Annotated in this window: 43 protein-coding genes and 2 pseudogenes (2 of these 45 cut by a window edge); 12 read left to right on the forward strand and 33 right to left on the reverse strand. The window is 45.6% G+C overall.

What is annotated here, in order from left to right; genetic code table 11:
- The 11 genes from KCG43_RS11650 to KCG43_RS11700 all read right to left on the reverse strand — a co-directional run.
- Positions 1-3,584, reverse strand: partial view of a hemagglutinin repeat-containing protein gene (locus tag KCG43_RS11650; protein WP_218384999.1) — the start only. The gene continues 5,383 nt to the left of window position 1, outside the view; the window shows 3,584 of its 8,967 coding nt (coding positions 1-3,584); the start codon lies at positions 3,582-3,584; its stop codon lies beyond the left edge, outside the window.
- Between the two features lie 17 nt (positions 3,585-3,601).
- Positions 3,602-5,245 (reverse strand): ShlB/FhaC/HecB family hemolysin secretion/activation protein, encoded by a 1,644-nt coding sequence (locus KCG43_RS11655; RefSeq protein WP_218385001.1) that lies wholly within the window; start codon positions 5,243-5,245, stop codon positions 3,602-3,604.
- A 440-nt stretch (positions 5,246-5,685) separates the two neighbouring features.
- Entirely contained in the window at positions 5,686-6,705 is a 1,020-nt protein-coding gene (locus KCG43_RS11660) for an ABC transporter substrate-binding protein (RefSeq protein WP_218385003.1), read from the reverse strand.
- Positions 6,706-6,729: 24 nt separating this feature from the next.
- Positions 6,730-7,266: a DUF3291 domain-containing protein gene (locus tag KCG43_RS11665; RefSeq protein ID WP_218385006.1), complete on the reverse strand. Its 537-nt coding sequence runs from the start codon at positions 7,264-7,266 to the stop codon at positions 6,730-6,732.
- Positions 7,263-8,825 (reverse strand): class I tRNA ligase family protein, encoded by a 1,563-nt coding sequence (locus tag KCG43_RS11670; RefSeq protein WP_218385008.1) that lies wholly within the window; start codon positions 8,823-8,825, stop codon positions 7,263-7,265. The genes KCG43_RS11665 and KCG43_RS11670 overlap by 4 nt, the downstream gene beginning before the upstream one ends.
- 12 nt (positions 8,826-8,837) lie before the next feature.
- Positions 8,838-9,233 carry a cupin domain-containing protein gene (locus tag KCG43_RS11675; RefSeq protein WP_218385010.1) on the reverse strand — a complete coding sequence of 132 codons (396 nt, stop codon included), beginning with the start codon at positions 9,231-9,233 and terminating at the stop codon, positions 8,838-8,840.
- A 14-nt stretch (positions 9,234-9,247) separates the two neighbouring features.
- Positions 9,248-10,525 carry a SidA/IucD/PvdA family monooxygenase gene (locus KCG43_RS11680; protein WP_218385013.1) on the reverse strand — a complete coding sequence of 426 codons (1,278 nt, stop codon included), beginning with the start codon at positions 10,523-10,525 and terminating at the stop codon, positions 9,248-9,250.
- Complete coding sequence (ectB, locus tag KCG43_RS11685) at positions 10,522-11,832, reverse strand: diaminobutyrate--2-oxoglutarate transaminase (RefSeq protein WP_218385015.1); 1,311 nt, start codon at positions 11,830-11,832, stop codon at positions 10,522-10,524. The genes KCG43_RS11680 and ectB overlap by 4 nt, the downstream gene beginning before the upstream one ends.
- Before the next feature lie 24 nt (positions 11,833-11,856).
- Entirely contained in the window at positions 11,857-12,336 is a 480-nt protein-coding gene (locus KCG43_RS11690; protein WP_218385016.1) for a GNAT family N-acetyltransferase, read from the reverse strand.
- The gene (locus tag KCG43_RS11695; protein WP_218385018.1) at positions 12,333-13,259 is read right to left on the reverse strand and encodes a DMT family transporter; all 927 of its coding nucleotides are present in this window, start codon (positions 13,257-13,259) and stop codon (positions 12,333-12,335) included. The genes KCG43_RS11690 and KCG43_RS11695 overlap by 4 nt, the downstream gene beginning before the upstream one ends.
- The gene (locus tag KCG43_RS11700) at positions 13,256-14,506 is read right to left on the reverse strand and encodes an ATP-grasp domain-containing protein (protein WP_218385021.1); all 1,251 of its coding nucleotides are present in this window, start codon (positions 14,504-14,506) and stop codon (positions 13,256-13,258) included. Before KCG43_RS11700 ends, KCG43_RS11695 begins: the two co-directional genes overlap by 4 nt.
- Positions 14,507-15,335: 829 nt before the next feature.
- Here KCG43_RS11700 and KCG43_RS11705 point away from each other — a divergent pair.
- The 4 genes and pseudogenes from KCG43_RS11705 to KCG43_RS11720 all read left to right on the forward strand — a co-directional run.
- The gene (locus KCG43_RS11705; protein ID WP_218385023.1) at positions 15,336-15,635 is read left to right on the forward strand and encodes a helix-turn-helix domain-containing protein; all 300 of its coding nucleotides are present in this window, start codon (positions 15,336-15,338) and stop codon (positions 15,633-15,635) included.
- Positions 15,632-15,976 carry an IS66 family insertion sequence element accessory protein TnpB gene (gene tnpB / locus KCG43_RS11710; protein WP_218385025.1) on the forward strand — a complete coding sequence of 115 codons (345 nt, stop codon included), beginning with the start codon at positions 15,632-15,634 and terminating at the stop codon, positions 15,974-15,976. Before KCG43_RS11705 ends, tnpB begins: the two co-directional genes overlap by 4 nt.
- Before the next feature lie 88 nt (positions 15,977-16,064).
- Positions 16,065-17,567 (forward strand): IS66 family transposase, encoded by a 1,503-nt coding sequence (locus tag KCG43_RS11715; RefSeq protein ID WP_218385027.1) that lies wholly within the window; start codon positions 16,065-16,067, stop codon positions 17,565-17,567.
- A gap of 27 nt (positions 17,568-17,594) precedes the next feature.
- A pseudogene (locus KCG43_RS11720) lies at positions 17,595-17,774 on the forward strand (IS256 family transposase); the annotation flags it as partial.
- Positions 17,775-17,785: 11 nt separating this feature from the next.
- Here the strand turns inward: KCG43_RS11720 and KCG43_RS11725 are convergent.
- The 12 genes and pseudogenes from KCG43_RS11725 to KCG43_RS11780 all read right to left on the reverse strand — a co-directional run bounded on the left by KCG43_RS11725 (position 17,786) and on the right by KCG43_RS11780 (position 32,412).
- Positions 17,786-18,922 (reverse strand): annotated as a pseudogene (locus tag KCG43_RS11725) (ISAs1 family transposase).
- A 193-nt stretch (positions 18,923-19,115) separates the two neighbouring features.
- Positions 19,116-20,345, reverse strand: a complete 1,230-nt coding sequence (locus KCG43_RS11730) for an ATP-grasp domain-containing protein (protein WP_218385029.1) — start codon at positions 20,343-20,345, stop codon at positions 19,116-19,118.
- Positions 20,342-21,307, reverse strand: coding sequence for a pyridoxal-phosphate dependent enzyme (locus tag KCG43_RS11735; protein WP_218385031.1), 966 nt, complete (start codon positions 21,305-21,307; stop codon positions 20,342-20,344). Before KCG43_RS11735 ends, KCG43_RS11730 begins: the two co-directional genes overlap by 4 nt.
- 1 nt (position 21,308) lies before the next feature.
- A complete protein-coding gene (locus KCG43_RS11740) occupies positions 21,309-22,187 on the reverse strand; it encodes a hypothetical protein (protein ID WP_218385033.1) in 879 nt (292 codons plus the stop codon).
- Between the two features lie 62 nt (positions 22,188-22,249).
- Positions 22,250-23,302: a hypothetical protein gene (locus KCG43_RS11745; protein ID WP_218385035.1), complete on the reverse strand. Its 1,053-nt coding sequence runs from the start codon at positions 23,300-23,302 to the stop codon at positions 22,250-22,252.
- A gap of 547 nt (positions 23,303-23,849) precedes the next feature.
- A complete protein-coding gene (locus tag KCG43_RS11750) occupies positions 23,850-24,851 on the reverse strand; it encodes a hypothetical protein (RefSeq protein ID WP_218385037.1) in 1,002 nt (333 codons plus the stop codon).
- Positions 24,848-26,299 carry a class I tRNA ligase family protein gene (locus KCG43_RS11755; RefSeq protein ID WP_218385039.1) on the reverse strand — a complete coding sequence of 484 codons (1,452 nt, stop codon included), beginning with the start codon at positions 26,297-26,299 and terminating at the stop codon, positions 24,848-24,850. The genes KCG43_RS11750 and KCG43_RS11755 overlap by 4 nt, the downstream gene beginning before the upstream one ends.
- 1,218 nt (positions 26,300-27,517) lie before the next feature.
- Entirely contained in the window at positions 27,518-27,964 is a 447-nt protein-coding gene (locus tag KCG43_RS11760; protein WP_218385041.1) for a pyridoxamine 5'-phosphate oxidase family protein, read from the reverse strand.
- A 374-nt stretch (positions 27,965-28,338) separates the two neighbouring features.
- Positions 28,339-29,532, reverse strand: a complete 1,194-nt coding sequence (locus KCG43_RS11765; RefSeq protein WP_218385043.1) for an acetate/propionate family kinase — start codon at positions 29,530-29,532, stop codon at positions 28,339-28,341.
- Between the two features lie 272 nt (positions 29,533-29,804).
- Positions 29,805-30,470, reverse strand: a complete 666-nt coding sequence (locus KCG43_RS11770; protein WP_370630687.1) for a CatB-related O-acetyltransferase — start codon at positions 30,468-30,470, stop codon at positions 29,805-29,807.
- A gap of 141 nt (positions 30,471-30,611) precedes the next feature.
- Positions 30,612-31,805 carry a tetratricopeptide repeat protein gene (locus tag KCG43_RS11775; protein ID WP_218385047.1) on the reverse strand — a complete coding sequence of 398 codons (1,194 nt, stop codon included), beginning with the start codon at positions 31,803-31,805 and terminating at the stop codon, positions 30,612-30,614.
- Positions 31,806-31,986: 181 nt separating this feature from the next.
- Positions 31,987-32,412 (reverse strand): organic hydroperoxide resistance protein, encoded by a 426-nt coding sequence (locus KCG43_RS11780; RefSeq protein WP_218385049.1) that lies wholly within the window; start codon positions 32,410-32,412, stop codon positions 31,987-31,989.
- A 125-nt stretch (positions 32,413-32,537) separates the two neighbouring features.
- Here KCG43_RS11780 and KCG43_RS11785 point away from each other — a divergent pair, with 125 nt between their 5' ends.
- On the forward strand, positions 32,538-32,990 hold the full coding sequence (locus tag KCG43_RS11785; protein WP_218385052.1) for a MarR family winged helix-turn-helix transcriptional regulator: 453 nt from the start codon (positions 32,538-32,540) through the stop codon (positions 32,988-32,990).
- A 61-nt stretch (positions 32,991-33,051) separates the two neighbouring features.
- On the opposite strand, the gene putP is transcribed toward KCG43_RS11785, so the two are convergent.
- The 4 genes from putP to KCG43_RS11805 form a co-directional block, all read right to left on the reverse strand.
- Positions 33,052-34,548, reverse strand: coding sequence for a sodium/proline symporter PutP (gene putP / locus KCG43_RS11790; protein ID WP_218385054.1), 1,497 nt, complete (start codon positions 34,546-34,548; stop codon positions 33,052-33,054).
- 193 nt (positions 34,549-34,741) lie between these two features.
- The gene (locus KCG43_RS11795) at positions 34,742-35,443 is read right to left on the reverse strand and encodes an aldehyde dehydrogenase family protein (protein WP_192016128.1); all 702 of its coding nucleotides are present in this window, start codon (positions 35,441-35,443) and stop codon (positions 34,742-34,744) included.
- A 29-nt stretch (positions 35,444-35,472) separates the two neighbouring features.
- Entirely contained in the window at positions 35,473-38,583 is a 3,111-nt protein-coding gene (gene putA, locus KCG43_RS11800; RefSeq protein ID WP_218385056.1) for a bifunctional proline dehydrogenase/L-glutamate gamma-semialdehyde dehydrogenase PutA, read from the reverse strand.
- Between the two features lie 370 nt (positions 38,584-38,953).
- Entirely contained in the window at positions 38,954-39,739 is a 786-nt protein-coding gene (locus tag KCG43_RS11805) for an AraC family transcriptional regulator (RefSeq protein ID WP_192016130.1), read from the reverse strand.
- Positions 39,740-40,138: 399 nt separating this feature from the next.
- On the opposite strand from KCG43_RS11805, the gene KCG43_RS11810 reads away from it, so the two are divergent.
- The 4 genes from KCG43_RS11810 to KCG43_RS11825 all read left to right on the forward strand — a co-directional run bounded on the left by KCG43_RS11810 (position 40,139) and on the right by KCG43_RS11825 (position 43,977).
- Positions 40,139-40,417 (forward strand): hypothetical protein, encoded by a 279-nt coding sequence (locus tag KCG43_RS11810; protein WP_192016131.1) that lies wholly within the window; start codon positions 40,139-40,141, stop codon positions 40,415-40,417.
- Positions 40,418-40,469: 52 nt separating this feature from the next.
- The gene (locus KCG43_RS11815; RefSeq protein WP_218385058.1) at positions 40,470-41,426 is read left to right on the forward strand and encodes an AEC family transporter; all 957 of its coding nucleotides are present in this window, start codon (positions 40,470-40,472) and stop codon (positions 41,424-41,426) included.
- Positions 41,427-41,512: 86 nt separating this feature from the next.
- The gene (locus KCG43_RS11820; protein ID WP_218385060.1) at positions 41,513-42,703 is read left to right on the forward strand and encodes a putative manganese transporter; all 1,191 of its coding nucleotides are present in this window, start codon (positions 41,513-41,515) and stop codon (positions 42,701-42,703) included.
- Positions 42,704-43,266: 563 nt separating this feature from the next.
- Positions 43,267-43,977: a PAS domain-containing protein gene (locus KCG43_RS11825; protein WP_237795435.1), complete on the forward strand. Its 711-nt coding sequence runs from the start codon at positions 43,267-43,269 to the stop codon at positions 43,975-43,977.
- A 42-nt stretch (positions 43,978-44,019) separates the two neighbouring features.
- Here KCG43_RS11825 and pdxH read toward each other — a convergent pair whose 3' ends face one another.
- Entirely contained in the window at positions 44,020-44,655 is a 636-nt protein-coding gene (gene pdxH / locus KCG43_RS11830; protein ID WP_218385062.1) for a pyridoxamine 5'-phosphate oxidase, read from the reverse strand.
- A 256-nt stretch (positions 44,656-44,911) separates the two neighbouring features.
- On the opposite strand from pdxH, the gene KCG43_RS11835 reads away from it, so the two are divergent.
- Together KCG43_RS11835 and KCG43_RS11840 are read left to right on the forward strand one after the other, a co-directional pair.
- Positions 44,912-46,729, forward strand: coding sequence for an ATP-binding protein (locus KCG43_RS11835; RefSeq protein ID WP_218385064.1), 1,818 nt, complete (start codon positions 44,912-44,914; stop codon positions 46,727-46,729).
- Positions 46,726-48,030 (forward strand): sigma-54 dependent transcriptional regulator, encoded by a 1,305-nt coding sequence (locus tag KCG43_RS11840; protein WP_218385065.1) that lies wholly within the window; start codon positions 46,726-46,728, stop codon positions 48,028-48,030. The genes KCG43_RS11835 and KCG43_RS11840 overlap by 4 nt, the downstream gene beginning before the upstream one ends.
- 105 nt (positions 48,031-48,135) lie before the next feature.
- Here the strand turns inward: KCG43_RS11840 and KCG43_RS11845 are convergent, their stop codons facing one another.
- The 5 genes from KCG43_RS11845 to KCG43_RS11865 all read right to left on the reverse strand — a co-directional run bounded on the left by KCG43_RS11845 (position 48,136) and on the right by KCG43_RS11865 (position 55,214).
- Entirely contained in the window at positions 48,136-49,806 is a 1,671-nt protein-coding gene (locus tag KCG43_RS11845; protein ID WP_218385066.1) for a DUF342 domain-containing protein, read from the reverse strand.
- A 305-nt stretch (positions 49,807-50,111) separates the two neighbouring features.
- Positions 50,112-50,516: a hypothetical protein gene (locus tag KCG43_RS11850; RefSeq protein ID WP_218385068.1), complete on the reverse strand. Its 405-nt coding sequence runs from the start codon at positions 50,514-50,516 to the stop codon at positions 50,112-50,114.
- A 289-nt stretch (positions 50,517-50,805) separates the two neighbouring features.
- Positions 50,806-52,905, reverse strand: a complete 2,100-nt coding sequence (locus KCG43_RS11855) for a tRNA(Met) cytidine acetyltransferase TmcA (RefSeq protein WP_218385070.1) — start codon at positions 52,903-52,905, stop codon at positions 50,806-50,808.
- A gap of 110 nt (positions 52,906-53,015) precedes the next feature.
- Complete coding sequence (locus KCG43_RS11860; RefSeq protein WP_218385073.1) at positions 53,016-53,993, reverse strand: ParB/RepB/Spo0J family partition protein; 978 nt, start codon at positions 53,991-53,993, stop codon at positions 53,016-53,018.
- Positions 53,994-53,996: 3 nt separating this feature from the next.
- Positions 53,997-55,214 carry an AAA family ATPase gene (locus KCG43_RS11865; RefSeq protein WP_192016141.1) on the reverse strand — a complete coding sequence of 406 codons (1,218 nt, stop codon included), beginning with the start codon at positions 55,212-55,214 and terminating at the stop codon, positions 53,997-53,999.
- Positions 55,215-56,504: 1,290 nt separating this feature from the next.
- Here KCG43_RS11865 and KCG43_RS11870 point away from each other — a divergent pair.
- Positions 56,505-57,671 carry the 5' portion of a replication initiator protein RctB domain-containing protein gene (locus KCG43_RS11870; protein ID WP_218385075.1) on the forward strand. 837 nt of this gene lie beyond the right edge of the window, so the window shows 1,167 of its 2,004 coding nt (coding positions 1-1,167); it begins with the start codon at positions 56,505-56,507; its stop codon lies off the right edge, out of view.

The following is a 57,671-nucleotide window of genomic DNA, read 5'->3' on the forward strand; positions in this document are numbered from 1 at the left end:
CTGTCTTTCTGCTGGCCTGCACTGTCGAGCAGCTGCTGCATCTGGTCGAGATCCGTGCCGACATCATCATTGAGGTAACGCTGGCCCGTTTGTTCGAAAATGGCAGAGGTGATGGTGCGGGTGTCATAGAAGGCATCCCCCAGCACCTTGAGATCCTTTTGCGGATCGAAGCCTATGCTGTCGAAGAAGTAATCCGATCCCAGAAACTGATCCAGTTGGGTCAGCGCCGGATTGGTTTCAATCAGATACTGGCTGTCCGGGCCATTGTTATACACGAACAGGCCGTTCGGGCTGGTCGGCAGGCGGAAATCGGGGAACGGAATATTATTAGTTGATGTATTCAGTGCAAGGTCAAGCTGATTGCCCGCAGCGGTTTGCACACCCGCTTGTTGCGCCTGTTGTGATGGCTTACCGCTACTCTTGGCACCTGTGTTTGATTTAATTTCTGAGTTGTTCAGCTTGTTTTTAACATTGAGAACAGTGTTGCCACCGGATGAAATGGTGGAATTGATAAAACCTTGGTCGAACTTTTGCACATCATGACTGGTGCGTTTGAAAACAAATTCTTTGACTGTCTGACTAGTCAAATTCCGATGATATGCGTAATCGTAGGCAGCTGTCTCTTTTATACCACCGATTGCATACCCAATGTTTTTAAGAAAGTCTACTGTAAAATATGAATTGTTAGCTGCACTAATTAGACTGGCATTATTTTCTAAGTTATTTCCTAGAACTGTTAAATTCTTTCCAGCGAGCATCTGAGCAGACGCAGATGCTGCTTCAAGCGTGACCACCTCATTTTTAGTCACAAAATCAAGATGTTTTCCCCCGGTGATGACTAAAGTGTACCGAATATTGCTATTACCATTCGCTCCGCCACCACCTTTTGACTCTTTCCATTTATATGTTGGTGCAAACTCAGAATCATTTGCCACAGTGAACTCAGCTTGATTGTAGTGAGGCTCCAGCTGTACCCCTTCGCCTGATGATTTTTCAATCTCCAGTACTTTCCGCTTATTCACGATGTTTTGAGCTTTCATATCCAGATCAGCACCGGACTGAATTACCCCAGAAATATTCTGCACCGAGGTTGCCATGGCCCCACTAGCATCCCCGGCAATCACCATGTTGCCGCCGGTTAAAATGTCGGCCTCGGTATTGATCAGGTGGCCTTTGACATAGAAATACCCCTGATCACCGGCATACAGCAGGCCGGTGTTGGTCAGGTTACCGGCCACATTTAAGGTGGTGTCCTGCATCCCCAGCGTCGCGCCCTGATTGGTGAACTGCGTCAGGGTCGCCATCAGGTTGGTCAGTGCCTGTATCGTTCCCTGATTCGTCAGCATACCGGCATTCAGTACAGTGGTATTACCTGAAATCAGGCCGGTGGCCAGATTGATGAAGGTGCCGCCAACGCTGACGATCGTCTGTCCCTGAGCCACCAACTTGCCTTTGTTTGAAAGCTTGCCGCCGGCAGAAAGACGGGCATCTCCGCCAGCACTCAGGTTGTGGTTGAGAACCATATCGCCCGTGGTATTAACATCAAGATCGCCATTTGCCGTCGCCGCCTGATTCAGCGTCAGGGTATCCACACTGATACTCATATCGCCAAGCGATGTCAGATCACCATCGTTAATCAGGCTACCTGCGGTCAGTTGGCTATTGGCGTCGCTGGATACTCTGCCTTTCTGGGCAAACCAGTCTGCATCGACAAACTGATCACCTACAGCCTGGATCTGTCCCGTATTTGTCAGCTGACCCGATACGCTCAGACGCTGCGCTCCGGCAGCCGCCAGCGTTCCGGCATTGTCGATCTGATCGGCCACAATCTGCTGATCGGCCTGCGATGTCGTCACACCTGTGCTTTGCTGGTGAAAGGTGCCGGCTGTGATGGATTGTTCACCGGCAGACTGAATCGCGCCCTGATTAGACAGCTCGCCAGTGACATGCAGAGTTTGCGAGCCAGCCGATACCAGCTTGCCCCTGTTATCAATTGTCTCTGCCTGAACAGACATGCCCGCCTGCGCCACCAGTTCACCTGAAGTGCTCTGTGTCAGCGTTTCTGCTGCAGCGTTCAGCTGATTGGCAATGAGCTGGCTGTGGTTCTGAATCGTTCCCGCCTGTAGTTCCAGCGTACCGGCATGGGTTGTCCCTGCGCCCTGCAGTGTCAGCGACTGAGGATTGGCGATTGTCAGTATCTGCTTAACGGCGATCTGACCCTCATTGGTTAACTGGCTGATCCCCGCCAGACTGGCGTGCTCTGCTGCAATCTGGCTCGGTGCATCCAGGCTGAGGGTTTGAGCCACGCTGCTCAGTTCGCCAGACACCTGTATCCTGCTGTCACTCAAACTCACGTCAGCGCCTGTCAAATCCACCCGTCCGCTGAGACTCTCTGAGCCGTCTGCGGCCACACCGGCAATTAACGTACTGTTTTGCAATCGAATGGCATCCGCCTGAACCCTGATTGTCTGGCTGACGGTTTCTGAATCCTGAAAATTCACTTCAGACCCCGAGAACGACGCACTTTCTGTGGCTGCCACCAGACTGTTCTGATGAATCTGATCACCCGCCGTTGCCTGAAACTGAGCAGCTGAGTTTTCACTGTTCAGAAGCAAATCACCGGCCGCGACATACTCGATGTTCTGTCCGGCCTGCTGCGTGCCTGTGGTCGTCACCGACTGATTCGACTGCACAGTAAGTGACTGCTTACTGCTGACATCCCCTAGGCTGATCTGGCCGTCAGCTGAGAGCTGAATATCACCCACAGTACTGAACAACCTGCCCGTGTTGACGCCGACGCCCTGCTCGGTCGCCACCAGCGAAATTCGTCCGGCATACATGCCGCCCAGCGCCGAAGAATCGATTGCCAGTAAAGGCTTATCTTTCACATCATGCGTGGCTGTGACGTCATTGGTCAGATAATCAATTTGGTTTGGGCCAGTAACGACAGACAGGTTGTTGGCATGAATGTCCGCATTGATTTTTGCCGTGCGGGCCAGAATATCGAAATAGTCCTGCTGTGTGCCATCCAGCCCTTGCCCGGTGACAGTGACATCGCCCTGGCGAATGTCAAAGCCGCTCAGCAAGCCGCTCTGAAACTGAGGTACACCCGTGGTTAATGTGGCGCGCGGGGTATTGAGAAAACCACAGCCGTTACAGGTAATGCCATACGGGTTGGCGACTATGACGTTCGCTTGCTGGCCAAACACTTCGGTATAGCCATTCAACTGGCTGCGGTTGGCCCCGGTGACTTCATTGAGAATGACAGAGGCGGCCTGCCCGTTCAGCTGAGCGTTCCCCTGCAAATAGCCGCCCAGCTGAGATTGCGCCAGTTTTTCGGTTGAGTTGTTTAGGATCAGCCCTTCTTTGCCGACGTTGTATTGCTGGAACTGGTTATGCGATAAACCACTGGCATTGGGGGCGGCAATGTTCACCACAGGCACGCCGTTAGCGGCGGCAGAGATCGTGGTGTTGTTCTTGCTGCTGCTATCGACCTGAATGGTTGCCCAGACAGGCTGAGTCGCCAGCATCCAGCACAAAACGTAAGTCAGTACTTGCGTAAATTTATGATTGCGATGCCGCATGCTGCCCTCGGAAAAATTCAGAATCTCAGTGAAAAACGGTAATTCAGGCTGTAATCATCCACCGACATCCAGGAAGGATGTTCGATGGGCCAGCCCGCTAAAACAGCACTCTGGTAAACGCCCGACTGAGCACGCAGCCCCACCGCTCCGCCGGTTAAGTGGCCACGTTCAAAGGGGTCGGTGTTGTCGGGATGTATCGCCCCGGTATCGAGTGCAACATTCAGATCCAGTTGCCCCAGAAAAGGCCATTGCCCCAAGTGGTAGTTCAGGTCGTTGCGCCAGTAGTAGCCAGCATCGCCCGACAGCGACTGCCCCTGAAAACCACGCACCGAATATTCACCGCCTATGCTCAGCCGCTCACTGCCGGGTAACGACTTGGCGGCAATTTGGGTAAACAGCGTGGTCGAGAACGCCCAATCCGGTGACAAGGGGTAGGTATAATTCACCGTAACTGTGCCCTTGTTAAATTCCTCTTCCGGACTTCCGGGAACAGCGCGATAACCGGGAATGGTCAGTCCGCGCTCATATAGGGGCGACATTGTCAGAAACCCGCCAGCCAGCCGTGTGCTGTGTTCAGCAGAAACCGTCACCGACGCGCGTTCATTACTGCTGCCGTTCAGTAAAGTTTTGTCGATAAAGTTTTTCTCATGGTCATAGCCAAGCCCCACCCGAAGTGAAGACTTACTGATGCTGTCCCGATGAAATAACCATTGGCTATCCAGTGCGTGCCTTTGGGTTTTACCGCTGGATGCGAACGAGAAATTCTGGCTGTTCACTGTGGTCAAATAATCGCTGTAGGCGTACTGGTAGTTCAGGGTCCAGTAACCGAACGGCATTCCCCATACCAGCTGCAGGCTCTGGCTGTCCCGGCTATCGACAAACTCAGCACTTTTCGCGCCGGACAGGCTCCAGCTCTCGTAGAGCCCCAAGAGATCTTCAGCCACCAGCGTGACGGAGAGTTGCTCCTTGCCCGTGCTGTCCTGCCCTGAATTGCTGTAACCCAGCTCACCCCGCCACCATGCGCCCGCTCTGGTCTGAATATCGACCAGACTGAAACCGGGCCGGGTGCCGGGCAGCATTTGCACTGTCGCGTTATAGCGGGACAAACGGTTCATTTGATCCAGCGTCTGCTCGACATCGCGCAAACTTAAAATACGGCCACTTTCACCAGGATAGAGATGCAGCAAACTCGATGACGGCATGCCGTTTTCCTGCAGTCTTTCCAGCTTGCCTTCCAGCACGTCGACAACCAGCTCACCATTGGAGAGATTCTGCGGTAACAGCACCGCTCTGGAGGTCACATAGGCCTTGTCGATATAGGTGTTAGTGACGATTTTCAGAATATTGTTTATGGCTTCAATGCCGATGCAGTCTCCGGCTCTGAAATCGATCGCTGCCAATAAAATGTCTGTGGCTATGTGCTGATTACCGCGCAGCGTCAGCTTTTGAATCGCAAAGCATTGCGCATCCTGAGCTGGCAGGACAGGCGCTGGCGGTGGCAAGGCCTGTAACTGCTCAATCGCCTGTTGGGACGCTTCAATAGATTGCAGGCGTTTTGCCTGCTCAGTCTCAATATCGCTTTTTACCGCAGGGGAAAGCAGGGCGGCCAGTGCTGGCACACTGGCAGAGATCAACAATAAAAACGCGAAGCGATAATGCATAACACCCAAATCGACAGCAATGTCTGGAGATCAAAGATGCAGCGATGCATCAATTCAATGGCGGCGGGAGAACACGCAACACAAGCGTGCCTTCATTGAGACGGGTTTCCAAATCCGGTCTGCCCTTCCCCTAAACACTTTGGTTAAGACAACAACAAAAAGACACATGGCATGAGTTTTGGCTCATGCCATGTGTCTGAAAACATCAAATAACAGTCTTGAAAGAAATCATCACCCGCCGCTCACATTGATTACACTTCATTCAAATACCTGAGTGGGGCAGGCGACCATAATTGCAAAAAAATATAATTAAAAGCGCGTGAATTCCGATCAAAGTGGGCATCTAAAACTCAATGAGCGCCTCACTGGAAGAGAATTCATTCAAAGCAGTGATACCTCTTCTGCTGCTCCTTACCAAATCGTCAGAGCACACATTCTGCCTATGCTTCAGAAGTTTGCATGTTCCTCTTCCCAAACAGTTTCCAATGCAGCCCCTGTAGCTCATGATTCTCTGATAATGACAAATCTCCGTATGGCGTCGTCCATACGCTCTTTTTAAAAGTATTGATCAGATCTCTTCCTCTGAGATTTGGTTGTGTCTTCAGCGCACACGTTAACGCACGCACCGCGAGATAACTGGTAATAAAGTAAGGTCCGGGCACTTTCCCGCATAAATCCATCGCACGTTGTTTCAGCTCAGAAACAGAACTGTCAAAAATTCCAGACCCATAAGCATGTAAAAAAGGAACCTGAATATTGTCATGCGGTAACTCAGACAAATCAATGCCCCAGGCATCATCAGATAAAATCACCCTGCTTCGCTCATGAAATGTACAGCGGCGCACCACATCAAAGCAAAATGATTTGCGGCCCAGAATATATATCGTAGGAACACGGGTCGCGAATACTTCAGCAAGCATGCCAAGTGATGCTTTTTCTTCCAGCAAATAACAACGGCTCTCAATACGTTTGTCCGATAAATTTCGCACTAAAGCTTCAGCCAGCAGCTCACCATTATTATTTTTCTGACCGATGATAATCACGCTTTCACCAGCAACAGCTTCAGCAGCCATGCACGCTATCTGATCGTCATCACGACCGAAAAAGCGGAGCGTAAAAATAGTGTTCTGACATAAAGCAATATTCGAACTGCCGGGCGCTAAAAAAGGCAGACTGGCTTCTTCGTAAATTTCACTGGCTGCCAGCGCACAAATACTGCTGAAATGACCAATCACAGCTGCGGCCTTTTCAGTAACGATCTGATGAGCCACACCTGAGGCTTGGGATGCGTTATGCCCATCATCAAAGTACTTCACTTTCACCTGAATACCACTGTCACAAACAGCCAGATAAGTTGCAGCCAACAAATCGTCTTTATTTGGCCCGTCACTTTCACTCAAAATTATGACAGGTGAATCAGGACCGCCCTGAAAACGGGCGGTCAGAAATATTGATTCCATCAGAACTCTTGTATCAATGATTCATTATGGGCGGGAGATTTTGTAGTGCTGACCAGTAGCATCAAATGGCGTTTTAAATGAAAAGGCATACGGCGTACTCCCATGATCATGCAAGTGCTCAAGGCGATGACAAGCCTCCCGCCAATTTGGCTGATGCTGCTCGTCAATCCACCACACCACGTAGATCGGCCAGTTTTGTTTACCGAACCAGTCTTTACGCATGCGTAAGGCCTCTTTATGGAGTGACCCTTGGTAAGCAAACCGGAATACACTCTCTAAGTCTTGCCAGATTGAAATGGTCTGCGCCTGAGTACTGTGCCCCTTCGCAATCCCATCAAGATAAAAACGCGGGACAGCAAATGGTCCCCATCGGCCCCAGTCTTTCTGGTAATTAGACATCCATTCAATATCTTCTACAGGCCTAGCGCGATCAATAAATCCCGGGGATTGTTCAGCCTCAAGAAAAACATCAGGTGTGCGATCATCAAACTCACGTACTCTGCTGTCTCCGTATGGCGCCCGAAGTATAGAAAATGTCATCAGACAGACACGGGAACTCATACGATTACCTCCTCTCGGCTCGTCGCTTCCTTGCATGACAGTTGATGGAAACTTTCCGGCAAATGTTGCAGGTGCAGCACATGCGGCGCTTCCAACCCGATTAAATCTTTACCAGTCAGTAAGGCGTAGAGATTTTGACTGCTTTCCGGCATCAAAGGGACAGCAGCCTGAGCAAAGTAAACCAATAATTCACCCGCATCACTAAGTTGATTCCCCTTGCTCAGCAAGTGTTCGATATATGAGAGCAGGTGTAAAATATCTTCAGCAGCCTGACGTAAGTGAAAACGCTCAGGGGAGAAACTAGTCAGAATTCGATGCCGGATAGCTTCCCCGGTCTGCGTTGTCTCACCGCTGACAGTGATCGTTAAGTTCTCTCCGGTAATACATATATTCCAGGTTTGAGCAATCTGACTCCAGTGTGCATATAGTGTTCTTTCAAGAACATTACGCATATCAGCTTCATTGAAATTAGATTTTTCAAATCCGGGCGCATTAAAAGCTGCATAAAAACGAATCGCATCAACAGGATATCTTTCGGCAAGGTCAGATGCCCATATCACATGGTTGTTGCTTGTCGAAAATTTCGCATGATCGAGGTTATAGAACTCATTAATCACCGTTGACCATGGCAACCATCGACCTTGTTCTATCTGAGTCAACAGTGCAGCATGCACCAGTGCGTAGAAATAAGAGTTGTCAAACCCAAAGAAATTCACAGGTACCGGGAATGTTCCTAAACTATCATCCTGATGGATCGCTCTCTGGTAACTGTAAAGCAATTGCGCCATTAACTCTGGCCATGCATTAATCACCTGTCTGGGAAAATCCGGATGCTCAAAAGCAATCCCCCAGGTCCCCGGAACGGTCACCGGAAATGCCGGTAAATCTTCACGAAGAACATCCTCCGTCAACCAGCGATAGCGTTGACGAAACCTTGGATTGTTCTGATAAAATTCCTGCAGCTGAGGTTTGAAACGTTCAAGCTCCAGCGTCAGCACTTCATGGTAACCAAGTTCCAGTTCAGCTTCTGGAGTATTGGTCACTCTCGGTTCAATCAGTGTCTCTGCGTTCGTGAGATTACCACAAGCCTCACAGATACCACATTTACAGCCAGCCATGCATGAAGGGCAAAAGCCAGACACGCCAGCTTCATCCAGCCAAACCTTGTCATTCTTCATACGAAAGAATGGCATTTTCTTTTTGATCAGCACGCTGTCTTCATATAAACGATGGAAAATACCTCTGACAAAGTTCTTACTTTCCTGTTCAGGTACAAAGTAATCATCCACAGAGACATTGTACTGTGTCAGCGTCTTATGAATCTCTTCACTCCAAAACTGACTGAGTTCTTCTGGAGAACGATTCTGCCGTTGTGCAGTAACCCGGACATAAGACTGATGAATATCACTATAACAACTGACAAAACATGGGGCTCCCTGGAGACGCAATGCTCTGGCAAATACGTCTCCCGCTAAAAATGGACCACTCATATGTCCGACATGAAGTCCACCATTAGGCGTTGGGGGGGGTAATGTAACAATGAAGCTTGTAGGTTCCATTATCATGCCTCGTTATAATGTCACGTCTGACTGACCACCCATATCCCAATAAATGTCAATCATGACAAAGGGAGATGCTGATGAACGGTTGCGAAGTTGATGTTCCGAATGACGCGGTATATAGACAACATCACCCTGTGAGATATGTGTGTGCTCACCATTGATTTCGAGCTGACATTCGCCACTCAAAACAATAAAAGCTTCCTCTTCATCATGAGAATGGCGGTCAACATCTTTGCCAGGCTCAACAACAACCCAAATACAGCCAAACTCAGTAAGAGGACGGCGGGTATTTACCTTATTATCCCATGGGAATAACCGGCGCAACTTACAATTGTACTCATCAGTAAATTCAGCCGCTGTATTTCTTCGTATATATTTTTCGATTGTTGACACTGCTGTTTCCATTGCTTAATCATCCTTTATTTAATCAACTTTTTTTCAATACTTTCAGCTATATTCCATGAACGCAGTGAAAGCAGACTAAATGACCCAGCGTCACCAAAACCATGAGTAGATTCACAAAGACCATTTAAATAAAATGGAGGTGCAGCATTGATTGGTTCAAGACTATAGTCACGGTTTACATGGAGTGATTCATCTTCCCGCAGGTGAAAATGCTGCACAATATCCGACAATAATGGATGGAAATACTCCTGATTTTCTCCGCCACCCATATTCCGAAATCCGGTTGCTAAAATTACACCGTCCACAACCAGTTCTTTTTCTCTGCCTGAAAATTTACTCTTCGTAACAAGAACTACATTGTTATTATTTTGTTCAAAATCAATAATATCTGACATATTATGAATGGTGATACGTTCACGGCCATCAATTTTATTTTCATACATCTTTGCGTAAAGAGAATGAATAACATCATGATCTGCGGAACTGTAATTACTACGCCATAAAGTCTGCGTCAGATTTTTCTGTTCATCAAGAGGCAAATTATAGAAATCATTTACAAATTCAGGGAAGTATATTTCCTCAGTAAACGGACTGACATCTTTTAACTGGTAAGAATAACTTCTCAGAATGTTATGTATCTGCATATCCGGAAAACGTGCCGATAAGTCCAGTACCAACTCAATGGCGCTTTGGCTGCTCCCTACAATTGCGATGGATTTAATTTCTGATTCATGTTCCCACTGTGACAGTGACGATGTGTAGCGAGTAAAATGCGCCACACGGGATAAACGTTTCTCTGCAAACACGGGAGGAATATAAGGTGTTCTGCCGGGCGCAAATGAAACACTTTTCGCATAAAGTGTTCTGTTCAGGCTCGTGTCAATGCGCCAGAAAATCGGATTGTCGCTATCACGGGAAATACCAATCACCTTTTCACCATAACTGACCCATTTATCAAACTTCCTTGCGACCCACCTTACATAACGGGCATAGTCCTTACGCAGTGGAAATTCTAAACCTAAATTCAGATACTCGAACAATCGATCCTCTTCTTTCAAGTAACTCAGAAAACCATAAGGACTGACTGGGTTTCTGGGCGTTACAAAGTCCCGTAACGGATTATGTTGGATATCCGAACCATCCAACAACATCTCCGGTTGCCAATCAGGAGCCGTGTTACTTTCCAGAAATAACATAGATGATGAAAGGTCTTTTTCTTCCAAAGAAATAGCCAATGCAATGTTTCCAGGACCAAATCCAATCCCTATCAAATCATATTCATTGCGATTCATAATAACTCCTGCTGAGCAACTTCACTGTTTAATTTTCTCTCACAGGCTGAATCAGCCAGCGTTTCTTTAATTACTGAAATAATAAAATTTGCACCATTCAATAGCTGTTCCCTGGAAACAGTCAAAGCTGGCATACATTTAAGAACCTCATCCCGTGGTCCACAAGTTTCAATAATTAACTGTTTTTCAAAAAGTCGCTTACTTAATTTTTTGGCAAAGGTGTTGTCAGCAAATTTCATTCCGATCATCAGGCCCCGACCGCAGACCACAGCAGGAACATTCAAGTCATTTAATTTTTCAGTTAAAAATGTACTCAATACATGGTAATCACTTCGAACTTTGCGAGACAAAACATCATTGCTCCAAAATTTTTCAAGTGCAACTGTTGCAGTTACCATGGCTAAATTGTTACCTCGGAATGTGCCATTGTGTTCGCCAGGAAGCCAACAGTCATATTGCCGGGAAATCAGATTGACCGACATCGGTAGCCCAGACCCGCTCAATGATTTAGAAAGACAAACAATGTCAGGTTTGATGCCGGAAAATTCAAAACTAAAGAAGTCTCCGGTACGACCGCAGCCCGCCTGGATATCATCAATAATCAACAGAGCACCAATATCTTTCGCCAGCTTCGCAATCCCTTGTAGCCATTCAGCAGAAGCACAATTTAAGCCGCCTTCGCCTTGAACGCACTCCAATATGAAAGCCGCCGGAAGTTCAACGCCGCTTCCCGGATGACACAACATATCTCTGAGGAAATTGATTTGCGTTTCGTGATCACCAAATGAAAATTGATCATAAGGCAAACGCAGTACTCCCGGCATTTGTACGCCCGTGAGTTTACGTTTGGAATCATTCGCAGTAACCGCCAATGCGCCAAGTGACATCCCATGATATCCGCCAGTAAAACAGGCAACGGTATGACGACCTGTGATCTTTCTGGCCAGTTTTAACGCCGCTTCCACAGCATTGGTGCCTGTTGGCCCTGTAAACTGAATCTTATAATCCAGACTTCTCGGTATCAGAATATGTTGATTAAAAGCAGAAATAAATTTCTCCTTTTGTGTTGTGTACATATCCATTCCCTGAATGATTCCGTTATCTTGCAAATACTTGATTGCAGCTGAAACCATATCGGCATCATTATGGCCATAATTCACAGATCCTGCACCAGAGAAGAAGTCTAGATACTCAGAACCATTCTCATCATAAATGATTTCATTTTTTGCTGATGCGAAGAGAGCAGGAAAACTGCGACAGTAACTTCGCACTTCTGATTCTAGATTTTCAAAAATGGAAAAAGTCATATTGTCCTCACTAAGAGTAATACTCTATTTTAACTGGTATTGAAACCAGCACGTTTTACCCACGCCTTCTGTTTTGTCATAAAGACGCTGTGCAGTTTCATTATGAAGTTGTGTTGCCCATTTCAGAGAGTTATATTTCTGTTGTTCTCTCATCCAATCATAGGCAAACTTAATTAACTCCTGACCAACACCTTTTTTCCTACACTCATTCAGAACAAACAAATCATTTAAAAGAACACTTTCAACGGCACTAACACTTGAGTACGTGAAATATAATGTAATAAAGCCAATAGCCTTACCTGATGAATCCAGGTAAATAAATTGCCTGCCTTTATCATGCTCACTGATAAATTTACTGAAAAATTGATAGTTCACTTTTCTGTCTGGCTCTGCAACGCCATAAAACCTTTGATACAATTCCATTAAATCTAATAATTTTTCAAAATTGCTATCATCAACACTGACAATACGTCCTTTAGACGCAATTACATAACTGCGATTCACCGAGCTTCCTCCTCTTTTAATATAATTTTCTCTTTCTTTCTGGATTCAATATATGAGCCGAGAACAGACAATACAACGACACTCATAATGGCAAGCAAAGAGTAAAATGACAATTGTAAGCGACTATCAAAATACTGGAATAAAAATACAAACAGAGGCGTTAAGAGTAACAGATAAGAGACTTGTCTTGGTGGAATAAGAGCAATACCCTTTTGAAGCATGAACAGTGGAATAACATTTCCTAATATTGCAATAACAACAAATGCAAAAGCATGTTCTTGGATATCATTCACAATGTTACTCCCCATATAAAATGAAACTACGAGCAACAGGAAAAAACGCATTGACATAAGTTGGTATAAATTAAATCCATTTTCATAAATTTTCTTAGAAATAACATTAACTATAGCCATACAAAAACCAGTCATGATGGCCATGATAAACCCAAGTGTTAACTCATGATGACCATCATTCGTTACCGATGAATAGCCACCGGTAACCGTTAATCCGACAATAACCATACAACCAATCGTCAAAATACTGACAAACAATTTAGCTTTGGAAAGCTCACTAAACGCCTTCCAAACTATCAAACTCACCAATAATGTCGCCAGCGGATTAATGCCATATATCGTAGCAGCGGTTAATGCGGGTTCAATATACTTCAGAGATATGTATAAAAACAGCCATGAACCAAGTGTTCCAATATTAAGTACGAGAAAAAGAAAACTATCCTTGATTGTTATCGTGGCTTTATCTTTCTTGTTAAAATGATTCATGAGTGCAAAAGTCAAAGAGATAATTGCAAAATTTACAAATAGGATATTGTAAATTTTGACACCCTGAAGCAACGATCCCAGCCAAACAGACTGAGCAGCAGAGAGGACATCAAAAGTGAGAACAAACATCACACCTTTATTCATTCTAGTATCCATAGTTTACCCGCATTCTCCATTTCACGAATACGCTGCGTATCTGATTCAAGAGCCTGCAGGCTTTGATTCGCTAGAAAAATACCCCCAGGACTGTCAAACAAATTACTTGTTTCTTTAATCTCCTGACCTACTTCGATATTCCAGAAGGACAATGTATAAGAGGAAAGGGTTCCAGCCCATTTTTTTCCCGGAATCGAGGATACTTTACCTGTTTCATAATTTATCAAGGACACTGCTTTTGAATGCTTTGACCAAACAGGAGGTTTACTGGTGCGCTCTTTAAATCTTTCTGGATCAATTGCAGCATCCACTAAAAGATCTAACTGTGATACATCTGAGAAAAACTGCACATTACGGGGTGCTTTAGCTCCATGCAATCTGGCCCCGACTTCAATAAGAACCGGCCCTTCATCATCAAACATAATTTCAATATGAGCCGCGCCAAAACAAATGCCGAGTGCATCCAACACGGCTTTGGCATAATCAACAATCGCAGTAACTTCAATAGTCGAAGGATGAATAAATATTTCTTCCACATAAACTATAGCACCGCTATGCAATTTTTCCTTTCGATACAGAGATACATTCGTAACATAATGAAAGCCATCTAAGCTGACGCTATCAACCACATATTCATTCCCTGAAATATACTGCTGAGCTAATACGTCATCATTATAATTACCTAAAAGATCTCTTTTACCGATAATTTCATCCATTGCCATTTGAATCTGATCTGTGTTTTCACAGAACTTCACACTATCGGTACCGGCTGAACTTATTGGCTTAATAACGACCTTTTCAATCTGATTTTTCTCAATCCACGGAATGAGCGTTTCATAATCTGAAGTTCTTACTTGTGAAATTGAACGAAGCCCAACCTGAGCAATTCGCTCCTGCATAAGATATTTATCACGCAGGCAAATTAACAATGAAGGCTCACAACCTGGCAGCCCTGCTTCATTAGCCAGTTGGTTTGCCAGCAGTACACCGCTCTCTGAACCTGGAACAATAGCTTTACATTCAAACGTTTTGATAAAGTCCAGAATTTCAGACCGATTTTCTTCGTTAAAATGTATGTAATCAACAAAGTTATCTTTGAAGTAAGAGCCCTTGAACGCATCAGGGATGTCAACTGAGCTATGGATACAAACGCAAGCGTACCCCCTGCCAAAAAACTCATTTGCCAGATATTGCCCACTAGAATAAGGATCGACAATCGCAACTATATTCATCATGTGTCACTACCACTACTTTGATATGAAATAGGTTACCAAAGTGTTTCTTAGTTGTAAACGTTACTACCCATACCTTATCAGCATGTGATCTTGGAATTACTCTTATTGTTGGAATAATTATCTAATTTAATATTTCCCACTCAATAAAGTCAAAAATAATGAACTCAATAAAAAATGACAAAACACCCTTACATTTGGAGCACATTCAATTAATAGCAGATGATCTAACTTTAAAATAAATAGTGTATAGTTATTTAATCTAATGATGGTTTTTATCATTTACTTTATTTATAAAATTAAATCAGAATAAAAAACCGAATTAGAGAAAGAGATTTTTTTTATGAAACAATCTAAGTAATTGAATATATAGGACTTTACAAAATAATATTCAATATGGACTCTCAAAATATGAAACATTTTTTGAGCCGAAAATCATAAAATTTCCTTAACAGCAATATCAGATTCAAGCTGTCGCCAAGAGCACTACGACTCACATCATACAATTCAGGAAGTGATTCTCAATTGCCGGAGCAAAGGATACGTAAGCGTTCACCAGTCTCCGATTGACAGCCACTGAAGTGTGACCGACAGCACTGGATCCACCATTTCCTATTGAGTGAGCCTTTCTAAATAACTGTTCCTAAATGTAGATCACTGGTAAGTAGAAATTGAAAGGAACTCGGTAGCGTTTGTGCGATCTGATCAGTCGCCAAACATCCAAAACTCACAAAACAGTACCGAGTGCCATGATTCTATGTAAGTGGTCAATAAACCCCACATACCAATAACGCGCGCGCTTTGACATAGTGCCTTTTTCAGCGGAGGTACTATGAACCAAGAACAAAAGCGCGCCCATTGGGTATCGATCGTGGAACAACAAAAACACAGCCAGCTATCCATCAAGCAATTCTGTGCAGACAACGACATCAGTTATCAAACCTTCTTCTACTGGTCCAAGCGGCTGCGTTCTCCTGACGTGACGCAGACGTTGCAACCCATCGTCTTCGATGAACATAACCACTCGCAGTCTGAGTCGGTGATCATTGTCTTTGCCAACGGCATTCGCGCTGAGTTACCCGCGATATTGAGTGCGGCTCAGATCAAACACTGGGTGGACGCCTTGCAATGACGCCATCCGGTAAGGTCTTTCTGGTCTCCGGCGTGACAGACATGCGAAAGTCCATCGACGGCCTTTCGCTCATTGTCGCCAAGCAGCTTGAGATGGATCCGTTCAGTGAAGCCTGGTTTATCTTCTGTAATCGGGGACGGGATAAACTCAAAATCCTGTTTTGGGATACGAATGGCTTTTGGCTTTACTATCGCCGACTGGAAAAAGGCACTTTCAAGTGGCCGCGCCCCAATCCTCATGGTGTTATCACCATCAGTAAACCCCAGCTTCATTGGCTGTTATCTGGTCTGTCGCTGGAGAACAGCAAAGCCCATCGCCCCCTGAACGGGCTGGAAGTGTGACGCTTGACACTGATCATCATATTGCGCTTGAACGATCCTTTTTAGCCGTCACACTGGACAACCTTCAATGTTGTAAAGACGATGCCCCATGACTGACTTCCCTGATGATGTAGAACAACTCAAAGCGATGCTGCTCAAGCTCTCGCAAGAGAAGCAAGCGATGGAGGAGGAAGTCGCCGCCCTGAAAACCCAGGTACAGCTACTGGTTGAACAGCTTAATCTCAACAAATCCAAACGCTTCGCCGCGCAAAGTGAAAAAGTCGCCAAAGGCACCTTCAACGAAGCCGAGCAGCAGAATGCCTTGCCCAAGCCAGCCGCCGAACGCGGTAAAACCGGCCGTAAGCCGCTGCCTGCCAACCTTGAGCGAGAAGTACAAAACCACACCTTAAATGCCCCGTATTGCGACTGTTGTGATGCACCCTTACACGAGTGCGGTAAAGAAGTCAGTGAGACACTGAAAATCCTGCCGCAGAGAGTCAGTGTGATCCGCCACGAACGCACTAAGTATGCCTGCCGTCAGTGCGAGCAGACGGCAGAGACCAGCAAGGTGGTTACCGCCCCGAGGCCGGCCAGCATGATCCCCAAAAGCCTTGGCAGTGCGGAGGCCTTCGCCGCTGTGGTGACGGCTAAATATGTCGATGCGCTGCCGCTTTACCGTCAGGTTGATATCCTCAACCGCTCAGGCATTGATATCAGCCGTGCCACCTTGGCCAACTGGTGTGTGCAGCTAGGCAGCAAAGTTCAGCCCATCATCGATGCGATGAAAGCGCAACTCCTCAAGGAGCCTCTCATCTGTGCGGATGAAACGACAGTGCAAGTGCTCAGAGAAGAAGACAGGCAGGCGCAATCCAAATCCTACATGTGGGTTTATCGCAGTGGCGAGTATACTGACAATCCGGTGGTGATTTACGACTATCAGCCGAGTCGGGCGGGCGCCTGTGTACGTGATTTTTTAACGGGTTACGTCGGCTATCTGCTGTCAGATGGCTATAGTGCTTACGACACACTCAAAGGGGTCACACAAGCCGCCTGCATGGCCCATGTCCGCCGGGAATTTACCGATGCGCAAAAGGCCTCACCTTCAACGAAAGCAGGTAAACCGGAAAAAGCCCTGACCTTCATTGGCAAGTTGTACAGCATAGAGCGGCGAGCAAAAACCCTGTCAGCAGAAGCGCGGCAACAACTCAGAATGCAAGAAAGCCTTCCTGTCTTGAATGACTTCAAACAGTGGCTGGATAGTCAGCATGTGTTGCCCAAAGGAGCGCTAGGCAGAGCCATCATCTATGCAAAAAACCAGTGGCCGAAGCTGCTGACCTACCTTGATGATGGCAACATCAGTATTGACAATAATGTGACGGAGCGAGATATCCGGCCGTTCACGACAGGCAGAAAGAACTGGATGTTCTCGAACTCAGTGGGTGGAGCGAAGGCCAGTGCCAACCTGTATAGCCTGGTGATGACGTGTCGAGCGAATGATATCAACCCTAATTACTACTTCCGGCATCTGTTTACAGAGTTGCCCAAACGTTCGGTGGGCGATGATATGTCGGGCCTGATGCCTTGGAATGTTGATCTGAGTGGCATTGAGTAGGGCTTCACTGCTTTATTGAGCGCTTACGTTGAAGCGGTACACCGCCAGTTCCGCAAGCTGACCAAAACCAAGGGCGGCTTCGCTAACGAAACCAGCTTGCTAAAGCTGCTCTATGCGGGGATGTTGAAGGCTTCTGAGAAGTGGACGCATCCGGTACAGAACTGGAATCTGACGTTATCCCAGTTGAGCATCCACTTCCCGAATAGGGCAGGGCGGGATTATACTTTCTCGCTCTGCCTTTTATCACCAGATTCCACCCCAAAAAACATCTCCATTCGGAAGTCATCACTCCAGCAGGAGCACTTTATTTTTCGGCGTTTACTGATTGATTTCGGGTGATGCTGCGCCATGTTCAGTGCTACTCGTCTTAGTAGAGCAAAAACTTCTGCCGCCTCTCTGTCTCCCAGTCGGCTGGCGTCTTCTCGGTATGTCACATCCAGCACCCAATGTTGTTGATTTTCAATGTGCTAATGCTGCCTCACCGCTTTGCCAGCCAACTCCGGCTCCACATCTAATGAGCTGACATAATAGTGAGTATCTAATGTCCCTTTTCCTTTGTGGCTGCGACTCCGCTCCACCGCGATGACACTCTTTATATCAGGCCAGAGTGAGCTTATCTCATCGGGGAGGGCCGACACCATCTGAAACACTGTCCTTTCTTCTCGCCGTCCATGATTATCATCTCGGGTAGAGTGGCTGGTCAGTCCTTCTCCATCACATGCCCAGTAAGGCTCAAATTGTTGCTGGATTGCCGTGAGCAATTTGGGCTGGTTTTTCTTTACCTGAATGACAAAGTCTGCACCTTTCTCTGTGATTTTCTTTAGGGTCTTTTTCTGGCAATGTAAGGCATCCATCGTCACGATAGCCCCTTTAATTTCAAGGCAATCAAGCAACTGCCTGACCGTGTCAATTTCTTCGCTTTTTTGCTTGGTCGATTGCTGGCAAAGGACGAGGCCTTCTCCGGTATCAAAAGCGCTGACCAAGTGCAGGGCCTTGCCTTTGCCCTGTTGATTGACGATGCCGCGAAGGGTTTTACCATCAAAGGCGATGATGGGCTGACCTTCGCTTTCCCGCTTAGCATTGACCCAAGAAAAGAGCGACTCTACCAGCACTTCTATCTTGACGCCTTTAACGATACGCGCGATCGAATGTCGGGTGGGAATACCGTTGTCAAATGGTCGATACTTGCGCAACCAATCAAGCTTATTCACTCCAAAGTCCTCGATTTCTTGCCAGCCTTCGCATCCTGAAACGACCGCAGCCATGACGAGAAACATGATATCGACGAGGTTATGTTGACGGTTAACGTGGCTACGAGGGTCTTCAATAAGGGATAAGTGAGTAAAAAAGTCCATGTCAGCAAAGCTCATAAAGGAATGAATAACGATCAGATCGCTGTAAAATCAGAAAGTTCCATTAAAATTCAAAGTATGATCCCGCCCTGCCGAATAGGGTCGATCAATATGTGGATCTGTGACTTATGCTGACACAGAACTATGAACAGCCTCCCCGCTTACGTTTTAACTGGTCGCTGAATTATCTGTATGATTAATCAACCAGAATACTTCTGTATACATTTTGCTCCAGATGCCTGATTTTATAATAATTATCATTGAGTTCACGAACAGTGCCAGCAGCCATAAATATGGTCCCGGGGGAAGTTCCAACTGAAAATGTTTTTTGAATTGAGTCTCGCCCTGTTAATGATGACTTGACTGAAAAACTTGAGTTTATAAATGAAAAATCGCTCTCATTTAAATCCCTTGAAATTTTCCCTTCAACATTTGACCTGAGTGAAACTCTCATCATGTTTAACTGATGATCCATTGGTTCATAATCATAATCTCTTCCAAGGTGATAACACTTGACAGATTCATTAATATGATTACTTCCGACTGTTGCGTTAAATAATACCGGGCAAATACCACCATGAAGCCTGCTGTTTATCTCAATAAGCACCGGACCGTCTTGATCAATCATCAGCTCTAAGTGTGAGGGACCAAATTTAATCCCCAAAGCATCAAGGCACTGCTTAGAGTACTCGATAAGCATCTGATACTTTGTATCTTTAATGTTTTCCAGCGTCATGTAATCAAGCAATGGAACACCCATATTTTCTCTTCTGACTTTCCATATTTCAACCACATGATGCTCACCAAAAGATGAAACTGTATTTACGATAAACTCCTGACCGATAATTCGTTCTTGAACCAAAAGACTATCAATAATATTCCCATAAATATTTTTACCACCAACAACTTTAACTAAAAAGTCGCTCGCCACAATTTGATTATCAAAACAGGCTGTATGGTTTACGCCTGTACCGACGACAGGTTTTAAAACCAAATTCTGATGCCCCAAATTGTCTGCAAACAGCATCAGTTCATCCTCATTATGAACAAGTCGCTGGCGGATCGATCTGATATCAGAGTTTCTTAATTTTTCATGGGTACAGAACTTGTTAATTCTAACTTCCGAGTCATAATCATTCGCTTTCTCTGGTAAATATTTATTTTGCAAGAAATCTGTATACTCAACCGCCGGGTCTGATCCTGCTATGAAATTCTGAACTGGCTCAGATTCAAGAAATTCAAATAAAGAAACATCATCTTTGAAAAATTTTTTATCATATAGACTTAAATTTTGCATTCTGATGAAATAAATTGGCATGTCCAACTTAGTTTGAACATGTGCAATTTTATAGCCTAAATTTTTAAAAAGTTCAGGATAATAAGAACCAGAAGAAAATCCATCAATAATTACAATCCAACCACTCATTTCAACCTCATGATTGACCAATCCGAACAGACATGTTTAGCGCAGGAAACAATATCTGGCAAACCAAAATCAAAACTCTCAAATCCTTCAGTTTTAAAGCTTTTTCTCAGTTGTTGATCATATCTTTCCTTCATATCTGGACAAATGAACACTATCGGTAATTCGCTATTTAAAGATTCATACTTAGATACTAAATAACCAGCACCACTTGTGTAGCCAAAAAACAATGCTGTCTCTTTAATTAAATCAAGGGTTGCTTTTTTTATATAAGTTGACGATAAGTAGTGGACCCGATCATACAAATTATGGTTCACATTCTTAGGCACAATCGCACTTCCAATTCCTGATATATCTCTGATACCATTCTCTCCACCAAAAATTACACTACCAACTAGATCGATACCGATAAGTTTTGTATCAGGTTCTGCATCAGACAGGCCCTGATATATTCCACTCGTTGAAGCACCAGAGCCAACAGCACCAACCAATTGAACCGCGCCCAACTGACCAGCAATAAATTTTCCAATCGCTTCATAGCCTTCACTATGCTCCGGTGAATCATACTGATTTAACCATAGTCGAGTCTCTGGCTGTTCAGAGATGTACCGCGTTGTAAAATCAATACGCTCATTCTGACTCAGTTTATTATCAGAAATTTTAATAACTTTTGTTCCTAATGCTTTCAGCATCATGCGAAAATTTTCATCGACAGATCCATCGATAATAATCGTGGATTTTAATTTCATCTGTTTTGATACGATCGCAAGTGACATTGCATAAGTACCACTCGATGTTTCAACCAGTTCATGAATCGTCGGATCAATCTTGTTCTCAAGTATCAACTTATCAATCACGAACTTTACACTTGGAACCTTCATATATTTAAAACTTAGAGCATAAATTTTATTTGAAACCTTTATCAAATCAGGTGAAGAATAGTATTCAAGTGGAGACTGATACATATTATACCTTAATAGAATGGAAATAGGAGTAAATATTTAACCCACGTTTATATAGTTCATTTTGAATAGAGTTCGTGAGCTGTTCAGATTCTTCGTTAACAGGGAAATATAAGAAAGCAACAGTACCAGAATGAGCAACACTAACACCAACATGGAACATTTCAGAAATTTCTATCAGCTCTTTCAGACAAGACTTATTTAATACCCTCTGATTAATCTGAGAACTTTGCAAGCTAAAATTATAGAGTTTATTGATCGATAACTCATTTTCAGATAATAAGGTCTTCACCATATCATCAAAATTTTTAATTTCGTTCTCAGAATATTCTATTTCACTATTGCTCGTATCATGAAAACCGCCATCATCAACAACAATAAACTGAAGATTTGGTAAGTTGATAAACCCAAGCAATATACATTCAGATTGCAAAAAGATAGAAGGCTTATAATAAAGAACCGGATCTGAACGTTCTATATTTTTTAAAATATTTAAAATAACATCATCTCTATCGGGTAAAGCATAAAGTTTAAAGAAAGCACGACAGGTAGCAACAATATCAGCAGAAGATGTTGAGAATCCTTTCGATGGTATAATATTTGATGGACTATCAATTTCGACGACTAAATTATCTTTGATTCCAAACTTTTTTTTAAGCATATGGATCGCTTTATATGCCTTCAAGTATTTATCTTGGCGCACATGTTTATCAACCATAAAAATCTTTGCAGTTCTTTTAGACTGCACAGGCACTGATACCAAGAAATTCACCAAGTTTCCATTTATTTTTATTTTCCCCTGAATAAGTTCACCAATCGAGATTGGACAGCTATGTTCAACACCATTTATGATGTATGCTTCCGCTAATATTTCACTAGACAAAATTTAACTCCAGTATCAAATTGAGTGCTATATTTTATTCTCATCGTATTAACGACATAGTATTATCTAATTATTGCAGTGCGAACACTTTGAAAAGGGATGAAATATATAGCACCAACTATCAATGACATAAATACAAATAATAACAACGTATTCAACCAACTTCCTGTCAATGCATAAGTAAGAACAATGAGTGAAACTCCAATTAACTCAAACAGTTTGTTAATTTGAGTAAACTTACCCATGTTTTTACCAGAATTTAGATTACTCGTTAAATTTTGATTAATCACGATGCTTGTCGGTAACATTAATCCAGTTCCGATGCCCATCATTAATGATGAAAATCCGAAAACATAAGATTCGTAATGGAAATATAGCAGTGAGAAAAAGCAAATCAGACTAATCAACGAACACAACTTACCAACTCCCATAAGGTAATAACTGTTCGTTAGTGAAATTTTTGTTTTCGAAATAATTAGACGGATCGAGACAACACCGATTCCATAAAGTGACATCAGAAAACCGATTTCTTCTAATGAGCTACTTTTTGTGAATAAACTTGGAATAAATAAGAAAAAAAAGGCAACATAAACATACATATAACTACCAACAATGGTATTAATTAATGCTAGTTTTGGTATGCTAATTTTAGAATCAGAATTTATTGCTTGCTCTGTGATATCTTCACTTAAGACACGTTTTTTTAACAAAACAAACAAAGATAGTATGAACATCACCAGTAAACAAGTCATCACAATTGCACCTGAATCCAGACTATACTTTTCTTTTACCGAGAACAGTAATGGTGCCGACATTCCTGTAAAAGAGACAACAAAAGCTAGTGTGTATATTCCCTTACTACCAAAATGAATTTTACATAACTTAATACATCCAATATTTACAATGACAGAAAGTGTCGAAATTAATAGTGTCATGATAAACAACATATAGATGCTTAAATCGAACAGAGACACAAACAAAAGGACGATAAACGTTGATACTGCCATCACTTTTTCAACAGGCAACTTATCTACTATGGTTCCAATGTATCCTCCCAACAGGATTGGAACTAAAGAGAATAACACAGTCATCATTAAAACAGATTCACCCAACATAGGTGAATAACTGCTTATAGAGACTCTCATAAAATTATAAACTGAAAATGCTATAAAAAAATATAAATGCAGGATATACATAACTAAACCCTTTCATTGAAATGGAAGTAAAATTCATCTATTTTAATACAACGTTTGCGCTTGACTTTTTCTTTGTATTTTTCTAATTAAATGAACTCAATCGTATTATTCTGTGCATATTTATCAACATACTTTAAAACCCTTTCAGCTATTCCTCGTTTTCAATAATAATCCGAGACATATAAATCATTTAAAATCCAAAGCGGCTTTAATTTCACCGGAGAGGAATTAGGATATATTTAACTGAAGCCAACAATTAAACCATCAATCTCTGCAGCAGGAAATAGATAGTCATCTTTTTAAACCTGGCCTTTAAAAAATAAAAGTAAGCAGCAGCATCAGAGTTTTGCTGATAAATAATACGATATTGATCTGACAACGGGATCAACTTATCTATATCGTTCATCGTAAACTTTCTAATTTTCATATATTCTCCGGCATATAATGTTGGCAATCTTCATCAATTTTAAAAAAAGCCCTCATCAGTAAGAATTGAACGAATCATTGAATATGCACATTTTGCAGCTTTACCATTGCATCCTGCAATTCTAATCAGATTCTTATCTCTCACTATTTTAGGATATCCAGATTGTGTTAGAGTAAACATGCAGGGTTTAATTGCTACATTCTGAATGTTACTAAACTTTTCTTTAATGAAATAAATTGCATCTGCATGCTTATATTCCCTCGAACTTGAATTTCTAAACCAATCGATAATTGAAGACTTGGAATCGAGACACTCCGGCTGTATTTCCGAAAATCCTATTTTCAACTGACCAACACAACGAACTTTGTCATATTGGTATACACCGTAACATTCTGTAAATTTTTCATGAGAAATGGGTACTAAAAAACAAAAATCTTTAACTCCTGCATCATGTTCAAAGAAGTACAACGATTTCCCAGCAACCTTACCAATAGATAAGTCATCTAAACAAATATAAGCCCCCCTTGTATCAATTATGCGCTTACATACAAAAGTACGCATTTTCGACTGAACATAATAATGAGAAAACATTTTGCTATATTCTATGTTTGCTATGTTTTCAATAAATTTTACTCCATTTTCAACTGCCATACTTTTCAATGTATTGATGTAAAGCATCGGATTCAGAATTGCACCATTTCTAGGTGCTCCGTCTATACTCTCGGTGCTTTCCGCTTGTGCATGCAGCTTTTGCCAGGCATGTGTTGACTGATAAAAATTTACATCCCGGTAGAACGGACTATCCAAATTAACTGATATTTCTTTATTAAATTTATCAGATTCTTTAGCCATATCATTCCAATATGGATCTTGATCATCGAAATGCACAATCCTAGATTCATCAAAATGACTAGAATATATTTCATTTCTAAAAGCATATGGTGTTGATATATTTAAAATATTTCCGTATTTTTCAGACAATAAATAGGTAGCCATTGAACCTAAAATGCCATTGCCCAAAACTATGATATCATAAATCATAATTCAAACTCTAACTTAGAAAACTCATAATGTTCATAATTATTTAATTTATTATCACAACTTTTTTTTAAAACATAACTATATTTAGGTGCAATCGGGTATAGCAAATTTTGTAAAGTCTTATACACATCATCTTTTGTAATCTCACCAGCATGGATCATTCTTTGCAGATGCTTTAACTTAAGTTCACAGTCTTTTGCTATCTCCCTTATAGAAAATTGCCCTTTCTCCTGAACAGAAAGAAATAACTTATCCCCTAGTTTACCATTTGTTCTTTTATTTTCTATTTGATCACAGGATGTCAAAATATCATTGAGCAGTGAGCAAAACCTTCTCCCTTCAACCAAAAAATGCTCCAGGATAAAGCTTTGTTCAGAATATTCAGGTGCAAATTTTGCCAAATAAAATCGAATCGCATCAGAATTGTATTTCTGCGCAAGATCGATTGCCCAAATAGCATGTCCCTTACTGGTTGAAAATTTATCTGAATCCAAGTTATAAAATTGATTCGTATAAAATTCTGAGACTTTTGGCAGTTCCTTTTTAATACGTAATCCTGCTACTTGTAATGCCTGATGAAGAAAAACATAAAAAAATGAATTATCAAAACCTAAAAATTGTACATACTCCTCTTCACCTGTCATTTCGCCTGACGCTTTATTCAAAAAATAAAAGTGTCCAGGATACATCTCAGCCCATACATTCAAAACTTGACCTTGCAATCCCAAATCTTCAAGTTTAATTCCACGAGGTAGCTTATGTGATAATATTACCTTTGGTAATCGATTAATTAATATTCTGTCGACAAGTAATTTTAACCGTGGACGCATCGAGATATTTGATAAATTTTTTTCGATCTCTCGTCTGAACTCTTCTAAATCAATGACTAATCTTGGTTCATTTTTTTTAATTAGTCGTGATGGGTTGTAATTAATGAGATCTGTTCCATTGTTGGGAAAACCACACGTTTCACAAATTCCACCACAACACTCATCAAAACATTCTTTACATATTCCAGATATAAAGGACTCAATCGGATATTGATTCGTAATTGGGTCATAATAAACTTCTGTTTCAACAATTTTAATTTGTTCAGACTTATATAAATCACTAAAAAAACTTGTAACATAATCTTCATACTCTTTATCATGTTCTCCAAAGAGGTTAATATCAATCGAGAATGATTCAAGAACTTCAAGGATTTCGTGTTTTGACTTTTTAATTAATTCAGTCGGGAAAACATTTAACCGCTCAGCGGTTTTATCTACATAGGATTGATTATCATCAGTGCTGATACAATAAACGGTTTTTTCTTTACATTTTTGAATTCTTTTGTATATATCAGCGGCAAGATATGGCCCACTCATGTGACCTAAATGTAAGCTACCGTTTGGGGTTGGTGGTGGTGAAACAATAAACATCCTTGGTGAATTATTTCCACTAATCATTTTTACTCCATTTATTTTAATCACTGCTTTAAATACGATAGACTGAAATCACCGCTATTATCGGTCGCTCATCAAAAACTTTGATAATTTATCTAAAAGTCAATGTATCAGATCTTATTTTTTGAACATCTCATAAGTTTTCTTATGACCTCATATACAACACCTCTATCGTAAACCAGACTTTCCTTATGCTGAAAAATCTCTTACGACTTAGATACCGATCGCAATAAGCCGCTAAACTTTTGACGAGCGATCTGCAAAAAATAATGATTTTAATCTCCACCATTTATCGATGAATCCCTTCTATACGGTTTTACAGATGCCCCTCACGAAATCAAACAACACAACAACCAAAATGAAACAATGTACAGATAATAAGTCAACTATGTTAACATTTCCAGACATAAAGATGAATTAACCAACAAAAAACACACCTTATATTGACAATATTGTAATTAATAATGTGACTCTGCTTCCGTGGGTATCATTACTTGTCTTGAATGCGATTAAATACTTCTATCGGATGGTTTTCGACACCACCTCCCCTCCTTGAATACTCAGATCCATTTAATAAGCGCACCAAATATTGATTCAAAGTATTCAACCCTGTACGAAAAATTTAATTTATCTGAAAATAACTTTTCCTCTCCGATTTCATCGATAACTCCGAGATTCAGACCACCGAGGAATCAATTTCTGATGCTTTTTGATTGATTGTCAGAAAGATGAGGAAACTTTAGTTTTTTATATCACTATCAATTGACTTATTATTGATGTAACTATTTTTAATGTTCTCAGTTCACAGGATGAAAACGTTCACAGTGACGACTCAGACTATCCGCAGATAATATTCAATACTGTCTTATTTCATCAGTCGCCGTTGATAAACTCTTGGCAGGACGTCAGACAGCCTCAGCACCGCATCAGAGGCTTTCCTGAAAGTTAAATAGTATTTATCGTGACACAATTCACCAGGGCTAGAGCACACTTTGTAAAAAACGTTAACAAATGCCTATCATGCAAACATTTAGTATGTTTTTAGCTCAATTTCTATAGGCGTTAAAACGTAAAAGTGCATATATAGGCGTAATTATTGCCTCGGAATGCAATGTTGATGCGATTTAACAAAGTATGCTCCTGCCCTGCACAATTCACTGAGCCACTGATTCGAGGTCATCTCTATTGCAAAGCAAACCTCATCACTTTATATCGGTGACACTACCGACTCACTTTGTAGGTCGATAGAGCATTTTCAATCTGGCTTTCCGGCGTTGTATCAGCGAATAAATGGTAACCAGGTGCAACAATTTTCGAGAATGATTCAATACGAATCTCAAAAATGTTCTTTATCGGATACTTTTCATCAGCCAATTTGCGTAACTCAGACAAGTAGCCTTCCCACCGACTATCTTCCTGGTTTACAATCCTTGCACTTCCGGTAACCTTAAACCCGCGTTGTTCAAAAACATCAACGAAAGACACACAGACTTGAGGATTCAGCAGAATGTTTGTTTCGCTCCCTGGTGAAGCAATGTTTGCAATGAGCATCAATGTCTCATCTAAGAGCGTAAAAATCTCTTTCGGAGATACATTGGGTCGTGAATCATGTCCAACAGTCGCTAACCAGCACAAAACACTTCTGTCAGCGTACTCTTTCAGCTGCATTTTTCGTCTCCTGAGAATACCGTTGCATAATTTTTAATATCCGCTTCATTCATTGTCAAAAAAAAAAGCAGACAGACATCACACCTTCGAATAATTTCATTTCTACCCCCTGTATTGCCCCATTGCTGAACGGCAATGAAGCGGTTGAATCCCCATCAATGTGCACAGGAAAAACTACATCGCTCAGGACAAGACGCGATGAAGATATGTGAATCGGAGGTACATACGAATGATTTGCCGCAACACGGTGGCAACGTGGTTTCCCGTTCAGAGATTCGTCACCAGACAAGTGATTCAGCCCGACTGATTATCTGCGCGAAAAAAAGCCCCGAGTCTAACTCGGGGCCGTTCTTCAATATCAGCATGACTTTCTGCTATGCATGCAGCAGCGCCATGGATTCTCTGGCGATCACCCATTCTTCATTGGTCGGAATCACCATCGCCATAGGGGTATTGGGTTTAGTGATCACGCCTTTTTCGCCGAAACGGGCGTTAGCATTACCCGTGGCATCTTCGCGGTAGCCGAAAATTTTCAGGTACTTAAGCACTTCACTGCGTACCGGCAGGGAGTTTTCACCAATGCCGCCAGTAAATACGATGGCATCCAACTCTTCCAATGCCACCATGTAAGAAGCAATGTATTTCGCCACCCGGTAAGTGAAGATTTCGAAAGCCAGTTTCGCACCGGCATGGCCTTCTTCCATGGCTTCAACAATGCCGCGACAGTCGCTGGTTAAGCCGGAAACACCCAGGAAGCCTGCTTCTTTGTTCAGGGCTTGCTGCACATCCGCCTGACTCCAGCCTTTGTTGATCAGGAAATCCACGATACCCGGGTCTAAATCGCCGCAGCGGGTGCCCATCATCAGGCCGGCTGTTGGGGTAAAGCCCATACTGGTATCAACACTCTGGCCATTACGCACCGCACAAATCGATGCACCGTTGCCTAAATGCACAGTGATCACATTGGTTTTTTCTGCCGGTTTCCCCAGCTGTTTGGCCGCTTCCTGACTAACAAAGAAATGGCTGGTGCCGTGAAAGCCATAGCGACGGATACCCAAGTCCTGATAAAGCTTCTGAGGCAACGCATAGCGATACGCTTTAGCAGGCATACTTTGATGGAAGGCTGTGTCGAACACTGCGTACTGCGGCAGGTAGGGGAAAGCACTGATCGCCGCGCGGATGCCGATAACGTGCGCCGGATTATGCAATGGCGCCAGCTCACTCAGCGCTTCAATCTCTGTCAGCACATGTTCATCGATTTTCACAGTTTCACTGAAACGCTCGCCGCCATGAACCACACGGTGGCCAATGGCAATGATGTCCTGCTTCAGGCCCAGTTCATCGAGCAATAGCACCAGACGATCAATCGCCTGCTGATGATGATTGCCTGTCGCTTCCAGCGCAAAGCTGGATTTCTCACCGTCATAGTTCCAGCTGACAGAGGCATCGCTGAGACCAAAGCACTCCCCCAGCCCTGTCAGTCTTGCATCACCACTGACGGCATCGATCAAAGCAAATTTAAGCGAAGAGCTTCCGGAATTAATAACGAGTACAAGTGAATGGCGCATGGGGATTCCACCAGAAGATTGTCGGCTTATTTGGCACTCAGTGCCCCCTGACAACAGATGTTGTCGGCACAGATGCTAATAAATTGATGTGGAGCAACAGATTCATAGCATCTTGTGCTGCACCATAATACTCAATTTTTTTTGAATGATTCAACACAATATTCAAATTTAATGTAAAAATACAAAATTTTTTTGCAAGGAATCAAAAAACAGAGCGATAGTTCAACAAAGAGAAGAGATGTACATCCGCTGATCCGTCACGGGTATAGCGCCTAGTTCGCTTCAGACGAAGACAGATACCTTTGGTACATAGCCTCAACGTCGTTGCTGCACATCACATCCATATTGGCTTTCAGCATGGATAATGGCCAGTCCCACCACTTCATTTCCAGAAGCTTAGCCACCTCGCTGCCGTTAAACCGTGACTTAACAACTCTGCCAGGATTACCGACCACTATACTGTAAGGCGGAACATCTTTGGTGACCACTGCCCGCGCGCCGATCACTGAGCCATCACCTATGTGTACACCTGGCATTATGACGCACTCACTGCCGATCCAGACATCATTGCCGATAACCGTATCACCCGCTCTGGCAAAACCGGCTTTAACTTTGTCACCAAATTCACTCACCTCAAACGGGTAAGACGATATCCAATCGTGTCTGTGTCCCTGATTGCCTGCCAGCATAAAAATGGCACCCGAAGCGATCGAGCAGAATTTACCTATGATGAGTTTATCGACCTCACCAAAAATGCCGGATTCCCACACCGCTTTTGTGGAGTGATCGCCCATCAGGTAACGTACGCAATGATCTTCAAAGTGCTTGTCGTGGTAATAGCCGGAATAGTAAGTAAAGTCCCCGACAATAATGTTCGGGTTAGTCACTTTTTTATTCAGCTCATAACCACCAAGCCAGGAAGGAAAGATAGTCGCCATCATTACCTCATACTCAAACATGCGCAAAAAACTGCGACTTTTTATGTCAGTATAATGTAACTGTCTGGAAGCAGCCGCGCTATGCTGTCACCCAACTAAGACAACAACTCAGCAACGGCTGAAAAATGGCAGAGATTTCGCTTATGCGGATGACACTGACTCAGCAGCGATCATTTCACCGCTCCAGTCTTTTTTTGCCGTATTTTGTGAACCGTTACCCTGCCTGGACGCAGAAGGATCAGGATTCGTTTGCACCGCTGAATCCACATCAATGTCTTCATTGATGCGGCCTAAAGCGGCGTCCAGCTCAGCATCAGTCGGACGGTATTTAGACCTGTCATACATTTTGTCGAGCAAATCCATGGTGGAATGCACAGGTACTGGCGGGTTGTGCAAATACTTATAAATCTGCTTCGCCACTTTCTGAACATTCAAAATTGACTCAATGCCCACATGCTGAACCGCTGTATCCCGCTCTTTTTTGGCATCCAGATATCCCGAAGCAAACGCCACAGAAAACCAGATATACGCAACAGCGGCATCGGTCACATTGGTAACTGGCTGGTCATTGTTCAGATGCATTTTCCCCGCCAGATACTGGGCCTCCAGGTTGCCGAGCTCGGCCGCTTTCTCCAGCCAGTAAATGGCTCGCCGGCGATCTCGCGTCGCCCCCACTCCGGTCTGGAAACAATAGGCGACTTTAATACAGCCCATCGCATCGTTATTCACGGCCGACTTTAAACGCCAGAAAAAGGCACGACGCGGCGATGGGGTCGGATTCGACTCCACCACGTACCAGTCACCCAGAAACAGCTGTGCCGGCACATATTCCATTTCAGCCGCTTTGATCAGGTGGCCGACACCCGAAGTGGTATTGATCGCAGTACCATAGCCTCGGATCTCAAAACGACCGAGTTCAAACAAGGCCTCTGGTTCATTGTTGTTTGATTTGACCAGGCACTCCCAATAGCGCGACTTGGCCTCACCGTGAGGATCATCAACATCCTGACGACTCAACCGTGCCAACGCATTCTGTCCGATTTCATTCCCTAGTTCAGCAGCTTTCTGGTACCAGCCTAATGCCACACGGAGATTGCCAACTTCATTTTCCTTCGCTAACGATAAAATGCTGGGAATATGACCTGACTGCGCCTTTTTGACTTTTTCTTCGTGTTCAACAGCCTTTGCCTGTTCTAATACCTGTCGGTATTTTTCATCCTTGAGTGCCTGCTCTCTGGCAGCCTCACGAACGTCTTTCATCAGTGCAAAATACCGGGAAACCGCCACAATCAGCAATACAATGCCCAGGCAAACGCCTAAACCGAGTTGTGACATAACCCCTCTTAAAACAAATCTGTATTCTTTGTAATAACGGCATTTTGGGATAAATCTAAAGTTATATTTTCTCTGATTTTGAAGCTGGTCAGATCAGGGTACCGAAAACAGCACAAAAATCCCGGTTTGAGCAGAGATTCTGCGAAAACCGGGACAGAAAAATCACCAATGTCTGCGACGCTTAATCCAGCGAAATGCCGTTCACAGCCAGGCTGACTTCCACATTTCCGCGTACGGCATTGGAGTAAGGGCATACCTGATGGGCTGACCTCACCAGTTCAATGGCTGCTTGATCATCCATCGTCAGTTCAACGGACAAATCAACCGCTAACGCAAAAGCGCCACTTTCTTTAGCCAGTAACCGAACCTTTGCTTCTGTCGGTGCTTCACGCAAGCCCAGTTTCTGAAGACCCGCAATATGCAGCACTGCATTTGAGAAACAAGCCGAGTAACCCGCGGCAAAGAGTTGCTCTGGATTCGTAGCTTCTCCGCTGCCGCCAAGTGCTTTGGGATAGCTCAGAGAAACATCCAGCAAACCATCATCACTCTTCACCTGACCATTGCGACCAGCGCTTGCTTTTGCGGAAGTGGTGTAAATTGTTTTCATCAGATAACCTCTAACAATTAAGTTGTGTGCAATTTAATTTCACGCAATCTTATATCGATTTTCAGTTCGAACGCAAGTATATTGTGCGCAATTTAATTGAACTCTATCCATTCAGGAGATGGAACATGGCCAATTCCACTGAAATACCAGCCCGAGTCACACTGGATGACATGATCTGTTTTTCGCTGTACAGCGCTTCTAACGCCATGATCCGCGCTTATCGGCCCATACTGGATGCGCTCAATCTCACTTATTCGCAATACATAGTGATGTTGGTGATGTGGGAAAAAGAATGCCTGAGTGTCAAAGCGTTAGGCGAGAAAGTTCATCTCGATTCAGGCACATTAACACCGCTGCTGAAACGCCTTGAAGGGAAAGGACTGGTCAGTCGCAAACGCAGTGAAACGGATGAACGAGTTCGCGAGATCAGCCTGACAGATGCAGGCAAAGCCCTGCAGCAGAACGCGCAGCAAGTGCCAGCCGCATTGTTTTGCAAACTGGATATGCCGCTGGAAACACTAAAAGCCCTCAAATCCACCTGCGATACGCTCTATGCGCAACTGTCTGCTGTAGAGTAACGGGTAAAAAAAATGCGCAGCCAAAGCTGCGCATTCAGAGAGTCAGGGTTTGCTAAAGGTTTTAGTCAAACTCTTTCAGATTCTTCTCATAGGTATCGAACTGGGCGTGCAATTCTGAAGACGCTCCCCCTGTCATTTTGCTGACTACAAGAATGGCAACCGTAGCAAAGACAAATCCGGGAACAATTTCATACATGTCGAAGATGCCGCCTGTCAGTTGTTTCCAGATAACCACGGTCAGGGCACCGATAACAATACCCGCCAATGCGCCGTTACGGTTCATTTCTTTCCAGTACAGGCTCAGCAGCAGAGCAGGACCGAATGCGGCACCAAAGCCCGCCCAGGCGTAAGACACCAGACCCAGCACTGTGCTGTCAGGATTCATTGCCAGCATCAGTGCAATAATCGACAGTACGATAACCGCCACACGACCCACAGTAACGATTTCTTCTGTTGAGGCGTTTTTACGGATCACTTGCTTGTAAAAATCTTCAGCCAGCGCGGAAGACGACACCAGCAACTGGGAGTCAGCCGTACTCATGATCGCCGCCAGAATCGCCGCCAGCAGGATGCCGGCCAGCACTGGATGGAAAATGGCATTCACCAGCAACATGAAGATTTTTTCACCATCTGCCAGATTACCGCCCAGCTGGTTATCGGCATACAGAATACCGACCAGACCCACCAGGATCGCACCGGCCATAGACAGCGCCGACCAAATCACAGCGATACGACGCGCCGTTGTGATATCACGGTTAGAACGGGTGGCGTTAAAACGTGCCAGGATGTGAGGCTGACCAAAATAACCCAGGCCCCAGGCGGCCAGAGAAATAATACTGATTACCGTCAGCGGCTCACCTTTCACGTCGTTAAACAAGGTCATTAATTCCGGGTTCTTGGCTTCCAGAGACGCCGCCAGATCGCCAAAACCGCCTTGCATTGCTGCGATAGGCACTATCATCAGTGCCGCCGCCATCAGCAGGCCCTGCACCAGGTCAGTCCAGGATACCGCCAGGAAGCCACCAAACAGGGTGTAAGACACTACGCAGAGCGTACCAATCACAACGGCAATTTTGTAATCCATACCGAATACGGTTTCAAACAACTTACCGCCTGCCACTAAACCTGAACTGGTATAGAAGAGGAAAAACAACAAAATGAAGAAGGCTGAAATTGTCTGAATGAGCTTGGAGTTATCTTTAAAGCGGTTCGACAGATACTCAGGAATGGTGATCGCATTTTCAGCGGTAATGGTATAAGTACGAAGACGCTTGGCACAAATCAGCCAGTTCAGGTAAGTACCTAACAACAGGCCACCCGCCAGCCACAGTGATTCGATACCCGCTGCAAAGGCATAGCCCGGCAATCCGAGTAATAGCCAGCCACTCATATCAGAAGCACCGGCAGACAGTGCCGCTGGCCAAGGCCCTAGCGAACGACCACCAAGAAAGTAATCAGATGAGTTGGCAGTACGTTTATAGGCGTAATAACCGATTGCAAGCATAGCAATCAGATACACGATAAACGTGCTTGTGATAGCAAAGCTATTTTCTATCATGTTTGAGTTCCCTCATTATTGTTGCTCCCGTCATTGCAAGAGCTTATTGAATGATGCTGATTTAGTTCAGCCTCTGTGCTGACTGGGTTCTGCTCCACCTCGTACAACGTACCTGAGAGTCCTTGTTAAAAAACCGCCAATCCATCGATTGACGGTTCAGGTCACGAGTCACTGGTAACAGTCACCATCAACATTAATGTGCTTCTTCGCCACTCCCCAATTCCAACAGCGTCGCGTTTCCGCCCACCGCCGTGATATTGATGGTACGTGTTCTTTCAGTTACGAAACGCAGCGAATAAGTCGGGCTGCCAATCACAGGATAAGATTCAAAATCCGACTCTGCAATCAACTGGCCCAGCAGCCCGTCACGGGCAGCTAAATCACGGGACAGCGACAAAGCTGTCTCGCGCTTTCCTGCAAACACCACACCGGCAACACCAGCATGGCGTACTAACACGTCAAGTTCGTTAGTGCTCACTGACTGTACAACGCCTTTCGGAAGTTCAGCCTTTTCCAATTCAGTGACAATTTGCTGAGCTGATTTCTCGTACCCTTCCGGCAGAGACAACAGCACAGTATTCCCGGTTACCAAAGCGGCCGTCAGTTGGCCGGCAACTGCCACCAGAGGGGTTGTCGCTTCGGCTGTGACCACAAAAATACCGCGGCCGGCGCAATACAGTTCATTGGTTTCACCGGTTGGCCCTGGCATTAATTCCGTTTCTGCCACATGCTCGTTGGCATTGCGGCACTGAAACGCCACCATAGCTGCCACTTCCGCGTCGAGCGTGCTGCTCCACTGAGTCAGCTTAGTAATACGTTTTTCATAGCCCTGGCCATTCCAGTTTTCCCAGGCTGCATTGCTCTGATCGACGAGCGCTTGAATACTAGTTGTCATCTTTCTTTCCTTCCCAATTCCGGCAGCCATTACGCAGTGAACACATCTTTAGTGAAGCGATACAGGTAGTGCGGGCCCCCTGCTTTCGGGCCTGTACCAGACAGACCCTGGCCACCAAATGGCTGAACACCCACCACAGCACCAACCTGATCGCGGTTGATGTAGCAGTTACCCACACGGGCACGGCGTTCAATATGGCTGTACGTACGCTCGTTACGGCTGTGAACACCCATAGTCAGACCAAAGCCTGTTTGGTTGATTTGGTCAATCACCTGATCCAGCTCGTTTGCCTTAAAGCGCACGATATGCAGAATCGGGCCGAAGTTTTCATTCTGCAGTACCTTGATACCGCGAATTTCAAACGCCGTCGGCAGAACAAAATCACCATGGCTGCAATCTGGGCTTATGCTGGCCTGAGCCACCATTTTGGCCTGATTTTTCAGCGCGCCAATATGGGTCAGCAATTTCTGCTTGGCGGTTTTATCAATAACAGGGCCAACATCGGTGCTGTGCAGTTCAGGACGGCCCACCGACAATTCGGCCATAGCGCCTTTGATCAACGTGATGATGCGATCCGCCACGTCTTCCTGTACAAACAGCACCCGCAGCGCCGAACAACGCTGACCGGCTGACGCAAATGCCGAGCGAACCACATCGCGCACAACCTGCTCAGGCAGTGCCGTACTGTCGACAATCATGGCGTTCTGACCACCGGTTTCCGCGATGAAAGGAACAGGATCGCAGTCACGCGCCGCCAGTGTGCGGTTGATGCGCTGTGCCGTCTCTGTCGAGCCGGTAAAGGCCACACCCGCAATACGTTCATCAGAAGTCAGCACTGAGCCCACTTCCGCACCACGACCAGGTACGAACTGGATGACACCCGCAGGTACGCCTGCTTCCAGCATCATCTGGATTGCACGGAACGCAATCAGCGAGGTTTGTTCAGCCGGTTTACACACCACTGTGTTACCCGCTGCCAGTGCCGCCGATACCTGACCCAGGAAAATCGCCAGAGGGAAGTTCCACGGACTGATACAGGCAAAGACACCGCGTCCCTGATACGACAAGGTGCGTGACTGGCCATCAAAAGCAACCACTGATTTGCCTTGCGCTAATTCCGTGGCCGCCTGATGGGAGTAAAAACGCAGGAAGTCTACCGCCTCGCGGATTTCGTCAATACTGTCCTGAATGGTTTTACCCGCTTCACGATGACACAGTGCGACCAGTTCACCGGTATTTTCTTCCAGCAGATCAGCCAGGCGCTGCAGGCAGGCACCGCGCTCTTTGGCAGGAGTGTCAGACCAGCCAGGGAAGGCTTCGGCGGCGACATCAATCGCTTTTGCTACCAGATCGCTTGAGGCAAAAGCCACTTCACCAACAGATTCACGACGGTCGTAAGGGGCCGTAACGTGGAAAATATCGCCTGACTGTACTTCGCCATTAACGATAGGGCCGGCTATCCAGTGATGCGTTTTGAATGCTTCGACCGAATCACGGAAAGGGGTCCATTCAGATTCGATCTCAATGTTAATACCGGCCGAGTTCTTGCGATCGTCACCAAAAATATCTTTTGGCAAAGGAATTAAGTGGTTATGCAGGGTTGGGCGCGAGCGCAGCACATCAACCGGGTGCTGTACCAGAGAGTCAATCGGACAGCGCGCATCAACCAGGCGGTGTACAAAAGAACTGTTGGCGCCGTTTTCCAGCAGGCGGCGTACCAGGTAAGGCAGCAAGTCTTTGTGGCTGCCGACCGGTGCGTAAATACGCACATTCACACCGTAGATGTCCATCACATGGTTATACAGTGCATCGCCCATACCGTGCAGGCGCTGGAATTCGAAATCGCGGTGTGTGGCCATCGCCAGAATGGCAGTGACAGTGTGTGCATTGTGGCTCGCAAATTGCGGGAAAATCAGGCCACGAACATGGGCAGACAGCAGGAAGCGGGCACACGCCAGATAAGAGGTATCCGTCGCCTCTTTACGGGTATAAACCGGATAGCCTTCATAACCGCTTTGCTGACACATTTTCAGCTCGCTGTCCCAGTAAGCGCCTTTCACCAGACGCAGTGGGATCACATCGCCCTGCTCTTTACTCAGCGCCGCCAGCCAGGTCAGCACAGGCAGAGCACGTTTCGAATAGGCCTGCACAACCAGACCAAAACGCCCCCAGCCTTGCACTGTTTCTGAACGGTACAGTTTTTCAAACAGTTTCAGCGACAGTTCCAGTCGATCCGCTTCTTCAGCATCAATGGTGATACCAACGTTCAGCGCACGGGCGCGTTTCAGCAGCTCCAGCACTGTGTCGTACATTTCTGTCAGCACACGGCCTTCATTGGACACATCGTAGCGCGGATGCAATGCCGACAGTTTAATGGACACAGTCGGGCAAGGTGAGTTGGAGTGCTTTTTATTATCCAGACCCACAGCCTCGATAGCTTCAATGTAATCATTAAAGTATTTCTTGGCGTCGTCCTGGGTCAGCGCCGCTTCGCCGAGCATATCAAAGGAATACGTGAAGCCTTTATCACGCTTGGCCTGACCGTTCTTCATCGCTTCAGCGATGGACCGTCCCAGTACGAACTGGTGACCCATGATTTTCATGGCCTGATGCATCGCCTTGCGAATAACAGGTTCAGACATCTTATTGGTCAGACGGTTGATCACCCGGGCCGGGCTGCCATCTTCCTTAGATTCCATGCTGACGACTTTACCGGTCAGCATCAGGCCCCAGGTAGAAGCATTCACAAACAGGGAATCAGAGTTTTTAAGGTGAGACTTCCAGTCCGCCACGCTCAGCTTATCGCGGATAAGTGCATCAGCAGTGGCCGTATCCGGGATACGCATCAGGGCTTCGGCCAGACACATCAGCAGGATGCCTTCTTTGGTGTCCAGGCTGTATTCCAGCAGCAAGGCATCGATCATCTGGATCGCGGTACGATCTGCGCGCACCTGCTCGATCAGGCGTGTTGCCTTCTCGACAGTGAACTGGCGTTCTTGTTCAGAAGGCTCAGCCAGGGACAACAGTTGTTCCAGCCAGGCAGATTCTTCTACCGAGTATAACGGTGAAATCTGCTGCCATAGTGCATCTAAAGGTTGCTCAATAAAAGATGGCTGAAGGGCATCTGCCGCATTGAACATAGTCATTCCCTCAATATAGTGGACCTGAATAACCATCAACACAGTTTGTCATGTGATTCAGGATAAATGTTACACCAGTGTTACTTTAGTGGGGGATTTTATTTCGTACCTGTCCCAGAGTCTTACCAAAAACTCCGATAATTTATCTAAAAAGTCCGCTTTATAACAAAATCAGACCCAAGTATTTAGCAAAAAATACTGTTTTCTATTTAATTGATGTAAGAAACAGCAAACAGTCGGTTCTGATGCCCGATCCCCTTATCAAATGATAGGGAAAGTCATAAAACTGTGGTTGAAAATAGTGAGATAAGCAACTATCGGCTAGAGGCAGTCAGCAACGTCTGTGCTGACAGTTGAGCGAATCCGGCTATCAGCTCCACTGACGGCGGTACTTAGCGGGTGACACCCCGAAATGGCGGGAAAAGGCCTGGGTGAAATTACTTTGGCTTGAAAATCCACACGCCTGAGCAATCTGGGCCAGACTCAGGCGCGACTCTTCCATCAGATGACGGCACAGCTCCAATCGCTTTTGCAGCACATACTGGTGCGGCGTGACACCGGTCTGCTCTTTAAAAACAACGTGAAACTGGCTTTCACCAAGGAAAACCAGCCCTGCCAGCTGGGCGACAGTGATCTTGCGCGAAAGATGCTGATGGATGTAATGATCAAGAACATCCATGTTCAGGCGCGGCAGATAGCGCTCAGACGCCAGCGGCTTGAAATGTCGCTGCAAAACACACATCAGGGTATCAGTACAGGCTTTACTCAACAGCCAGTCGTCCGGGTTACCGAGCATTTCTGCTGAAAGAGCGCGGATCAGCGTCTGCGCCTGGTTATCAAGATGAAAGTAGGAGGATTGCTCGAACAGCCTCTGCATGCGCTCGACGCCATAGTCGGGTACAGCGTCACTGACAGACACATTCAGCACCAGAATCTCATTGTTGCCCACACCGGAAAAACCATGTTCAGATTCTGCCGTCACCAGACACCCCTGCCCCGGACAGACCAGACTGCCATAACCTTCAACTTCAAACTCAGTTTGCCCGGACAGAGCAATCACTACCTGATTATATCCATGGTTGTGATGATCCATCTGTTCAGGCAACTTCATGATTTCCGCCGGTTTGAACCCTGACGGATGGGTACTATCCTTCATCTGTTCTTCCTGCGTGAATAATTGAGGTATGCCATCTGGCGCGATATAAAGGCGAATCATAATAGATAAGCCCCGACAATGAAAAGAGGCTGGCTAATTTCTGTTGATCTCGCACCAGGCCACCTTGATCATCTTTCCAGCGCAACAGCCCGATTTCGATCAAAAACACCTCGGAAGCGTGATCAAGACTCAACTTTTTACGGTCAATGTCATTTGGATTTTATCCCGCTGAATTTTCAGCCACCACAACACCTTGCCTCCGCGCTGAAAGGGAAACGGGCAAGACGTTTGTTTTCTCGTGCAGAGAAAACAAAAATACCATTAAAAATCAATACAATATAAAAACAACTCTTGATTTTTTATCCGATCTGATTGCTTAGCCTCCTTCCGAGATGAGCAATGGAACAGCTTTTCAATCAAACCCGCTTGATCATACTTTCAGGGTTTGCGGCAGATGGTGTGCTCTGGTTTGTCAGATTATCAAGGATCCTGCTTGATCATCTTTCCAGTCAAAATGACAATGGCCGTTATTTATCCTTACTTGATCATCTTTCCAGTGTAATCGCCCTGCTTATATCGGCTTGTAACAGATATTTTCCCATCCTTTACTTTGCGAGCAGCGAAAGGGAACAGAACGAAAAAATGTTACAGATAAACCGGTTAGTGGCTGTTGCCTGAACCGCTTTGTGATAAAACGTATGGCTGTTTACCCGAGTGGAAAGAACACGTAATGGACGAATTTCTCACGCAGCTTTCATTTTCATTTACCGTTACAGGCCCTATTTTTATCATGCTGGCGTTGGGAATAGCCTTAAAACGCTGGGGAATCATCAATGATGCCTTTACTCAGGCCGGTTCCAAGCTGGTGTTTACCGTTACCCTGCCCACATTATTGTTCCTCAATCTGGTCAATGCTGATGTACACCAGTTGGGCAGCGGGGAGCTCTTTATCTTTGCCGCGTTAGCTAACATTGCGATATTCCTCTTATTTGAAGTGATTGCCGGAAAGATGATCAAGGAGCCATCTGAACGAGGGGTTGTTGTTCAGGGCGCTTTTCGAGCCAATACGGGTATCATAGGCCTGGCTTATGTGGCAAATGCGTACGGCGAACCCGGCATAGTGGTCGGTGCCCTCTATGTTGCCGTGATCACTGTGCTTTATAACATCATGGCCGTGATCACGCTCAGCCGTTCCAGCGCTGCCAATGCTTCCCTTGATCATCGTTTCGTCGTGAAGTCGATCATCACCAATCCCTTGATCATCAGTATCTGCAGCGCTCTGCCTTTTACTTTTCTCGATCTCCGGCTGCCGGATGTTGTGATGCAGTCGGGCCGGTACTTTGCCGACATGACATTACCTCTGGCGCTTCTGTGTACCGGTGCCAGCCTGGATCTGCGACAGCTGAAACAGGAATCAGGCAATGCCAACCTCTCAACCAGTGCCCGTTTGATCATCGCTCCGTTACTGATCACCTTCGCTGGCTACTGCTACGGTTTCCGAGGCACAGAGCTGGGCATTATCTTTCTGATGAGTGCTGCCCCGACAGCCGCTGCAAGCTACGTCATGGCACGGGCAATGGGGGCCAACGCCAGTCTGGCGGCCAATATCATTGCGATGACAACACTTGGCTCTATGTTCACCTGCAGCCTTGGCCTGGCTTTGCTAAAAACAGTCGGAATTATCTGATTTATGATCCAAAAATAGAATTGATAATCACTCTCATTTGATATTAAATAAGAACTATTCCTATTCAGTGTCGTTTGAGTGTGACCATGACATCTCAGGTTAAATCCGCGCCTTTCCAAAAACTGGGTTATCGCTGGCGGCTCGCCAATAAACGCCTTGTGCTTCCCGTCTTGCTGATAGCCATGCTGGCAGCACCTGCGACTCGTGAGCTGACAGTGAGTGTGCTTGCTGATGCGTTCTGGCAGGTCGCCGCCTACGTCGCCATCACTCTCGCACTGTATCATTCTCTGTCAGAAAGGCTGAGCCATCAGTCCGCTTTAACCCTACGGCTAAAAAGCAGCCGGCGATATCAGGTTGTCTTTGCATCTGTTATGGGTGCCTTACCCGGTTGCGGAGGCGCAATTATAGTGATCACGCAATTTGTGCGAGGTCAGTTAAGCTTTGGCTCTGTTGTCGCTGTGCTGACAGCCACTATGGGGGATGCCGCCTTTCTTTTACTTGCGGCGAAACCGGCCACCGGACTGTTCATTATTATGATCGGTTTAGTGGTTGGCATACTCAGTGGATGGCTGGTCGATACGCTTCATGGCGGTGCCTTTTTGCAACCCCAAAACGCTGAAGCGACGGCATCTTGTTGTCGCACAACCTCATCCCGTTACCAGGCACCAGCGGTTCGATGGCAGGGAACCTTCTGGCAGTGGCTGCTGATTCCCAGTGCAGTGATCGCTGTAATGGGCTCGTTTCAGCTCAACACAGATGCACTGTTACATTTACCCGAGGGTAGCATCACTGTATTGGGGGCGTTTTTTGCGCTGATCGCCATGTTGCTCTGGTCACTTAGCCGCGACATCCAGGGTTATCAGGATGCCGTTTCCGAAGATCCGAAATCTGATAAAGCCAGCCTGTTTCAGCGTGTGGCTCAGGACACGAATTTTGTCACTACCTGGGTAATTGGTGCTTTCCTTTGCTTTGAAGTCACCATCAAGCTGACAGGCTGGGATATAGCAGCGTCTCTCAGCCATTGGAGCGCTGCACTACCGTTAGCCGGTGTATTAATTGGTCTTATTCCTGGCTGCGGGCCGCAAATTCTCATCACTAGCTTTTATCTTCACGGCGCGATCCCTATGTCGGCACAGTTGGGCAATGCGCTGAGCAATGATGGCGATGCGCTCTTTCCCGCCATTGCACTCGCTCCCAAGGCTGCGTTAATTGCTACTGTGTATTCCAGCCTGCCTGCCTTATTTGTTGCTTACAGTTATTATTATTTTTTTGAGTAGTATCACTTTTTACATTTACACTTACTGTCTGATTGCATATTTATGGGCTACCGACGTATTTATTCGAGATAAAACACAAAAAAAATCGACCTCTGGTCGATTTTTTATTATCTTATGCATCCAATTCTTATCGTTTAATAGCATCTGGTGTCATATTGCAAACGGTAATTAATCTCAGTTCACAACCATCACTTATTGTCAATAGGTGATTTCCCCCCTTAACGAAAAGAGACCTCTTCACTATAGTTGCAACTGTAGGCGGTTGAGGAAACCCTTTCTAAAATCGTCTGCAGTATCCTAACCGGATACATCCCAATGAGGTTCTTTGATATATACCCTCTTATCAAAGATGCAAACTTGATTGGATACCTCTTCTACACGTCGTACAGGATTGAACTCTTCGGAGTTAAACTCTTGTCTTTGCCGGCCAGTTTGGCCGGCATTTTTTTCTATTTTATTCCATACTTGTCTAATTTTTCAGTCAGCTAATATTGTAACATTCTGCGCTTCCATTAAACTCAGACCTAATCCACCCACCAAAATAATAAACTCTGGCGTAAAGCGTGAAAGATTCACTCGATCCCACTTTGTTACATATGTTTAATCAGCTTCCTGGATGTTGGGGTTGTAAAGATATACATTCTGTATTTGTTTATGCCAATCATGAATATGGAAAAATTATAGGTGTAGGGCACCATTTAGACTGTGCAGGACGCACAGATTTCGACATGCCAAGCCCCACCATTGAGTGTGCTGAAAGCTTCAGAGATCAGGACAATCAAGTCATGCTCAGCGGAAAACGCATGCGAGTACTGGATATTCACCCGTACTCTGATGGTAACTGGCGGGCGCACTTGTTCACGAAAATGCCATGGCATAATGAAGAAAATGAAGTCGTCGGCACCATCTTTTCCGGCATTGAACTGAAAGATACCGCAATTCTTGAAGTCGGTCATTGGATTTGCAGGGCTGCAGGCCTGAATGATCAACACCAAAAATCATTCAGCCTGGACCTTCATCGCCAAAAGGTGCAGCTTAATACGCGAGAATCTGAAGTCTTGTTCTTACTGCTTTACGGTAAAAAACCTCAGTACATTGCTAAGGTGCTCAATGTTTCAGTGAAAACAGTTGAAAACTACGTGATTAAGCTTCGCGAAAAGTTTAATGCTAATTCAAAAAATGAACTGATCGATTTAGCTTTAGATCTCGGCTTTGGCTCGCACATTCCTGAAAGCATGCTTACCAGTCAGCTATCCATCATTCTGAAAGAATAACCGTTACAGAAAGGCCACGAGCGGTGGCCTTTCTGTGTCTGTTTACGGCGCTAAACGGTCAATATGCCAATGATCAGCTTCACGCTCGTACAAGAAACGGTCATGCAGGCGATGCTCGCCACCTTGCCAGAATTCCATTGATGTCACTCTCACACGGTAGCCGCCCCAAAAAGTAGGAAAGGGTACTTCGCCTGCGGAAAACTTCTTTTTCATTTCCATGAATTTTCCTTCCAGTGCCTGACGAGCGGTTAACCTGGCGCTTTGCTTACTGGCCCAGGCTGCAATCTGGCTCTCTTTAGGTCTGGATGAGAAATATTTCATCACTTCCAGCGTGGTCAGTTTCTCTGCTATCCCGGTAATATGAACTTGTCGCTCCAGCGGGTGCCAGGGAAAGTGTAGGCTGATTTTATTATTATGCTCGATCTGAGATGCCTTTCGGCTGCTTAAGTTGGTATAAAAAACAAAACCTTGCTGATCAAAATGTTTCAGCAATACAATGCGCTGAAAAGGTTGACCCGTTGCGTCGACTGTTGCCACCGTCATTGCGGTAGGATCGGTCAGGCCCGCTTCGATAGCCTGCTGCAGCCAGTGATTGAAAAGCTCAATCGGTTGTTCCGGCAGATCGTGGCGGCGCAACCCACCCCGAGTGTACTCGCGACGAATATCAGACAGCTCCATTGTATTCTCCGTTTACTTACTGCCAGAGCTCACCAACACTATGGTTCAGTGAACTCAGGCTAGGACTGGTTAATGCAGCAAATTGTCCGCCTTAGTGTGTGGAAAAACAAGCACCTCCTGCAAAGTAAGCTGTTTTTATTGATGGTAAAAGGCGAGACAAGGATCAGGATCAATTTGATAACCATAAGCTTTAGTGCCTGACTGCGAAAGATGCTAATTTTGCACATTCCACTTTGACTTAAACAGAGCGCCGATTTTGCCAAAATCACGTACCTTGAGCCTGATTGCCGGACTGGGCATACTACTTTCTGTGCTTATCGGTTTCCTGACCCAGCAGCACTTTACGCGTACGATATCAGAACAAATTAGGTCTGATATCCGGTTACTCGGCGAGAAACTCGACCAGCGCCTTACCCGCTACCAGCAGTTACCCCAGTTGCTGGCCCATGATCCCAGGCTATTAGATTCGCTGCATGCACAATCAAGTCCTCAGCGCGAGCGCGATGCAAAAATGCTGCAAACCAATCTTCTGCTGGCTTACTGGGCAAAGACATTAAGTGCCGACACCATTTACTTGCTGAACGCCAAGGGCGATACCCTGGCGGCCAGCAACTGGGGACAAGCCGACAGTTTTGTTGGTAATAACTACGCTTACCGGCCCTACTTCAGTGATGCAATTAAAGGGTCACTCAGTCAGTTTTTTGCGCTTGGCGTTAGCTCAGGCAAACGGGGATATTTCTTCTCCGCCCCCGTTTTTAACACTCAGAAGCAGATAGAGGGGGTGATTGTTATCAAAATAGACCTCAATCTGGTCGATGAAATCTGGCAATACAAAGAACTGGAGTACGTGATCAGCGATCCTCAAGGCGTCGTTTTTTACAGCTCAATTGACACTTGGCTATACCACAGCCTGGTGCCCTTATCAGCTACACAGCAGCAGCAAGTAAGAGAAAGCCGCCAATACGGTAATGCTTCATTGCGTCCTCTGACCCAGTTTCCAAGCCTGACAGTACTGAATACAAACCAGCAGGCTGAAATATACCTGCCGCAACGGCAACGCAGCCAATCCTTTTTGCTGGCTCACCATGATATGTCAACGGCAGGCTGGGTAATCTATGGCTTTACACCCAGCATGCATATCTATACCAATGTATTTGAAAGCATTCTTCTGTTTATCGCCTTTTACGTGCTGCTGATTCTTGTCATGATTTACTGGTGGCAGACAGTCAGTGCCAAGCAAGCGCTATCGGAACTGAACGACACGCTGGAGCATCAGGTTGCAGACAGAACCCAACATTTACATCTGGCTAACCAAGAGTTGTGGCACACTATTGAGCAATACGAACTGACTCAGGCACAACTGAAAGAAACACAAACCGAATTGATCCAGGCCGCCAAGCTGGCCATGCTGGGCGAGCTCTCAGCCAGCATCAATCATGAAATTAACCAGCCACTGTCAGCAATGCGTACCTACTGTGAAAATGGCCTGAAATTGTTAAAGAAAGAACGCTATCAGGAGGTAGCCAGTAACCTTGAACAGGTCATTGATTTAAACGAACGTATTTCCACCATTATTGCTCGCTTCAAGATATTTGCCCGTAAAGGGCAATCACTCAACAGCAGTACCGATGCCGCCCAATCGATTCGCAATGCTATTCAACTGATGCATGCACCGCTGACCAGACACCAAGTCGCTCTGCAACTCAATCTCACTGAAGATGTTTTTGTCCGCATCGATGCGGTGCAGTTTGAGCAAGTAATAGTGAACCTGCTGCAAAATGCCATTCAGGCACAGGAGCTTGTCGCCGATAAGAAAATCGGTATTACTCTGCATGCCGGCCGCCAGCGCGCTGTCATTACCCTTTGGGATAATGGCCCAGGCATGGATGACACGCAAAAACAGCGGATCTTTACGCCTTTTTTCAGCACCAAACACGATGGGTTAGGGCTGGGGCTGACTATATGTCGCCGTATCCTTGATATGTTTTCCGGCAGTTTAACCGTACATAACCACACAGGCGGTGGAGCCGAGTTTCAAATCAGCCTGCCACTGAGCAAAGAGGAACCAGCATGAAACCTCCAGTCATCTTTATCGATGATGAAAAAACTATCCGGGATTCACTCGGACAAACTCTCGAATTGGAAGATTATCAGGTTCAGTTGTTCTCCAGTGCCCGCCAGGCGCTAAGCGTTTTCGACAATCAGTTTCCCGGCGTCATCATCACAGATATTAATATGCCAGGCATGGACGGTATGACGTTTTTGCAACAAGCATTGGCGATTGACGCAGAGCTGCCGGTGATTATGCTGACAGGGCACGGCGATATTTCTACCGCCGTTGATGCCATGCGGATCGGCGCTTACGATTTTCTGGAAAAACCATTCTCGACCGAGCATCTGCTTGATGTGGTAAAGCGAGCTTGTGACAAGCGGGAACTGGTACTTGAGAACAGAGAACTGAAAAGAGAGCTGGCATCGCAAAGTAGTCCAGGCCCTCGTATTTTGGGTAACAGCTTAGCCATTAAACAACTTCGGCGAAGCTTATATCAGCTGCAGGCGGATGAATCGACTATATTGCTGGAAGGCGAAGAAGGGACAGGCAAACGCATGGTGGCACAGTTTATTCATGACCACAGCCCCAGGCAGCATCTGCCTTTGATATCGCTTAAGTGTCAGGACCTGACTGAACAGCAATTTGAAGAGTTGTGCTTCGGGCACGCCAGCTATGCCGGAAAATGGTCAGATGCGACAGGCAGTACACTGTATCTTGAGAATATCGACCGGCTGGCTGCTGTATCGCAACAGCGATTACTTTATCAGCTTACACAACAAGACCAGCTCGCCGTAGATTCAAACCACAACAAGATACGCGTGATAGTCAGCAGCAGTCGCTCTCTTGATGCGCTAACCTCGCAAGGACAGTTTTCCCGTGAGCTTTTCCAGCACCTGAAGCAATGTGCTCTGTCATTACCCCCATTGCGTGAACGCCAGGAAGACATTGAATTATTATTTCAAAACTTTATTCGTACTGCGGCTTCCCGCTATAACATCGAAGCCCCCGTACTCAATGCCGAACAAAAAAGTAAGCTACTTGCTTACGACTGGCCAGGAAACGTGCGCGAATTAAGATCTGTGTCAGAAAGGTTGGTACTGCTTGGTAGCCATTTTGACCAACACCAAACACTCGATCTTGATGCCCCTCTTCCCTCATTGAGTGAACGTGTACACCAATTTGAATTTACCTTAATTAGTGACGCACTGCGCCGGCACAATGGCCGTTTAAAAGAAGTACAGTCGGAATTAGCGCTGGCAAGAAAAACCTTGTATGACAAAATGAAAAAACATGGCTTAGATAAGCAGGATTTCAAAGAGTAGCAGCAAAGCGACCTGAACCTGGGCCCGAACATCCTGATTTACAGTGTAAATACAAACCTCCGATGTCAGCAGTCAGTACGCTATTTACACTGTAAATCTCTCGTATCATACCTGGCTGCGAGTAGTGCTCAGTGGCTGACAAACAATCTTCTGTTTCTCTAAATGTATCCGGCAAGCTGTCATTTCTCGCTCAGCGACAAACTCTTTGTCAGCGATACGAACAGATACCCCTGGATATATCAAGCTACTCACTTCAACCTGAGCAGCAGAAAACTGCTGAAGGTAGCTTTGCTGCAAAGATTGGTACTGGCTTTTCATCTCAGCTAACGTCGCCATAAACTGCCCTTTACTGTCTGTCACTTTATTTGCTAATTCCTGAGAGCGTTTCTCTTTCGGAATTTTCGAGAGCTTCATCTGCAACAGCACAATTTGATGTAGTCGCTCTTCCTGATTTTTTATCTCAGCTTTCAAGGCGTCCATATCAGCCTTGAGATCATCAAACTGACTTAACAGTTTGATCTGGGTGTCAATGCCGGCCTCTGCCCCTAACACCCTGGCACTGACACCTCCCTCGGCGACAATCACCCCTCCGGTCACAGTACCGTGACGTTGCGCAGGATCGATAACCCTGACGACGCCTTGGGCTTTGACCATGCAATGTGCCAGATGCAGATGCAGCTCAGTGTCTGTGCCAGATTCAATCTGCGTGTACTGAGCGAACTTGGCCGAGACTTTCCCCAGCGCTTGCAAGTGACAGTATGCCGGTTTGCCATCCTGTAGCCGGCCTATCACACCGTTAGCGATCGTAATATTTCCACCGGCAGTCAACTCAGCAAGTTCCACCACACCTGTCACTGTAATATTACCGCCGGCTTTCACCTTCATACCTGAGCTGACATCACCAAGCACCAGTACCGCGCCGTTAAAATCGATATGGCCTGTAGTGACATCCACACTATCGACAGTTAAGAGGTCATCCACCGCCATGCCTGTCAGGCCGTGCCGCGGTGTTCCCTCTTTATCGGCAATCAATACATTGTGGTCGGAATCAGAAATCCGGGTTCCTAAACCAACATCGAAAGCAATGACTTTACCCGCAATCGCCTCAACCACGTTGCCATGGATATCATAACCAGGTTCACCAGCAGTGGGCGGGATGCGTCGCATCAGAGGCTGGCCGATTTCAACCGTAATCAGTTTACCCAGATCACGCATATCGACTTTTCCGTGATCACTGTCCTGAGGGGCAAGAATACGCTGAGAGGCATCCGCTACTAAAGGTTCAAAGCGGGTATCTGTACCAGCAACGGCTGGTCGGCCAGCCGCTATTTTCAGTGTGAAGGTTTCACCCGGATCGAGCTCCCAGGATTTCTGCAGGAGATATTGCAGGCGTTTTTTGCTGACACCACGCAGAATACGCTGCTGCTTCAGTGTGACTATCAGCCCTTGCGCTGTTAAACGATCGCCACCGTATGCACCAGTCAGAGTGACGTAAGCAAACATGCAGTCGTCTGAAATAGAGATTTCAAGCTCTACATCTTTTCGCTCTGCAATAATAAATGCCGACTGCCCAGCGTCTGATTTCGAATTGTTGTAATAGTCGATTGCATCTTGAATCGCCTCTTCGAGACGACTATAGGCATAGTAATCTGACTGCTCCAGTAACGATTCAATATCGGTACGCTGTAGCGACTGACAACTATTTTCCATTTGTTTGGATACAACCAGACGCAGTTGTGAGCCATCTGGCTCCAACATAAGCACTGAATCCGTCATGGAAGGCTCCTTCTTCCTGGCCTGTAGCCCGTTTGAGTGTAAATCTTACAGAAATTTCAACCGAGTAGACATAGAAGGGAGTCACACTTCGCACAACAAGCAACAGCAGGGCTTGTGGTTGGGGAGCAAGAGCGGAAAACAGGAAACCAGATAAAAAGCCAATAAGAGAATAAACCGCCACTCCTTATTCAACGTACCCACTCGGCGTACCCCAGCCAGAGTTATTGATGAATTGGAAAGAGAGATAAAGAATAAAGCGAACAAGGATAACCTTGCTCGCCCGCAAAAAGCGTCTCAAACAAAAATTAATCTATCCCTAACCAATTCAAATCATCATCTGTTAGCCAGTCATTTGGATGAAACTGATAAATACAGGGCAATTGAAGATCGTTATCATCAGATGATTCCGACGTCAGGTAGCCGTCAAGCATTCTCAGCCCCTGAACTTGCAACTGATAAGACGCAGATAAGTCTAACGGCACCATAGCTGAAAAATAGATGCAATTCTTACTTAACTTATTCAACCGCACTTTTAACCCCAGATTGCCACTTTCAGAAACCGCCTGCTCTGTCGTGCTATTGGCTTTTTTCAATAATCGCGCAGCAAATCCGCCAGCCACTAGGCTGAATGTCATGTTGGGTTTGGCAATGCGTACGCCGGGTTCCAACAAGGATCTCATTGCCTTGCTTTCTACCTTAACTAAACTCATATCCTACCCCTTAACGGCATTCTAATAATTATCCTGTACTTGCCATCAGCAGTACGTTTTTCATGCTCAGGTTAAATAACTCTAGTCTAATTTTGTGGTTTAAGTGGTAATACCTTGAACTTTTTTCAGTACTGTTTATCAGAATTTGTTAGTAAATACTAACCTTGTAATGCAGGAAATGAAAGGCTGAACCACCCCATCAGGAATAAGGCGCTAGTTAAGTTTAACCAGTATGCAGTAATTTACAGTGTAAATACGAGATGTGACCTATTTACACTGTAAATTGTAATCAATGAGGGAGATATTGCAGCGCATGACCAACAAAATGTCGCAAAAACTGCTCTGCCTGTTTACGGCCTGTAAAGCCAAACTGCTCCTGCAATTCAGCCCACGATTGTCGCTGAATCACTTTAGCCAACATCACATCAATACCGTTTTGAGCGGTAAGCTCTCCAGACTGAAGTCCGTGTTGCAGCCAGAGTGACAACTGGCCAACGAGTAAATCATAGCCAAGCCCTCCCTGAGAAAAGTGCATTAACTGGCGCTGTGCCGTGCTTGGTAACTGCGGTAATTGCGTTTGAGCCAGGCATTGGGAATATAAAGGCAAAAAAACCGCTTTATCAAGCAGCCGAAACTGTTCGCAAGCCTGGGCCAGGAAACTGAGCGAGAAGGAACATGTTGCCGTTTCAAACCAGGACCAGGACGCGTCGGATAATGGCAGCACAGACAACAGGGAATGACAGCCACTGGCACCGTCTTTAACAATCCCCAACCGAATTGGAACATAGCCAGCGCTGTGCCAGAACGGCAATAATTCACTGCTGGCTGCAAAGCTGGTACCCAAAAAGTCCAGCTGTTTATGCACCGCCCAGTCCTGAACCTGTGCCAGTAAGGCCGAACCTATTCCCATCTTGCGCGCACTATCGTGAACAGCAATACGTAAAATACGTCCACAATGCTGGCTGGCAGCCTCAGCCAGACCAAGATACGCAGCAACAGACTGCGCGAGCAAGTGCCCTCTGGGCCGGCGCTGGCCAAGACATATGGCTTGGGCAAGCTCAGCAGAGAAACCACCTTCACACGAAAGCAATACACACCCTACAATCAGCTCATCTTGCAGAGCGACAAAAATAGCTAAGTCTGGACCGTCCAGCAATTGCTTAAGATCGCTCGGTGAGGTCTGATAGTGTGCATTGACCAGCAAGCCGAACAACTGGGATAAGCTGTCCGGACGCTCAGCCAGCCATAGTGGCGATATCTGCTGATACTGAACATCCACGACAGACACAGGTTCAGCAATACAGGCCGGCTCGGCATCCAGCAACAAGGTCTCAAAAAGCCAATGTTCCAGCGGATCGCCCGCAGCCCATCGAATAGGGGATGTCATTGAGCAGGCACGCCATTGCGGGGTCATTGCATCCAGTACAGATGTAAACTTAATCGCGAACCCCCGTCCGGTACCTTCATAACCATGTATCGTCGATGCGAAGACCACCCTGGAATAACTCGACAGCATCTTTTGCAGCAACGGGGCAGGAATAGCCGCCGCTTCATCAACGATAAGCAGATCCGCAGAAGGGCGCTCTGCCAGCAAGGTATCAGGCGCAATAAAACAAAGCTGACTACCATCTCGTTGCAACTGATAAGACGAATCTGCAGCGAGCCCAAAGACGTTTGCCGCATGCTGAAATACAGTTTGGGCATTACGCTGACGAGGTGCTGTCACCAGTATCTTACGAGGCTTCTCCTTCATCAGAATACCCGCTGCGATACCTAAAGCGGATGATTTTCCTCGCCCGCGATCCGCGGTGATAACCAAGGGACGACGTCTGTGGCCTGTGACTACCCGCCGGATGGCTTCAACAGCATTGAGCTGTTCATCACTCTGGCACCCATAAGGCCGCTCAGCGATATCGCTAACTGCCGCAGATGCTTCAGGCAACAGAGGCAAACTGATCTTGCCATCGCGCCCGGGTTTTATCGTCAGTACATGATGGCTGGAAAGCTGAGATAAAAAGCGCTGCATGAAGGGAGACTGCCAATCGCTTGATCTGTCTTTGGAGCCGGGTAACAGCATCACCATAAGACCTCCGCCACGTATGGTGCCGGCCAAAGCGGCCATGGCCTCAATCGCTAAGCCCTGGTGCAAATCTACGGTCAGAAAATCACAGTCCTGACCTAACCAGGCTTGAGCTTTTTTGGCCGATACCGATGGCACGTTTGGCGGCGCCTTATCGCTCAGCCACAGGCCGTCAGAGTAATGCGCCTGAGCAAGCAAAGCCGTGCTGATCCCCCAACTGTGCTCACTCTCAATGCAGAGCAGATAACGATGACGGGATTGTTTTGCACGACTGACTAAGTCAGAAATGAAACGAGACAGTTCAGACATACTGGCCTCTGATGCTGCAGCAATAGATAGAAGAAACAGGTCTGTATACTACCAAGCACAATAAAAAAAGCCACGTCATCAGACGTGGCTTAGAGATAACAAAGATGCGATTAATTGAGGTAATCGGCCAGATAAGCCAGTATATGTTCAGCTTGCTGTTCAGAGAGCTTGCTCAGTTTGAGCTGGAGTCTGTCACCATCTCTGACATAACTTGCTTGCCCGCGCACCAGTTCAACCGACTGAGGTTTACTGCTCTGCTGTACTTTGGGACGCACGACCTCGCCAAGATGCTCAATGTGATTGGTGACTTCACGGGTAATACGCGTAATACCCTGTGCATCGACACTTTGCCACACAGGTTTATCTTGCTGAGCCAGCTCCTTCACAAAGGCTTTCTGCTGCTCATCATTCAGTGAATAGTAGAGTTTATGCAGCTTAACTATGGTCGGCCGACCTAATTCGCCCACACTCGGGTAAGCCATTAACAGCTCCATCGGCAAACTGGCCGCTTTCAACGCGCCGCTGACCAGCGCTTCGCTGCACTGGCAAAACCGGGCCAAGGCTTTTTGATCAGCCACTTTGCCGCTAGCCAGCAAAGCCTGCATTTCTTTGCCGCGTTCAAACAATGACAGCGGCTTGTGCGCATTGGCCACATCAGAAAGAAACTTGGCATGATCACTGTTTATGCCTTTGGCTACATAAATCAGAAAATCCTGTTTCGACAGCAAACAGGCCATCCGCCGCCGGCTACCGTCAAGCACTTCAATGCGGCCGTCATCCAGCCAACGACCCACTGCCGGATATTGTTGTCCCCGGTCTTTCAGTGTTGTCAGAATATCGGCTAAGGCATGTTCGTTTAAAAATGCCTGCTCACGGGCATTCTGAGCAAACACCTGAGTCTGTTCGCCAATCTCGCTGGCTTTCACTTTTACCAGTTCAAACGCCACAGTGGTTTCACCGGCAACTGCCAGCTCAATAACTGCTGCTTTATCTTTTGCCGCACTTTGCGCCTCTGCCACTGTGGTCGCACGGCGCTTATCTGCTTTACCAAACAGACGGGCATTCAGATCGTTTGTTTTAATCGCCACCTGTTATTTCTCCTGGTTCAAATTGGCCCAGTGACTATGCATAACGCGTTCGAGTTCAAGGCCAACCCGCTGAATCGCGTCCTGGGCAGTCGATAAGGTTTTTTTACCACCTTCAAAATCTGCAGTCGTCAGATCAAAAACGGTGCTGTAGGTATCAGCACAGGTTTCAAAAGCACGGCTACGGGGCACTGTCGCCATCATCACCTGCTCCTGAAGCAGATAGTTCATTTCAGTTAATACAGAGACCTGTTTCTTATTATCATCTTCGAACATGGTAGGGATCAAACGGATAAACTCCAGTCCATGCCAGTCTTCCGGGAACATTTCATACACAGTAGGCAAGTGCTGGAAGAAATTCACCGTAGATGCCCAGTCAAGACGTTTAGCCGCACAAGGGATCAACAGCGCATTTGACGCATACATCGCATTCCACACCAATGGGTCGATGTGCGGGCCTGTATCAATCATGATGACATCAAATTCATCTTCTATCTGATCGATGACTCGCTCTTTCAGCAATTGCACAATATCCAGGTTCTGATTTACAGCCAGATCCTGCCAGGCATCAGCATTAAACATGGCGTCTTCCGGGAAGGCCGCAATGGTTTTCAGGTTAGGGTACTGAGTTGGCATAACCACATTATTCATCAGAAATGCTTTGTCCGTAGCCTGATCTTCCGGCACATTTCCCAGCATTACGTCAACCGCAGAATAAATGTTTTCCTGATCGCCGACACTGATTTGCGGGTTCAGAAACAGACGAAGAGAGCCTTGCGGATCCAGGTCGATTAAGCAGATGCGATAGCGCTTATCCAGATCCAAGGCCAGACAAGCCGCCAAATGAACCGCCGTCATCGACTTGCCTGTACCACCTTTCTGGTTCTGCACATTCACCACCCATGGCTTACGCTTGCCGGTTTGGCGCTCGTGAAAAGCAGGGCGCTCTGCCGCATCCATCAGCATATGTGCTTCATTTAGCGTAATAGAGTAATGATTGGCGTTATTTTTAGTAAATTGATGTCCCGCTTCTTCCATCCGGGCAATCGCTTCATCTAACTTACGACGGGTCAGGCCAGAACGGGTCTCCATAAGTGCTTTTGACATAGAGGGAAAGTGGTCATCCCTGCGCTCTTCCAGCACGATTTCAATTCGGTCCGCCTGAACCTGTTTTGTCTGCTCAGCTATCTTGAGCAAATTTTCTATTGTTTCTACCCGATTCATCTTGTTCATCACCCTACAGAGTATTTGTCAAAATTGTACAACATAAATACACAAAAACAACAAAAAGCTGAACATTTCACTGTGATAAAGATCTCAAGTAAAAACCATGCCAATTCGGATAAAAGCCGTACGAATTGACCAAATCCTTACAAACCGGTGCGTCACTTCTACCTGTTACGATTCAGATAACAGCTCATAAATTAAAATGTCACAGCGTCACAAATTTACAATGTAAAGCAAATGAACCCAATTTTGGCTGGAAGCCTGAAAAAAGATGGCTAATCTACAGTGACTGTCATTTCAACCCGTAAAAAACCAAAATAGGCTTGATGGATCAGAACAGACGCAGCGAAAAAGACGATAGCACGAGGCCAGCTAGAATAATGGAGTAAAAATGAGCACTGTACCTTGATCATGCTTCAGGCATTATTTGCCGTTTACGCAACAATGATCAAGGAGAAAGCAGGCGAAATAGTAAGCTGAAAACAGTGCTCTTAAAACAAGGAAAGATCGGATCAATGATCAAGATGAAGATCCTCACCAGGGATCAAGTTCAATACCTGCGGAAGCATAGTCAAGTACCGCTAAATTACGGTGAATGCCCGATATACCTGAATCAAATCGGGTTGCTATCCCTACCATTGGCAGCGATTGCACCAACCACCATCACAATCAGTAGGTTGAAATGACAAAAGTGACAGCTTGATCATTTTTCCATTACCGGACACATATAAAAGCGCTCTGTTATTACGGTGGTTGTCTTTCCGAAATCGATGAAATCAACAGCAACATGAAAGAGTCAGGCGTAAAAAACGAATTACGCCAAGTTCAAAAGCGAATACTTGATCATCGTTCTGGACCAGAGAACAGGAAAAAAGCACGAGAAAGGGGAGTGAACCGTCGATTTTAATGACCGGGTGAGCACCTCTCAGGTATAACTCTGTGGATAACCTGTATAAACACATTGATCATAGTTCTGATATTTCGTTGATCATACTTACAGAACATTAATGATCATGGTTCTGGGCCTTGTTTGATCATGCTTACAGAAGAATCATGATCACCACTCCGAAAGCACATTGATCATACTTCCGGATCGTGTAAAAAAATATATTTTTGTAATCAGTGAGTTATAGCAATTTTGTTACCTGGATCATAAGATCACATTATCAATTAGATCTTTAAAATCAAAAAGATCATTATTAAAAAGCCTCAATAAAAAAAGCTTTCTTTCTCAGTATTTTTTTATTATTCTTTCCGGAAAGATGGTCAATTTACGGCGAATGGCAAATGAAAGCTACGGTTACACGTGATGAGAAATATGATGAAAAGATCCTGATCTCAGCTCCCCGATCACACAAAGACGGACACTTGTTTGCCATTCCCAACGCGCTTGTCGACTGGTTACCTCAATATCAACACTTCAAAGGGGTAACCCGAAGCATTATTGAATTGCTGAACCTGATCTCTTTACGTGGCCTGTCCAGTCAGGACGGCATAGTGTCAACCACGGAACTGGTGGAAGCCACTGAAGGTCAGCTTACCCGTGCAGCCATCCAGCAACGCTTACGTGCGGCTGTGAGTATTGGTTTATTCAACCAGCAACCGGTACGCTTCGAAGAAGGGCTGGCAGGCAAGACCATGCTGCATCACTTCATTAATCCTGCTCTTTTGGTTTCTCAGCTGGGCACTGCCAGCCTGCAGTCTGCTCAAAGTAAAGAACAAGAAAAACAAAAACGTTCTAAAGCTTTGGCACAGAACCAGGTCAATAAACGGTTATTGAACGAATATGGCCTGGGCACGCCGCCTATGATGCCCGACGAAGCCGATCAGATTGTTGTTTCACCCACCAGCTGGGCAGGGATTATTGATCAGGCACTGGCGCCGCCACGCACCAAGAAAAGCTATCAAAAATCTATGGTAGCAATATCTGGCACACGCGCAATTATTGAAACACGATCATCGAAAGCGATCATGACAGTAGACGACATGATGACGCTGTTCGCGCTGTTTACCCTGACGGTGCAATATCATGATCATCATTTGTCGGATTACGAGCTGCAATCGCGGCACATGAGCAATAAAACACCGATTTACATCACAGATATTCTGGCATTGCGCGGGAAAAAAGACAGCGGCCCGGCCCGTGATTCGATCCGTGAAAGCATAGACAGGATCGAGTTTACCGATTTTCAGCTGCATGAACTGACTGGTCGCTGGTTAAGCGAGAACATGCCGGAAGGTTTTAAAAGTGATCGTTTTCGTTTTCTGGCCCGGACCATAACCGCGTCGGAAGAAGCACCGCAGGAAGGCGAAGATGGCGAAATCCGCATTAAACCGAATCTGTACATTCTGGTCTGGGAGCCTTCGTTTTTTGAAGAGCTGCTGACCAGGGATTATTTTTTCCTGTTCCCGCCAGAGATTCTTCGCCAGCATACTCTGGTCTTCCAGTTATAT

The organism is Photobacterium sp. WH24 (genome assembly GCF_019204055.1).
Classification (GTDB): domain Bacteria; phylum Pseudomonadota; class Gammaproteobacteria; order Enterobacterales; family Vibrionaceae; genus Photobacterium; species Photobacterium arenosum.

Bases quoted from the DNA above. Each gene is read 5' to 3' on its own strand.
- KCG43_RS11655 (WP_218385001.1), bottom strand. From the start codon at position 5,245: ATGCATTATCGCTTCGCGTTTTTATTGTTGATCTCTGCCAGTGTGCCA.
- KCG43_RS11660 (WP_218385003.1), bottom strand. From the start codon at position 6,705: ATGGAATCAATATTTCTGACCGCCCGTTTTCAGGGCGGTCCTGATTCA.
- KCG43_RS11665 (WP_218385006.1), bottom strand. From the start codon at position 7,266: ATGAGTTCCCGTGTCTGTCTGATGACATTTTCTATACTTCGGGCGCCA.
- KCG43_RS11670 (WP_218385008.1), bottom strand. From the start codon at position 8,825: ATGGAACCTACAAGCTTCATTGTTACATTACCCCCCCCAACGCCTAAT.
- KCG43_RS11675 (WP_218385010.1), bottom strand. From the start codon at position 9,233: ATGGAAACAGCAGTGTCAACAATCGAAAAATATATACGAAGAAATACA.
- KCG43_RS11680 (WP_218385013.1), bottom strand. From the start codon at position 10,525: ATGAATCGCAATGAATATGATTTGATAGGGATTGGATTTGGTCCTGGA.
- ectB (WP_218385015.1), bottom strand. From the start codon at position 11,832: ATGACTTTTTCCATTTTTGAAAATCTAGAATCAGAAGTGCGAAGTTAC.
- KCG43_RS11695 (WP_218385018.1), bottom strand. From the start codon at position 13,259: ATGAATAAAGGTGTGATGTTTGTTCTCACTTTTGATGTCCTCTCTGCT.
- KCG43_RS11700 (WP_218385021.1), bottom strand. From the start codon at position 14,506: ATGATGAATATAGTTGCGATTGTCGATCCTTATTCTAGTGGGCAATAT.
- KCG43_RS11705 (WP_218385023.1), top strand. From the start codon at position 15,336: ATGAACCAAGAACAAAAGCGCGCCCATTGGGTATCGATCGTGGAACAA.
- tnpB (WP_218385025.1), top strand. From the start codon at position 15,632: ATGACGCCATCCGGTAAGGTCTTTCTGGTCTCCGGCGTGACAGACATG.
- KCG43_RS11715 (WP_218385027.1), top strand. From the start codon at position 16,065: ATGACTGACTTCCCTGATGATGTAGAACAACTCAAAGCGATGCTGCTC.
- KCG43_RS11730 (WP_218385029.1), bottom strand. From the start codon at position 20,345: ATGAGTGGTTGGATTGTAATTATTGATGGATTTTCTTCTGGTTCTTAT.
- KCG43_RS11735 (WP_218385031.1), bottom strand. From the start codon at position 21,307: ATGTATCAGTCTCCACTTGAATACTATTCTTCACCTGATTTGATAAAG.
- KCG43_RS11745 (WP_218385035.1), bottom strand. From the start codon at position 23,302: ATGTTGGGTGAATCTGTTTTAATGATGACTGTGTTATTCTCTTTAGTT.
- KCG43_RS11750 (WP_218385037.1), bottom strand. From the start codon at position 24,851: ATGATTTATGATATCATAGTTTTGGGCAATGGCATTTTAGGTTCAATG.
- KCG43_RS11755 (WP_218385039.1), bottom strand. From the start codon at position 26,299: ATGATTAGTGGAAATAATTCACCAAGGATGTTTATTGTTTCACCACCA.
- KCG43_RS11760 (WP_218385041.1), bottom strand. From the start codon at position 27,964: ATGCAGCTGAAAGAGTACGCTGACAGAAGTGTTTTGTGCTGGTTAGCG.
- KCG43_RS11765 (WP_218385043.1), bottom strand. From the start codon at position 29,532: ATGCGCCATTCACTTGTACTCGTTATTAATTCCGGAAGCTCTTCGCTT.
- KCG43_RS11770 (WP_370630687.1), bottom strand. From the start codon at position 30,470: ATGGCGACTATCTTTCCTTCCTGGCTTGGTGGTTATGAGCTGAATAAA.
- KCG43_RS11775 (WP_218385047.1), bottom strand. From the start codon at position 31,805: ATGTCACAACTCGGTTTAGGCGTTTGCCTGGGCATTGTATTGCTGATT.
- KCG43_RS11780 (WP_218385049.1), bottom strand. From the start codon at position 32,412: ATGAAAACAATTTACACCACTTCCGCAAAAGCAAGCGCTGGTCGCAAT.
- KCG43_RS11785 (WP_218385052.1), top strand. From the start codon at position 32,538: ATGGCCAATTCCACTGAAATACCAGCCCGAGTCACACTGGATGACATG.
- putP (WP_218385054.1), bottom strand. From the start codon at position 34,548: ATGATAGAAAATAGCTTTGCTATCACAAGCACGTTTATCGTGTATCTG.
- KCG43_RS11795 (WP_192016128.1), bottom strand. From the start codon at position 35,443: ATGACAACTAGTATTCAAGCGCTCGTCGATCAGAGCAATGCAGCCTGG.
- putA (WP_218385056.1), bottom strand. From the start codon at position 38,583: ATGTTCAATGCGGCAGATGCCCTTCAGCCATCTTTTATTGAGCAACCT.
- KCG43_RS11805 (WP_192016130.1), bottom strand. From the start codon at position 39,739: ATGAAGGATAGTACCCATCCGTCAGGGTTCAAACCGGCGGAAATCATG.
- KCG43_RS11810 (WP_192016131.1), top strand. From the start codon at position 40,139: ATGGAACAGCTTTTCAATCAAACCCGCTTGATCATACTTTCAGGGTTT.
- KCG43_RS11815 (WP_218385058.1), top strand. From the start codon at position 40,470: ATGGACGAATTTCTCACGCAGCTTTCATTTTCATTTACCGTTACAGGC.
- KCG43_RS11820 (WP_218385060.1), top strand. From the start codon at position 41,513: ATGACATCTCAGGTTAAATCCGCGCCTTTCCAAAAACTGGGTTATCGC.
- pdxH (WP_218385062.1), bottom strand. From the start codon at position 44,655: ATGGAGCTGTCTGATATTCGTCGCGAGTACACTCGGGGTGGGTTGCGC.
- KCG43_RS11840 (WP_218385065.1), top strand. From the start codon at position 46,726: ATGAAACCTCCAGTCATCTTTATCGATGATGAAAAAACTATCCGGGAT.
- KCG43_RS11845 (WP_218385066.1), bottom strand. From the start codon at position 49,806: ATGACGGATTCAGTGCTTATGTTGGAGCCAGATGGCTCACAACTGCGT.
- KCG43_RS11850 (WP_218385068.1), bottom strand. From the start codon at position 50,516: ATGAGTTTAGTTAAGGTAGAAAGCAAGGCAATGAGATCCTTGTTGGAA.
- KCG43_RS11855 (WP_218385070.1), bottom strand. From the start codon at position 52,905: ATGTCTGAACTGTCTCGTTTCATTTCTGACTTAGTCAGTCGTGCAAAA.
- KCG43_RS11865 (WP_192016141.1), bottom strand. From the start codon at position 55,214: ATGAATCGGGTAGAAACAATAGAAAATTTGCTCAAGATAGCTGAGCAG.